The 57,671-nt window shown below is 41.9% G+C and carries 50 protein-coding genes and 3 pseudogenes (2 of these 53 running past the window's edge); 41 read left to right on the top strand and 12 right to left on the bottom strand.

Annotation, left to right across the window (positions count from 1 at the left end):
* The 7 genes from QR40_RS02945 to rsmH form a co-directional block, all read left to right on the top strand.
* Positions 1-543, top strand: partial view of an ABC transporter ATP-binding protein gene (locus QR40_RS02945; RefSeq protein ID WP_044293217.1) — the 3' portion only. Its footprint begins 420 nt before the window's first position; 543 of the gene's 963 nt are visible here — the last part of the coding sequence; its start codon lies beyond the left edge, outside the window; the stop codon is at positions 541-543.
* Between the two features lie 14 nt (positions 544-557).
* The gene (locus QR40_RS02940; protein WP_044293215.1) at positions 558-2,138 is read left to right on the top strand and encodes a GGDEF domain-containing protein; all 1,581 of its coding nucleotides are present in this window, start codon (positions 558-560) and stop codon (positions 2,136-2,138) included.
* The gene (locus QR40_RS02935) at positions 2,135-3,736 is read left to right on the top strand and encodes a tetratricopeptide repeat-containing diguanylate cyclase (RefSeq protein ID WP_044293213.1); all 1,602 of its coding nucleotides are present in this window, start codon (positions 2,135-2,137) and stop codon (positions 3,734-3,736) included. The genes QR40_RS02940 and QR40_RS02935 overlap by 4 nt, the downstream gene beginning before the upstream one ends.
* Before the next feature lie 81 nt (positions 3,737-3,817).
* On the top strand, positions 3,818-4,393 hold the full coding sequence (locus tag QR40_RS02930) for a DUF305 domain-containing protein (RefSeq protein WP_044293211.1): 576 nt from the start codon (positions 3,818-3,820) through the stop codon (positions 4,391-4,393).
* 210 nt (positions 4,394-4,603) lie between these two features.
* Complete coding sequence (locus tag QR40_RS32965) at positions 4,604-5,041, top strand: hypothetical protein (RefSeq protein WP_044293209.1); 438 nt, start codon at positions 4,604-4,606, stop codon at positions 5,039-5,041.
* Between the two features lie 136 nt (positions 5,042-5,177).
* Complete coding sequence (locus QR40_RS02920) at positions 5,178-6,167, top strand: diguanylate cyclase domain-containing protein (RefSeq protein ID WP_044293208.1); 990 nt, start codon at positions 5,178-5,180, stop codon at positions 6,165-6,167.
* 101 nt (positions 6,168-6,268) lie between these two features.
* Entirely contained in the window at positions 6,269-7,318 is a 1,050-nt protein-coding gene (gene rsmH, locus QR40_RS02915; RefSeq protein ID WP_044293207.1) for a 16S rRNA (cytosine(1402)-N(4))-methyltransferase RsmH, read from the top strand.
* 32 nt (positions 7,319-7,350) lie between these two features.
* On the opposite strand, the gene QR40_RS02910 is transcribed toward rsmH, so the two are convergent.
* A complete protein-coding gene (locus QR40_RS02910; protein ID WP_044293206.1) occupies positions 7,351-8,238 on the bottom strand; it encodes a patatin-like phospholipase family protein in 888 nt (295 codons plus the stop codon).
* An 80-nt stretch (positions 8,239-8,318) separates the two neighbouring features.
* Here QR40_RS02910 and QR40_RS02905 point away from each other — a divergent pair, with 80 nt between their 5' ends.
* Both QR40_RS02905 and QR40_RS02900 read left to right on the top strand, forming a co-directional pair.
* Entirely contained in the window at positions 8,319-9,125 is an 807-nt protein-coding gene (locus QR40_RS02905; protein WP_027293305.1) for an MBL fold metallo-hydrolase, read from the top strand.
* Between the two features lie 35 nt (positions 9,126-9,160).
* On the top strand, positions 9,161-9,709 hold the full coding sequence (locus tag QR40_RS02900) for a CDP-alcohol phosphatidyltransferase family protein (protein WP_081998760.1): 549 nt from the start codon (positions 9,161-9,163) through the stop codon (positions 9,707-9,709).
* A 54-nt stretch (positions 9,710-9,763) separates the two neighbouring features.
* Here QR40_RS02900 and QR40_RS02895 read toward each other — a convergent pair whose 3' ends face one another.
* A complete protein-coding gene (locus QR40_RS02895) occupies positions 9,764-10,582 on the bottom strand; it encodes a polysaccharide deacetylase family protein (protein ID WP_044293204.1) in 819 nt (272 codons plus the stop codon).
* A gap of 389 nt (positions 10,583-10,971) precedes the next feature.
* On the opposite strand from QR40_RS02895, the gene QR40_RS02890 reads away from it, so the two are divergent.
* From QR40_RS02890 to QR40_RS02870, 4 genes are all read left to right on the top strand, one after another.
* Complete coding sequence (locus QR40_RS02890; protein ID WP_044293203.1) at positions 10,972-12,387, top strand: CHAD domain-containing protein; 1,416 nt, start codon at positions 10,972-10,974, stop codon at positions 12,385-12,387.
* 130 nt (positions 12,388-12,517) lie between these two features.
* A complete protein-coding gene (locus QR40_RS02885) occupies positions 12,518-13,159 on the top strand; it encodes a GNAT family N-acetyltransferase (RefSeq protein ID WP_044289253.1) in 642 nt (213 codons plus the stop codon).
* Positions 13,160-14,383: 1,224 nt separating this feature from the next.
* Positions 14,384-16,402, top strand: a complete 2,019-nt coding sequence (locus tag QR40_RS02875) for a beta-galactosidase (RefSeq protein ID WP_044293201.1) — start codon at positions 14,384-14,386, stop codon at positions 16,400-16,402.
* A 58-nt stretch (positions 16,403-16,460) separates the two neighbouring features.
* Positions 16,461-17,111: an SGNH/GDSL hydrolase family protein gene (locus QR40_RS02870; protein ID WP_044293200.1), complete on the top strand. Its 651-nt coding sequence runs from the start codon at positions 16,461-16,463 to the stop codon at positions 17,109-17,111.
* Between the two features lie 156 nt (positions 17,112-17,267).
* Here QR40_RS02870 and QR40_RS02865 read toward each other — a convergent pair whose 3' ends face one another.
* Entirely contained in the window at positions 17,268-18,812 is a 1,545-nt protein-coding gene (locus QR40_RS02865) for a response regulator transcription factor (protein WP_044293198.1), read from the bottom strand.
* 3 nt (positions 18,813-18,815) lie between these two features.
* Complete coding sequence (locus tag QR40_RS02860) at positions 18,816-20,618, bottom strand: sensor histidine kinase (RefSeq protein ID WP_044293197.1); 1,803 nt, start codon at positions 20,616-20,618, stop codon at positions 18,816-18,818.
* Positions 20,619-20,827: 209 nt separating this feature from the next.
* Between QR40_RS02860 and QR40_RS32960 the strand changes: the two genes are divergently transcribed.
* The 7 genes from QR40_RS32960 to QR40_RS02825 all read left to right on the top strand — a co-directional run bounded on the left by QR40_RS32960 (position 20,828) and on the right by QR40_RS02825 (position 31,202).
* The gene (locus QR40_RS32960; protein WP_152614157.1) at positions 20,828-21,007 is read left to right on the top strand and encodes a DUF6783 domain-containing protein; all 180 of its coding nucleotides are present in this window, start codon (positions 20,828-20,830) and stop codon (positions 21,005-21,007) included.
* A 15-nt stretch (positions 21,008-21,022) separates the two neighbouring features.
* Complete coding sequence (yicI, locus tag QR40_RS02855) at positions 21,023-23,368, top strand: alpha-xylosidase (protein WP_044293196.1); 2,346 nt, start codon at positions 21,023-21,025, stop codon at positions 23,366-23,368.
* A 62-nt stretch (positions 23,369-23,430) separates the two neighbouring features.
* On the top strand, positions 23,431-25,566 hold the full coding sequence (locus QR40_RS02850; protein WP_044293195.1) for a beta-glucosidase: 2,136 nt from the start codon (positions 23,431-23,433) through the stop codon (positions 25,564-25,566).
* A gap of 578 nt (positions 25,567-26,144) precedes the next feature.
* Positions 26,145-26,819 (top strand): response regulator transcription factor, encoded by a 675-nt coding sequence (locus QR40_RS02840; protein WP_044293194.1) that lies wholly within the window; start codon positions 26,145-26,147, stop codon positions 26,817-26,819.
* Positions 26,807-27,985 (top strand): sensor histidine kinase, encoded by a 1,179-nt coding sequence (locus QR40_RS02835; RefSeq protein WP_052430663.1) that lies wholly within the window; start codon positions 26,807-26,809, stop codon positions 27,983-27,985. The genes QR40_RS02840 and QR40_RS02835 overlap by 13 nt, the downstream gene beginning before the upstream one ends.
* A 62-nt stretch (positions 27,986-28,047) precedes the next feature.
* Positions 28,048-28,713, top strand: coding sequence for an ABC transporter ATP-binding protein (locus QR40_RS02830; protein WP_027293399.1), 666 nt, complete (start codon positions 28,048-28,050; stop codon positions 28,711-28,713).
* A 5-nt stretch (positions 28,714-28,718) separates the two neighbouring features.
* Positions 28,719-31,202, top strand: coding sequence for an ABC transporter permease (locus QR40_RS02825; protein ID WP_044293193.1), 2,484 nt, complete (start codon positions 28,719-28,721; stop codon positions 31,200-31,202).
* A 19-nt stretch (positions 31,203-31,221) separates the two neighbouring features.
* On the opposite strand, the gene QR40_RS02820 is transcribed toward QR40_RS02825, so the two are convergent.
* The 6 genes from QR40_RS02820 to mnmL all read right to left on the bottom strand — a co-directional run bounded on the left by QR40_RS02820 (position 31,222) and on the right by mnmL (position 37,795).
* Positions 31,222-33,822, bottom strand: a complete 2,601-nt coding sequence (locus QR40_RS02820; protein ID WP_044293192.1) for an ABC transporter permease — start codon at positions 33,820-33,822, stop codon at positions 31,222-31,224.
* Complete coding sequence (locus tag QR40_RS02815; protein WP_027293402.1) at positions 33,816-34,496, bottom strand: ABC transporter ATP-binding protein; 681 nt, start codon at positions 34,494-34,496, stop codon at positions 33,816-33,818. Before QR40_RS02815 ends, QR40_RS02820 begins: the two co-directional genes overlap by 7 nt.
* Positions 34,497-34,652: 156 nt before the next feature.
* Positions 34,653-35,609 carry a sensor histidine kinase gene (locus tag QR40_RS02810; protein WP_044293190.1) on the bottom strand — a complete coding sequence of 319 codons (957 nt, stop codon included), beginning with the start codon at positions 35,607-35,609 and terminating at the stop codon, positions 34,653-34,655.
* Positions 35,602-36,309, bottom strand: a complete 708-nt coding sequence (locus QR40_RS02805; protein ID WP_027293404.1) for a response regulator transcription factor — start codon at positions 36,307-36,309, stop codon at positions 35,602-35,604. Before QR40_RS02805 ends, QR40_RS02810 begins: the two co-directional genes overlap by 8 nt.
* Positions 36,310-36,320: 11 nt before the next feature.
* Positions 36,321-36,833, bottom strand: coding sequence for a DUF4364 family protein (locus QR40_RS02800; protein WP_027293405.1), 513 nt, complete (start codon positions 36,831-36,833; stop codon positions 36,321-36,323).
* Between the two features lie 26 nt (positions 36,834-36,859).
* Positions 36,860-37,795, bottom strand: a complete 936-nt coding sequence (gene mnmL / locus QR40_RS02795) for a tRNA modification radical SAM protein MnmL/YtqA (RefSeq protein WP_044293189.1) — start codon at positions 37,793-37,795, stop codon at positions 36,860-36,862.
* Positions 37,796-38,138: 343 nt separating this feature from the next.
* Here mnmL and QR40_RS02790 point away from each other — a divergent pair, with 343 nt between their 5' ends.
* From QR40_RS02790 to pyrF, 3 genes and pseudogenes are all read left to right on the top strand, one after another.
* Positions 38,139-38,378, top strand: a complete 240-nt coding sequence (locus QR40_RS02790) for a hypothetical protein (protein WP_027293407.1) — start codon at positions 38,139-38,141, stop codon at positions 38,376-38,378.
* A 250-nt stretch (positions 38,379-38,628) separates the two neighbouring features.
* Positions 38,629-39,909, top strand: coding sequence for a dihydroorotase (locus QR40_RS02785; RefSeq protein ID WP_027293408.1), 1,281 nt, complete (start codon positions 38,629-38,631; stop codon positions 39,907-39,909).
* 27 nt (positions 39,910-39,936) lie between these two features.
* Positions 39,937-40,860, top strand: a pseudogene (gene pyrF, locus QR40_RS02780) (orotidine-5'-phosphate decarboxylase); the annotation flags it as partial.
* Here pyrF and QR40_RS32955 read toward each other — a convergent pair.
* Positions 40,742-40,996: pseudogene (locus QR40_RS32955) on the bottom strand (DUF6783 domain-containing protein); the annotation flags it as partial. The pseudogenes pyrF and QR40_RS32955 sit on opposite strands and share 119 nt — an antisense overlap.
* On the opposite strand from QR40_RS32955, the pseudogene QR40_RS32950 reads away from it, so the two are divergent.
* From QR40_RS32950 to QR40_RS02735, 10 genes and pseudogenes are all read left to right on the top strand, one after another.
* Positions 40,973-41,086 (top strand): annotated as a pseudogene (locus QR40_RS32950) (DUF6783 domain-containing protein); the annotation flags it as partial. The pseudogenes QR40_RS32955 and QR40_RS32950 sit on opposite strands and share 24 nt — an antisense overlap.
* 196 nt (positions 41,087-41,282) lie before the next feature.
* Positions 41,283-42,074, top strand: coding sequence for a dihydroorotate dehydrogenase electron transfer subunit (locus tag QR40_RS02775; RefSeq protein ID WP_044289265.1), 792 nt, complete (start codon positions 41,283-41,285; stop codon positions 42,072-42,074).
* A 40-nt stretch (positions 42,075-42,114) separates the two neighbouring features.
* Complete coding sequence (locus QR40_RS02770) at positions 42,115-43,020, top strand: dihydroorotate dehydrogenase (protein ID WP_044293188.1); 906 nt, start codon at positions 42,115-42,117, stop codon at positions 43,018-43,020.
* Between the two features lie 31 nt (positions 43,021-43,051).
* The gene (pyrE, locus tag QR40_RS02765) at positions 43,052-43,726 is read left to right on the top strand and encodes an orotate phosphoribosyltransferase (RefSeq protein ID WP_027293412.1); all 675 of its coding nucleotides are present in this window, start codon (positions 43,052-43,054) and stop codon (positions 43,724-43,726) included.
* Positions 43,727-43,767: 41 nt separating this feature from the next.
* Positions 43,768-43,920 (top strand): hypothetical protein, encoded by a 153-nt coding sequence (locus QR40_RS32025; RefSeq protein ID WP_027293413.1) that lies wholly within the window; start codon positions 43,768-43,770, stop codon positions 43,918-43,920.
* Positions 43,921-43,935: 15 nt separating this feature from the next.
* Complete coding sequence (locus QR40_RS02755) at positions 43,936-44,397, top strand: VanZ family protein (protein ID WP_027293414.1); 462 nt, start codon at positions 43,936-43,938, stop codon at positions 44,395-44,397.
* Entirely contained in the window at positions 44,390-44,710 is a 321-nt protein-coding gene (locus QR40_RS02750; RefSeq protein WP_027293415.1) for a DUF6142 family protein, read from the top strand. Before QR40_RS02755 ends, QR40_RS02750 begins: the two co-directional genes overlap by 8 nt.
* Positions 44,711-44,719: 9 nt before the next feature.
* On the top strand, positions 44,720-45,310 hold the full coding sequence (locus QR40_RS02745) for an HD domain-containing protein (RefSeq protein WP_044293187.1): 591 nt from the start codon (positions 44,720-44,722) through the stop codon (positions 45,308-45,310).
* A gap of 43 nt (positions 45,311-45,353) precedes the next feature.
* Positions 45,354-47,429 carry an aminopeptidase gene (locus QR40_RS02740; protein ID WP_081998786.1) on the top strand — a complete coding sequence of 692 codons (2,076 nt, stop codon included), beginning with the start codon at positions 45,354-45,356 and terminating at the stop codon, positions 47,427-47,429.
* Between the two features lie 477 nt (positions 47,430-47,906).
* Complete coding sequence (locus tag QR40_RS02735) at positions 47,907-48,812, top strand: Rpn family recombination-promoting nuclease/putative transposase (protein WP_044293186.1); 906 nt, start codon at positions 47,907-47,909, stop codon at positions 48,810-48,812.
* Here the strand turns inward: QR40_RS02735 and QR40_RS02730 are convergent.
* A complete protein-coding gene (locus QR40_RS02730; protein ID WP_044293185.1) occupies positions 48,805-49,707 on the bottom strand; it encodes an AraC family transcriptional regulator in 903 nt (300 codons plus the stop codon). The two genes, QR40_RS02735 and QR40_RS02730, sit on opposite strands and share 8 nt — an antisense overlap.
* A gap of 286 nt (positions 49,708-49,993) precedes the next feature.
* Between QR40_RS02730 and QR40_RS02725 the strand changes: the two genes are divergently transcribed.
* The 8 genes from QR40_RS02725 to QR40_RS02690 all read left to right on the top strand — a co-directional run.
* A complete protein-coding gene (locus tag QR40_RS02725) occupies positions 49,994-51,286 on the top strand; it encodes a galactokinase (RefSeq protein ID WP_027293419.1) in 1,293 nt (430 codons plus the stop codon).
* A gap of 221 nt (positions 51,287-51,507) precedes the next feature.
* Positions 51,508-52,011: a 5-(carboxyamino)imidazole ribonucleotide mutase gene (gene purE, locus QR40_RS02720; RefSeq protein ID WP_027293420.1), complete on the top strand. Its 504-nt coding sequence runs from the start codon at positions 51,508-51,510 to the stop codon at positions 52,009-52,011.
* A 93-nt stretch (positions 52,012-52,104) separates the two neighbouring features.
* Complete coding sequence (purM, locus tag QR40_RS02715) at positions 52,105-53,130, top strand: phosphoribosylformylglycinamidine cyclo-ligase (protein ID WP_027293421.1); 1,026 nt, start codon at positions 52,105-52,107, stop codon at positions 53,128-53,130.
* Complete coding sequence (purN, locus tag QR40_RS02710; protein WP_027293422.1) at positions 53,124-53,750, top strand: phosphoribosylglycinamide formyltransferase; 627 nt, start codon at positions 53,124-53,126, stop codon at positions 53,748-53,750. Before purM ends, purN begins: the two co-directional genes overlap by 7 nt.
* Positions 53,751-53,937: 187 nt before the next feature.
* Positions 53,938-55,209, top strand: coding sequence for a phosphoribosylamine--glycine ligase (gene purD / locus QR40_RS02705; RefSeq protein WP_044293507.1), 1,272 nt, complete (start codon positions 53,938-53,940; stop codon positions 55,207-55,209).
* Positions 55,210-55,240: 31 nt separating this feature from the next.
* On the top strand, positions 55,241-56,635 hold the full coding sequence (locus tag QR40_RS02700) for a cadherin-like beta sandwich domain-containing protein (RefSeq protein WP_044293184.1): 1,395 nt from the start codon (positions 55,241-55,243) through the stop codon (positions 56,633-56,635).
* A gap of 186 nt (positions 56,636-56,821) precedes the next feature.
* Positions 56,822-57,190: a GntR family transcriptional regulator gene (locus tag QR40_RS02695; RefSeq protein WP_027293425.1), complete on the top strand. Its 369-nt coding sequence runs from the start codon at positions 56,822-56,824 to the stop codon at positions 57,188-57,190.
* Positions 57,191-57,207: 17 nt separating this feature from the next.
* Positions 57,208-57,671: the start of an ATP-dependent Clp protease ATP-binding subunit gene (locus QR40_RS02690; RefSeq protein ID WP_027293426.1), read on the top strand. The gene runs 1,990 nt beyond the window's last position; the window shows 464 of its 2,454 coding nt (coding positions 1-464); it begins with the start codon at positions 57,208-57,210; the stop codon falls past the right edge of the window.

The following is a 57,671-nucleotide window of genomic DNA, read 5'->3' as shown; positions in this document are numbered from 1 at the left end:
CATGCCGGACGCTTCCCCAATGAATTTTCCGGCGGACAGAGACAGCGTATCGGAATTGCACGTGCATTGGCATTGGAGCCTGAGCTGCTGATATGCGATGAACCGATTGCCGCATTAGATGTGTCTATTCAGAGCCAGATTATGAATCTGCTGAAACGTTTGGGCAAAGAGATCGGATTAACTTATGTTTTTATTGCTCATGATATGAATATGGTACATTATATATCTGACCGCGTGGCTGTTATGTATCTGGGACACATAATGGAGATTGGAAGAACAAAAGAAATATATAGAACCCCGCAGCATCCTTATACCAGACTTTTGCTGGAGTCGGTATTGACAGTAGATTCACGGGAGCAGATCATAAGCGGCAAGCGCACGGAGGCAGATGATATGTCTTTAGCTGCCGGGTCAATCAAAGGGTGTCCCTTTGCAGGGCGCTGTAAGCGGGCAAAGGAACGTTGTATGAATGAAAAACCTGCATTAAAGGAGATTTCCGGCGGCCATCTGGCTGCTTGTCACTATACAGAACAAAATCAATAAAAGAGGCCAATTGAATGACAGAATATTTAAATCACGGCATGAGAAAGATCATGTCCCGAATTTTGGAAATTCGTTATACGGATTTGGAAGAAGAAAAGAGGCTGTGCCAGGAACTTCTGGACTGGTCAGAAAAATGTAATGATTCCTATGGTAAAGCATTTGCACTGACATACCTGGGGGATTACTATATTGCGGTTTATGATGAAGAGAATGCAGGAAAGTGCCTGCAGGGAGCGCAAAGTCTGATCCTGGAAAATCATAACTGGGACGATCTTCATCTGCGGGTATATAGTCTGTTCGGGATCTATCATGATATGCGTGGTGATGAAGAAAACTCCATAGAATATTACCTGAAAGCAATTACAGTGGCAGAGCGGCTGAATGATGCGGCAGGAGAATGTGTGGTATTGAACAACCTGGCATTTGCATTTCAGCGTCATCGATGTTATGAACAGGCACTGAATTATTATTTGAAAGCATATCGGCTGCAGTCAGTATTAGAGGAAAGCCCGGTCTTTCTCTCAATACTGGGCAATCTGTCTGAGGTGTTTTTACTTATGAATCAATATGCGGATGCCAGAAAATTTATTGAAGAGTATGATCAGACAGGATCGGATTCCCGGCAGAAGAAGGTACTGGGATATAAGAATTGGTGCCTCTACTATGCTGCGGTAGGTGAAAATGAAAAAGCATTTGAATATGCAGACCTTTTACTCCGGAGCCAGGAAGTTATAAATGAAGACATGCTGTCGGCATTCGAGACTTATCACACCCTGACACAAAAAATGATGGATTTGAATAATGCCCATTATGCAAAACATTTTCTAAAGGCTATGCAGGTTAACTGCGTTGAAGCTGGAGTGGATCAGATGCAGGCTCTTGAGGAAACAACGATCCGCTATGAGTTTTTGTTCGAGCCGGTTTCAAAACACACAGAGGTATATCACAGGTTTTATGAGAAAAATGAGGGATTTCGGGCGAAGGTAAATAATGTGATTGTAAATGCTATGAAATCAAAGATTCATCTGGACCAATTGGTACAGCAGAAGGAAATTATGCAGTCGGAACAGGAAACCTTAGAGCGGGAAGTGAATGTGGATGAATTAACGGGTGTATATAGCCGCAGGTATTTAGAATCCTTGATGCGGGACCGAACCAGTGAAAATGCCCGGCAAAACATGGGGATTATTATTCTGGACGTAGATTATTTTAAAGAATATAATGATTATTACGGACATTTAAAAGGAGATCTCGTTCTCCAGGATATTGCCCGCTGCCTTATAGAAAACAGACAAACCGGAATTTCTTCATGCCGCTATGGGGGAGATGAATTTGTATGTGTTTGTGAAGGATTAGCGGTGGAGGAGATAGAAAATTTTATTAAATGTGTCAGGGACAGCCTGCATTCTAAGGCTCTGCCACATGAAAAGTCTCCCTGCAGCAATGAAGTGACCCTTTCTATTGGTTTTGCGGCAGGTGAAGACAAAGCGCAGGTAGAAATGCATTTATTGTTTCAGCTTGCAGACCAGGCGCTCTATCAGAGTAAGCGCTCCGGCCGCAACACATATTCCAGAAAAAGAGTAGATTTATTATGAGCAGAAAAAAGAAATTAGATTCTTATGAAACGAAATTGATGGAGAGAATTCTGGAGGTTCGATTTACGGATCTGGAAGAAGAACGGCAGCTTTGTAAAAGGTTACTGGATGTGTCAGAAGCGGAGCAGTACACCTATGGCTGTGCGTTTGCAAATGTATATTTAGTGGACTGCCACCTGGCATTGGGAGAGTATTCCAGCTGTGGTTTTTTTCTCCTGCGGGCAAGTACATTATGCAAAGATTATGGTTTTGATGACTTGATGCTGGTGCTGTGTAACTGCGCCGGGCTCTATTATCAGAAGCTGAATGATGACCAGACGGCGCTGTCTTACTTTTTAGACGGTAAGAAACTGGCAGAAAAGCTGGGAGATATCAGTATGGCAGGAAAGCTGTATAATAATATCGGATATTCCTTTGCCTGCAGAGAAGACTGGGAAACAGCCAGGACATATTTTGAATTGGCATATACGAACATTGAGCACAATCTGGAGGAGGAGAATATTGGGGCTGCGGTCTGTTATCTGACTAATTTAGCGGAAGTATGCGGACATCTGGGAGATGCTGACGGTGCCAGACAGGCTCTTGTAAAATGTGAAAAACTGTGTGATGACAGTGTGTATAGCCGTATCCGGTTAGGGTGCAGCTGGTGTGCTTACTATGCTATGACAGGAGACCGGGAGAAATGTGCTGAGAAAGCTGACAGATTAATGGGAGACGACTTACTGAATGTGGAAGACCAGTTTTTTGTCTGTGATATGGCAGAAGGTATGTGTGCAAACATGCTGGAAATTGGTGACAGGGAACGCTGTAAGAAATTGCTGGATATTATACAGAAATTCGAATATGATGTATCGCTGTCATTATTGTATCGCATTCAGATCCTTAAAATAAAATATTACCAGCAGTACCAGGAAGAAGATGAGCTGGGACAGGCATATCAGGATTATTATATAATTGTCAGGAAGATTACAGCGATTGAAGATGAGATGCGTTCACAAAGTATGCTTTCAAGGATTCAGATCCATCAGGCAGCGATGGAGCATGAACATATGATTCAGCAAAGAAAGGCGCTGGAAAATGCCAGTCAGCTTGATGAACTAACCGGATTGTATAACCGGAGGTCGTTTAATAAACTGGTAACTAAGATGACACACAGAGAGAATCTGAAGACCCTGGGTTATATCATGCTGGATGTGGATTATTTTAAACAGTATAATGACTACTATGGTCATTTCCAGGGAGATGTGGTTTTACGTAAAGTAGCCCAGATTTTGTCCCATAATGTTATGGAAGGAATCTATATCAGCCGTTACGGAGGAGATGAATTCGTCTGTCTGTGTGTAAATATGGATGATCAGGAAGTAAAAGCGTATATTGAACAGGTAACTGAAGGGCTAAAACAGGAGAAGATTCATCATGAGAAACATCCGGGTTCTGATATCCTGACGGTATCGATCGGATACTGTAATGAGACTTTCTGCGACGGAATAGATCCTGATGAACTGCTGAATCTGGCGGATCAGGCACTATATACAGTGAAAGCCCATGGAAGAAATGGCTGTGCCGGAAAGAAATACCAACTTGATAAGAATGATTAATGATAAGGCAGGAAAGTTAAGAAGAAATTAATCTGGCATCAACTTTAACCAGCCTGCATATAATGGCAGGAGGGTGAAATTATGACCAATACATGCCAGTTAAGTAATAATACAAAAGCTTATGTAGATCAATATTACTGCATTTTAGAAAATATGATTCAGAAGATGTCTGGGGTGAAACTTACGGAGAGCATTTCAGGCAGTTTCATAACCCAGATGATTCCCCATCACTGTGCCGCCATTGCCATGTCTGAAAATCTGCTGAGGTATACAACGAATATTCCATTACAAAACATAGCAATGAATATTATCATATCCCAGCAGAAAAGCATTGAAAATATGAAAGCGGTATATCCGGAATGTCAATGCTGTATGAATGAACCGGAAGAACTCAGCTGTTATAAACAAAACAATGATAACATCATACAGAATATGTTTTATGAGATGAAGGCAGCGTCCACCGACAATAATATTGACGCTAATTTTATGCGTGAAATGATACCGCACCACAAAGGGGCTGTCTACATGTCAGAGAATGCACTGCAATTCCCTATTTGCTCTTCATTGGTACCCTTATTGGATGCCATCGTTACATCCCAAAAAGAGGGGATCAGGAAAATGCAGAATCTGCTCCGCCTGGAAATAAATTGTAGATAAAATAAAAAGGATTTTGCCGGAAAGTGAGAACGATCCGGCAAAATCTTTTTTGTAAAGCAAGATTAAAAGATTCTGTTATAGCAGCAAAAGAAGCTTAATATTTTGATAGACAGTTTTTTGGAAATATAGTAAACTAAATTCAAAAAGAGATCGGAGAAAAGTGAAAATGATCTGATAAAAAGTACAATGTGAAGAAAGGAAAATAGAATTATGTGTAAGGAATGTTACAGTGATAACAACAGAATAACTCCTTTACTGAATCCTATGGAGTGCCTGCAAAATCATACACAATATATCTGTGGAACTTGCGGACGCTGCATTTGCATTGAGCATGATGAAAAAAGAGGTGTGCAAAGGTGGAATTTTCCATTCAAATCTTTAGAGATAGCAAAGTTATATTTAAGAACGGCTGATTATACAATGAAAAAGTCCTGTGGAGTTTATGAAATAAAAAGCAGTAAAGGGCGCATATCATATAAAATATTTGTAGATATAGAAGGTCTGCATTTGTTTTTGAGGAAAAATAAAGATAAAATATGTGAAAAAATGGCTCCGGTTTACAGTGCTGGAGCCTATAGGGAATATCCGGATACCAAGGTAAGAAAATTAACATCGCAAGAGATAGAAAGATATATGTTTGAGCGTTAAATTGAATCTGGCTGACTGCTCCACTTTGTGGAGCTTTTTTAATTGTATCTTTTTGTAAAATCAGGAAAGGAAGTCGACACATAACAATCCATATGTTATCATAATAATAATGCAAGCAAGCGAAACGGAGGTATCCATGAGGAAGGAAGATATATGCAGCAGGGCAAGTCTATTGATACAACAGTTGATGGAGAGTTATATTTCCGGGGATCAGATGAAGATTGAAAAGATGTTTGAATATCTTTCCCCTGATATACTGGTGATTGGAACGGGGAAACACGAGTTTTATCATGGGCTGGAATCTTTGATCAACGGTCTGCAAAAGGATCAGAAAGAAGCAGAAGGGATTGACTTTATCATCAGAAATGAATGGTATGAGGCAAAACTGGTCAGTGAGGATGTCTGTATTGTATATGGAGAATTTGAAGCCGGTGAATCGGATGTTGAGGGAAAACAGGTGGTTATCAATATGGATACCAGGATTACCGCTGTTGTACACGCTGAGATTAACGGAAGATTAGTAATTGACAGCCTGCACCATTCAGTTCCTTATATTTATCAGCAAGAAGATGAGTATTATCCCAAAACATTTGCGAGTCAGGCAGAAGAAGCCATGCGGCGCAGCGCGGTGCTGGAAAAAGATATTCAGCTGGATTCGATGACAGGACTCTTTAACCGGAAATTTACAGAAAAGCATATCAGTCGTCTGCTGACGGAAGAGAAGGCAGATGGATTGCTGTTTTTGCTTGATTTAGATGAATTTAAAAAAGTGAATGACCAAAAAGGGCATCAGGCGGGGGATGCGCTTATTAAGCGCACAGCGGCTGTTCTCGAGGAACATGCAGGAGATTCTGATATCGCAGGCAGGATTGGCGGAGATGAGTTCATGCTGTTTGTTAAGGGGGTTCACAGCAGAAATGAAGGAACTCAGATTGCAGATCAACTGATTGAAAAGATCGGCATAATCTTTACCGGGATGGATTTGGAACAGAGCTGTTCCATAGGTATTGTCAGAGTTAGAAAAGGCGATTTGTCATTCACAAAAGCATATCATAATGCGGATAAAGCATTATATAAAGCAAAAGAAGAAGGCAGGGGAACTTACTGCTGGTATGAGACCGAATGACAGAATAAATGATTAAAATACAATCTTATTTATAAAGAAAATGAAATATAGTGATACACCAGAAGGTGATGCGTTTGATATAAATGAAAGAGAGGCATACAATGGATAACCAGGAACAAAAACATAAACGTCGAGTAAGATATAAAGGGACTCATCCTAAAACATATAAGGAAAAATATAAAGAACTTCAACCGGAAAAATATCCGGAAACGGTGGCAAAGGTAATACAAAAAGGAAGTACCCCCGTGGGGATGCATATTTCCATTTGTGTAAAGGAAATATTGGATTTTCTGCAGATAAAGCCGGGTCAGACCGGGCTGGATGCAACACTGGGATATGGGGGACATACACTGGAAATGATGAAATGTCTGAAATCCCAGGGTCATATGTATGCACTGGATGTAGATCCGATAGAAATAGTTAAGACCAGGGAACGACTGGAAGGTTTGGGATTTGGATCGGATATATTGACAATTATGCAGTTGAATTTTGCGGATATCGACCAGGTTGCCGGGAAAGCGGGAGCTTTTGATTTTGTATTGGCGGATTTAGGAGTCTCTTCCATGCAGATAGATAATCCGGACAGAGGATTTTCTTATAAAAAAGAGGGACCGTTAGATCTGAGGTTAAATCCGGAAAAAGGAATATCTGCAGCTGAACGCTTAAGAACAATTAGCAAGGAAGAACTGATGGGTATGCTGATTGATAATTCAGATGAACCTTATGCTGAAGAGATTTCTCATGGGATTATTTCTGAGATTAAGAAAGGAAAAGAGATCTCTACAACAACAAAACTCCAGCAAATTATAGGAGATGCACTGGAGTTTGTTCCTGCTGATCAACGAAAAGAAGCAATTAAGAAATCTTGTCAAAGGACTTTTCAGGCATTGAGAATTGATGTGAACAGCGAATTTGAAGTACTTTATCAATTCTTGGAAAAGCTTCCGGATGTACTCGCAAAAGGCGGACGGGTAGCCATACTTACATTCCATTCCGGGGAGGACAGGCTTGTTAAAAAGTCCTTTAAACAACTGTTTCGCGATGGTGTTTACAGTGAAATTGCAACAGAAGTTATTCGCCCGTCAGCGGAAGAGTGTAACATAAACAGCCGAGCCCGTTCAACGAAAATGCGATGGGCAATTAAAGCGTAAGCGGTATAGGACTGCGGTTTTTCTATAGAATATCAAAGTCTTTTTATAGGATTTACAGGAGCTGACAGTACTTCTTTGATCCGGGGAATCATTTTTTTTGTATACTGATATCCGGCCTCCATGCAGTCTGTCATATATTCAAAGGTCAATAATCCTGCTTCATCAGGAAGAGAAGGCTTCAGGAGCAACAGCTCTTTTTGCGATAAACAATCCTTCAGATCTCTGCTCATAATGGAAAATGAATGCAGGGATACTTCAAAAATAGAGTTATTTGCTGGCTTCTTATAGTCATCGCCCAGATCTACGGCGATAATTCGTTTTTCATCGGCTGCCGCCAGTAAATCAACCGGAAGGTTATTAGTTACTCCGCCGTCTACCAGCTGATAGTTTTCCAGTTTTCTAGGCTGAAAGATGGCTGGAACAGAGGAACTTGCCATCATGATGTCACCAAGTTTACCTGTGTGTTTCCAATGGACATGCTCCAGGGGATAAGTCCAGGCGAAATTGGTAAAAACGATGGTATCTCCACTTTCAATATCAACTGCCGGAATTACTGTTTTTATTTGGGCATCTGATAATGAAATATTATGGGTAAGTTCACATAGATATTCAGCAAGTTTATTTCCCTTTAACAGCCCCGTGAGGGTTACTGTTTTTTTGCATATCATTTGAGGAAAAAGTTTCAGAATATTCGTATAGTCCGGATCAAGATAAGACAAACCGCGACGGGAGAGATGGGTGACAACCTTACACATCTCCGGGATACTCATTCCAGAGGCAAATAGACCGGTGACGATACTTCCGGCGCTGGTACCGGCAATGGAAGAAGGAAGAAGGTGTTCTTCATCCAGAGCTTTCAGCACGCCTACATGTGCCGCTCCTCTTGTGCCGCCTCCGGCCAATGCTAATCCATATTTCATGAAGCAACCTCCAATACCATGGTGTGGTATAATGTATGAGGGGGAAGACGAAAATATAACTGTCAGATGAGAGGAGAAAAATGAAATTAAAGGTTCTGGTTGATAATAATACTTATATTGATCAATATTATAAAGGCGAGCCTGCGGTTAGTTATTACATTGAGGATGGGGATCAATGCATTTTGTTCGATACAGGATATTCGGATGTATTGATAACAAATGCCAGGGCGATGGATATCGACTTAGGTAAATTGACGCATATTGTATTTTCTCATGGGCATAATGACCATACCAGAGGCTATAAGTTTTTGATGCAGCGGTATGTATTACCTGATGTTAAGATTCTTGCACATCCCGATTGTTTTAAGCCTAAGCGAGATGGTGCAGAAGACATCGGAGCACCTTTTTCAGAAGGGGAAATGAAAAAAAGCGGCAGTCTGATTTTATCAGAAAAACCAATCCGGTTAAATGAAAATCTGGTTTTTCTGGGTGAAATACCGTCTCTGAATGATTTTGAAAAAAGGGCCGAAATCGGAGAACAGAACAGCAATGGGGTATGGGAACCGGATCAGGTTCTGGATGATTCTGCACTTGTGTATCAGTCAGCGAATGGCCTGTTTGTGATTACCGGATGTTCACACAGCGGTATATGCAATATTATCGAGTATAGCAAACAGGTATGTAAGGAGAAGCGGATTCAGGGTATTCTGGGTGGATTTCATATATTTGACCGGGATGTGAGGTTAGAAAAAACGATCCGCTGCTTTCAGGAAAATCAAGTGGAAAATTTATATCCCTGCCACTGTGTTTCCTTTCAGGCGAAGGCGAAGATGAACGATGCACTTAATGTGACTGAGGTAGGAACAGGGTTAGAATTATCCTTATGATCTAGTTGAAAGGAAAGGTATGGTAAAAGGTGTGAATGATGAAATTAGTACCTAATGTTCTGTCAATCCTTCGAATTCTTCTTTCACTGGGGATGATCTTCTTTATGAAGCCGCTTGGAACAGCATTTTGGATCGTGTATTTTATCTGTGGATTCAGTGATTTGGCTGACGGCTGGATTGCAAGAAGATACCAGGTGACCAGCAGGACAGGAGAAGTGATGGACAGTATTGGGGATGTAATGATGATTGGAGCGGCAGGTTTTCGGATACTCACCTCTGTGATCATTCCGGAATGGCTATGGATATGCATATTTGCTATTGCGGGTATACGTATGCTGAGTTTGATTATCGGGTATCTTAAATACAATACCTGGGCCACGATACATACATTTTCCAATAAAGCAGCCGGGCTGACATTATTTCTTGGGATACCTTTTTATGTCATGCGGGGGTGGAACGCTGTTATGATATTGTTGTGTATAATGGCGGCTGCTTCAGCATTAGAGGAATTGGTAATTCAGATAATAACAGAAAAATTAAATCGAAATATGCCTGGCATATGGGCATTATTATGGACGAAATAAAAACACCACTTTTTAATGAGCTTAGAAAAGCTATTAGAGAGTGGTGTATGTTTATCATTGTGCCAATTGATCCAGAGATTTGAAAGTATAACCCATCTCTTCCCATTTGCTAAGAAGTTCATCCATAATATCAGCATTTGTTTTAGAAGTACTGTGAAGGAGGACAACGGCACCGGGATGGATTCTGCCAAGGAGTTTTTTGAAGGCTTCTTCCTTTGTAGGCTGCTTATCCTGATACCAGTCTACATAAGCAAGACTCCAGAAAAATGTTTTATATCCCATTTCCTGAGCCATTTTCAGGTTACTTTCACTGTATTTGCCCTGTGGCGGACGGTAGAATTTTGTGAGCGGCTGTCCAACGGTGTCCTGATAGAGCTTCTCAAGATCCTGTATTTCTTTTGAAAAGGATTCCATGGTAGACATTTTTGACATGTCAGGGTGATGATAGGTATGATTTCCGACGGTATGGCCTTCTGCTACCATACGTTTTACCAGGTCAGGGCTTGTTGAGAGAAAGTTACCCACAATAAAAAATGTCGCCGGAGCATTATGTTTTTTCAGAGCATCTAAAATAGCGGATGTATTCCCATTTTCATACCCTGCATCAAATGTCAGATACAGAACCTTTTCCGTGGTATCTTCTGCATAATAAGTATCGTATTTTTTCAGTTCATCAAAAGTAGCGTTTGCCACAGGCGGCTTTCCCTCTTCCTGGAAACTAAGCCCCCAGTTGCCTTCAGCTGACGACTGAATAGAGGTACTGACAGTACTGTCTACAATTCTGGCGGCAAAATGGCCGGCCAGAAATGCTGCCACGAATAGAAAAGCGTATTTAGCCAGTTTTTTACAAAGTGCGTGATTAATCTTAATCATATACATTCCCAAATTCTATTTATTTTATATATATTGGATAAATAGTAGAATCATGACTGTTTTGCATAAAAAGCCTTCTTTGCTCCTGTCAATGCCTGTCCCTGCTCTTTCCGTTAATAACTCATAAAAATGTTTCTTTATAGTGAGCTGTAAATAAACGTTTCGGGGAAACTTGTAAGTTCTTATCAGTAAAGGTTGATTTATAGTCTTAGGTAAGCTATGCTTTAGATACAGAGCAAATAATTTACGATAAGATTCCATGGGAGCAGATAGAAGTATGAAAGAGGAGATAAAGAAAATCATATTAGACTTAGGAGCGGATGTATGCGGTGCTGCGGATATGGAAAGAAGTATAGGGAAAAAACAAGCAAATTAGAAGGAGGATGCTTATGAAAAAAGCTGCGGTCAGTCAGGTACAAAATACAAGATATCTGCCACTCCCCAAGAAGGAGGTTCAGTACTGGAAAACAAGTGATTTATGTCGTCATTTTGGTATTCACTGCAGCCTGCAAAAAGAAGGAGCCAGGATAGCTGAGAAGCTGTTTCGGCGATTTGCCGTATTATATCAGCTGCCGCAGGATTATGGAAATGTGGCATCAAAGGCATATCTTCTTCAGGATATCCATAAAGGGGTTTTGGAAACAGCAAAAATTTCCCAGGCAGGTGATATTATTTTGACACATCCCCTGAAATCTCTGACGGAGGAGAAAAATCGGTTATTGGCAGCAACCATCAGCTGTGTTAATTCAGAGTCTCCTTTGGAAAAAGCCGTAAAATTCAGCATGAAAAGTGCAGGACTTAGTGTGGAGCAGGGCAGGAGCTTAAGGTTTCTGGCGGAAAGCGTTGTCCAGGCAAGGCAACAGGTTATGCAGCAGCAGGATAGCGGAAAAGGTGGTAAAAGAGAGTCCGGCCGCTATCCTTCCGATAATTTTTGTCAAAAGCTGTCGGAATATGTGGCAATACAGATACAGGAAATCACCAGACTAAGCAGTAATTCAAAGGATCTTTCGAAACCTGAAGTAATTCATGATATCAGAGTGGCATTTCGCAGGCTGCTTTCCCTGTCGGTAATATTCAGCGGATATATGAATGACAGATGGCAGCAGGAGTACATTTTAAAGTTAAAGGAAAATCTCAAGATACTGGGCAGTCTTAGGGATCTTGACATTATGCAGGAAAAGTGTGTGTATTTTTTGAAAAAAAGTGGATATACCATAAAAGAAATTCCTGTTTTGTGGAAAATGATTGGCGAGACCAGAGACAGCCGTTTAAGTGAGGTAAACCGGCATTGCAGTTCAATCGCATATGAAACATTCTTAAGGGATATGGAATCCTATTTAGAAACAGGTGTATGCCGGCCGGTTTTGAAAAAAGCAGCTAAAGTAATGATATTTCAGAACAGGCAGGTACTGGAAGTCAGCCTGTTGCAGTGTTATATGCAATTAAAAGCTTATGATGAATGGATCAACGGGCTGGTTGTTCCGGAACCGGTATTGCATCAGATGCGGATTGCTTTTAAAAATATGCGTTATGTACTGGACTTTTTCCGGGAAGAATCAGGAGAAAAAGGGGAAAAGCTGATGGAAAGCTGTACCTGGTTTCAAACTGTGATCGGAGACCTGCATGATGAAACGGTATTAATAGACCGCATGGAGCATCAGTTAAAAAATTTGAAAATACAGGGAGCCGGAAAAAAGGAATTGAGAATCGTAAAAAGCTTCATAAATTTTTCACGGGAAGAAAGAATGGCATTATTGGCTGTATTCCGAAAGAGATGGAAGAAATTCGCCGGAGAGGGTCTGTGACTGAGAAATTCAGATGGATGCAGATTGATACAGCTGGCTGAAATAAATATCCGTACAGACAATGGTATGGGCATTGCCGTATCGGAGAAAATAAGAGCAAGTTAAATAAATTACAGGAGAGAGTAGCAGAATGATTGAAAAATTTAACATAAGGCTTGAAAAGCCGGAGGATTACAGAACGGTGGAAGAGTTGACCCGGGAAGCATTTTGGAATGTCTATGTACCTGGTTGTACGGAACATTTTATGATTCATAATCTGAGGAACCATAAAGAATTTATCAAAGAGCTGGATCTGGTTGCAGAACTGGATGGTAAAATTGTGGGACACATAGCATACAGTCTGGGAGCTATTGTTACAGATGCAGGCGAGGCATTTGAGGTGGTATGCTTTGGACCGGTAAGTGTACATCCGGATTATAAAAAAAAGGGAATCGGTTCTGCTTTAATTCGCTATTCACTGGATAGGGCGAAGGAGTTAGGATACCAGGCAGTGTGTATATTCGGTGATCCCCGCTATTACAGCAGGTTCGGATTTCATTGTGCGGAAAAATATGAAGTTAAGACAGAAGATGGCAAATATGCAGTACCAATGCAGCTTCTGGAACTAATACCCGGAGTACTGAAGGGCATCGAAGGAAGATTTATAGAAAGCAGTGGATTTGAAGTAAATGAAGAGGAATTTGAAGCATTTGAGAATACCTTTCCGCCAAAAGAAAAAAAGGAGGAGGAATCCCAGATTGATTTCAGGGTTTTGGTAAACTTAAGATTCTAAAAATAAGATTGGATACTGCAGAAAAACAGCTGGGCACTTAGTGGTCCGGCTGTTTTTGTGCCTGAAAATTATAGCGTACACTTTCAGCTTAAATTGGGGTTTAGCTGAGGAAGGGGACGCTTTGTAGATGGAGATAGTGCAACGGAAAGATGGGAGTGGGAAACTTGTATGGACTCCGTCAGCTGGCCGCAGAACTGGTATTTTCTAACCTTTCCGAAGCGCTTTTTGGCAGCACGCGGGTATTCACCGAGAAATCCTGATGCATTTCTCGGTTCAGTACCCGCTTAGTATCCGATGGGAGCCAGTCGAATACTATCCGCCAAAAAACACTTCGGAAAGCTAAGTAAATACTCAGATCTGCTCTACGCTTCCTCCGTCCATACAAGTTTCCCACTCCCATCTTTCCGAGATTCATGTTACCGCCACAAAGCTGAATTTCTCAGCATGGTTGGACCCCTGGGCTGTGGCAGGCTGTTCTTTATTGGATGCAGCGTAGTATGTTTCGGCTATTTAAGCGTAAAAGGAGATGAAAGTTTACTACTTTTTCTGGAATGAAGAAACAAATCACTGTGATAAGTTCAGTTGCTTTATGTTACTCGTTCTCAGCATGATAGATTCCCTGGGTGTAGATGGATGTTCTTTATTGGATGTAGAGCGGTATATTTTGACAGTTTATGCATAATAGAAGATGAAATTCTTTTCCTTTTTCTGATTGCAGAATATAAAACAAATCCCGTTCTCAAGATCAGTTGCGTAACGCCAATATTGTTCAGCATGCCACAACCCCAGGGTCCCACCACGCTGAGAAAACCAGCTTTGTATCAACGAATGCTATCTCGGAAAGAGAAGGGGGCGAGCCAGGACATTGATTTGGAAGGCGTATAGCAGAGCTGAGTATTTACTTACCTTCCCAGAGTGCTTTTTGGCGGATACAATTCGACTAGTACTGCATTGCAAAATGCAGTACTTCTCCCATCGGATTGTAAGCGGGCAGTGAGCTGCGAAATGCATCAGGATTTCGGAGCGAATGCCCGCGTGCCGCCAAAAAGGGCTCTGGGAAGGTTAGAAAATGCCAGTTCTGCGGTAAGCCTTCCAAATCAATGTCCTGGCTCGCCCCCTTCTCTTTCCGCGCATTACTTAAATCTACAAAGCGTCCCCTTCCTCAGCTAAACCCCAAATTTTGTAACTAAGTTTACTTACTATTTTACATTTTAGGAGGGAAAAATGACATATATTGATAAAGTAGAAAAAATTATGTATGGCGGTGACTATAATCCGGAGCAGTGGGAGGAAACTGTCTGGGAAGAAGATATGCGCCTGTTTGCCCTTGCGGGGATTGATATTGTTACGTTAAATGTATTTAACTGGGCGTCGCTTCAGAAGGATGAAGAAAGCTATTGTTTTGACAGCCTGGATAAAATAATGGAACTGGTAAGGAAAAATGGTATAAAAGTGTGTCTGGCTACGTCTACCGGTGCCCATCCTGCATGGATGGCAAAGCGTTATCCGGATATTCTGCGCACAGAGTCGGATGGAAGGAAACGAAAATTTGGGGGAAGGCATAATTCCTGTCCCAATAGTCCCACATACCGGAAATATTCGGTACGTCTGGCTGAGGAACTGGCAAAACGATATCAGGGCTATGAGAATATTGTGGCATGGCATATATCCAATGAATACGGTGGGGAGTGCTACTGCGGGCAATGCGAGAAGGCATTTCGGGAATGGCTGAAAGAACAGTATTTTACACTGGATGCTTTGAACCAGGCGTGGAATACTTCGTTTTGGGGGCATACTTTTTATGACTGGGATGAAATTGTACTGCCCAATTTGCTAAGTGAACATTTTGGGGATGACCGAACCATGTTTCAGGGAATCTCTCTGGATTACCGCAGGTTCAATTCCGAAAGTATGCAGCGATGCTTTGAAGCAGAGTATCAGGCGGTTAAAAAGCATACACCGAATATACCGGTTACAACAAACCTAATGGGATTTTATAAGAATCTGGATTACCGGAAATGGGCTGAAAAAATGGATTTTATCTCCTGGGACAGCTATCCGTCCAATCAGGATTCAAAGGCACAGATGGCGCTTTCCCATGATTGTATGAGAGGGCTGAAGGATGGAAATCCTTTTGTGCTTATGGAGCAGACGCCAAGTGTCACTAACTGGCAGGCATATAATGCGCTGAAAAGACCGGGTATCATGCGTCTTTGGAGTTATCAGGCGATTGCTCATGGAGCAGATGCAGTTATGTTCTTTCAGATGAGAAGGAGTATCGGGGCATGCGAAAAGTTCCACGGGGCAGTGATTGATCATGCAGGGCATGAACACACCCGTGTGTTCAGGGAAGCAGCAGTTCTTGGAAAAGAACTGGCGAAGCTGAGCGGCGAACTGCTGGGCGGCAGGACACCGGCAAAAACGGCGATACTCTTTGACTGGGAAAACTGGTGGGCATTGGAATATTCAGCAGGGCCCAGCTGTGAACTGAAATATTATGACGAAGTCCGCAGCTATTACGAAGCGCTGCATCAAATGAATATTTCTACGGACATTGTGGGAACCGAGACGGATCTGAGTCATTATAAAGTTGTGATTGCACCTCTGCTTTACATGACAAAACCGGGAGTGGATGAGAAACTCCGCAGCTTTACCGACAAAGGAGGAACATTAATTGTAACTTATTTCAGTGGTATTGCAGATGAACATGACCTGGTAATTACAGGAGGATATCCTGGCAGACTTAGAGATATTTTAGGAATCTGGGTAGAAGAGACGGATGCACTTCCTTTTGGCGAGGAAAATAGGTTTTCTTTTGGTCAGGAGAAATATCCGGCGAAAATACTGTGTGATATCATCCATGCAGAAGGGGCAGAGGTACTTGGTGTTTATGAATCGGATTTTTACAGGGGAACTCCTGTTTTGACCAGGAATTCTTTTGGACAAGGTATGGCATATTATGTAGGAACCAGATCAGACAATGTATTTTACAGCCGATTCTTAAGGGGAATACTCAGGGAAGCGGGAATACATCCTGTAATGGAGACGCCGGGGGAAGTAGAGGCGGCGGAACGCAGGAATGAGAACGGATCCTATATCTTCCTGATGAATCACGGTATAGAGGAAGAGAAGATAGCTGTCCAGAAAAAATATCTGGAATTACTCACCGGACAGGTTTATAATGAAGGGGAATTTATCCTGCTGCCGGGCAGGGAAGTTATGATCTTAAAAAGGCAGGATTAGTGACACATAAAAAGAACAAGAAAAAGGAAAAAGGAAAACAGGAAATCAGGAGGACTTTATGAGACTGGAAAAAGGAAGCAGATTAGTAATGATTGGGGATTCGATAACAGATTGCGGAAGAAACTATGAGGCAACTCCGGCGGGAGGAGGATCCTTTGGTGACGGATATGTGAATCTAGTAAATGCATGTCTGACAGGACTTGCACCTTCTTACGGCATTATGGTTGTAAATAAAGGGGTCAATGGCAATACAATCGTGGATCTGAAGAAACGCTGGCAAAAGGATGTACTGGATTTAAAACCGGATTATGTATCTGTCATGATTGGAATTAACGATGTGTGGAGACATTTTGATGGACCGTTGCAGCAGCTGGAGCTGGTGGATCCGGAGGAATACAAAAGGGTGTATGATGAATTAATTACGGATACCAAGCCAAAAGTAAAAGAAATTTTTATTATGAGCCCTTTTATGATTGAACCAAACAGACAGGATAAAATGCGTACTATGGTTGATGCTTATGCTGAAATTGCCAGAGAAACCGCAGACAGACACGGGCTGTTATTTATTGATGTTCAGAAAAAAATAGATACATTCCTGGAAGAACTCTCTTCCTACATTATCTCGGGAGACCGTGTGCATCCTAATGTGCAGGGACATATGATTGTAGCCAAAGCATTTTTAGACGGTATTGGATTTTCCTGGAAGTAAGCGGGGAATGTTGGGAAAGACGCTTTGTTAAGATAGGAAGGGTACGGAAAGGGCGTTGTCACGGCCCTTTCCGTACCCTTTCCGGTATTCCGTTTATGAAGCAAAGCTGTCAGAAAGCAATTTTAAAACACGCTCTGGGATGGGACGGCGCCGCGGTTATAAAATGCCAGGATCTTTTCGGAATTCCGCTGGGCTTATGCCTACGTATTTTTTGAATTTCTTGTGGAAGTAGTCTACATTTTTGTAGCCGACTTGTTCTGCGATTTCATATACTTTCAGGGTATTTTCCAGAAGCAGTTTTTTTGAGCAGTCGATCCGGACGTGGTCGATATAGGAGTTGAAGCTTTCGCCGACTTTTTTATTGAATATTTTTCCCAGATAAGAGGAGTTATATCCGAAGAGTGGGGCAATGGATTCCAGCTTCAGGTTCTCACGGTAATTATGTGTGATGTAGTGCAGGATATCATCCAGGACACTCTCGCTGGAAGAGCTTCCTACGGCGTTCATGCACATTTCAAATTGTTCTGAGAAAAATTGTATGATCTCATAGAGGTAATATTTGTTTTCGATGAGTTCTATAATAGCGGCATTGGTTGGAAAGGGGATTTCGATGTTGCTGTATGTATGGGTCAGAATGGATTTAATCTGTATGTAAATATCAGCCAGAAAATGTTTGATACCGGTCACATCGTCCACGGCATAATACAGATTTTGTTCCAGTTCATTTAAAGTATCTGCAATTAGCACCCGGTTGTGGGATTTAATATAATCGGCAAGACGCTGGTCATAAGATACAGATTCTTTCGGTTTAATCTGCCAGGTAAACTGGTCTTCCAGAGGAAGCTGCAAAAAGCCCAGAACATGCTGGTTCTGTTCACAGAAAAAGCGTCTCTTTGAGAGTGACAACGCGTCCCCAAAGGAAAGGTGGACTTGTTCCAGGCGGTAAACCTTTCTTCCATAGGTCAGAAAAAGAGAGTCCAGGGGAGAACCTTTCTGAGGATTTTTATCATAATGGGCAAGCAGATATTCAAAGCGTTCTATAGCAAATTCCCCTTTCAAAAGAATAATATCCTGCCCATCCAGCTGAATATGCTCAAAGGAGTTATGGTCCTGATTCGTCACTCTTAACAGACTGGCAAAGTCCCAGGCGGTTTGAAACGTATCCTGGTTATAATTTTCATAGATAATTGTCTGGTATACACTGCAGTCCAGATGGAGGTCCGAATAGTCAATGGAATAATAATCCACCTGATTAAGAAGGAGATCACGCAGAATAGTATCCCGGGCTTTTTCACGGTATTGCAGCATGACAGTATGATTTTTATGCTCTTCCAGTAGGGCATCCCTCACGCTTTTAACCGCATTTTCCAGTTCATCTTCATCAATTGGTTTTGTCAGGTAGAAGTCTACGCCATGCCGCATTGCTGTCTGGGCATAAGAAAAATCAGAATATCCGCTTAAGATGATGAATTTTCCGTTGTAGGATTGTTCCCGGCAGCGTTTAACCACTTCCAGACCGGAAAGTCTGGGCATACGGATATCCAAAAGAACCAGTTCCGGCTGAAGCCGTAAAATTTTTTCCAATGTTTCTTCCCCATTTTTTGCCTCTGCGCAAATGGTAAAGCCCAGTGCCTGCCAGTCAATTATATATTTCAGCCCTTCCAATACGGCTGATTCATCATCTGCAATTAATACATTCATACATCATTCCCCCTGTATATTAGTGAGCGGAAGCTGAAGAGAGACCAGGGTCCCTTCTGTTTTGCGGCTTTTAACCGTTAATCCGTAAGAGGAGCCATAGCAAAGCTTAATCCGCTGGTTTATATTGTAAAGCCCGATGCTGTCGGCTGAGGCTTTATCATGGTTATTAATATTGGATATCATTTTTTCCAGTTCCTGTGCAGTCATGCCTTCCCCATTATCAAAAATATCAATGCACAGATATTCGTCGTCCATTGTACCTATGTGTATAATAATCTGTCCATTTTCTTCTACTCCTTCTAAACCATGTAAAATGGCGTTTTCAACAATAGGCTGCAATAGCAGCGGCAGTATCTGAAAATCTGAAATATCAGTTCCCGGTTCAATTTGAATTTTGTAATTTACACGTTCATGGAAGCGCAGCTTCTGAATGGACAGGTAGGTTTCGATATAGTCCATTTCTTTTTTCAGCGTGGTGGATGAGGTACCGGTATTTTCCAGGACATAGCGCATGGATTTTCCTAACAGCTTAATAGCCGTAGCTACTTCACGGTTTCCGGCAGTCAGGGACTTCATGCGGATCGTCTCCAGTGTATTGTAGAGGAAGTGGGGATTGATCTGGCTTGCCAGCATCTTGAACTCCATTTGCTGCTGCCGGTTGGTGATTTCCTGTTCTTTGATCTGAGCCTCATACATCTGGGATTCGTTGTCTTTTATTTTTTCAATCATTACTTTCAGATCCTGAAAGGCTTCTGATAATTCATCATCCCCTTTAAATGAATCAATAATATCATAGTCCCCGTTACTTGCCTGGTGCATAGCGCTTCGCAGGATTACGACACGGGCACTGAAATATTTGGTAAATAAATAGATAATCCCTGTTGGAACGAAGAGGATCAGCAGGATGATAATGCCATAAGTCAGGGTGACCTTATTAATATAGGGATATGCCTGGAAATTCAATGAAGTCAGATACAGGATATCGTCTGACTGATAGGGAGTCAGTGTGGAAACTGCGCTCAGGCATTTTTCAGCGTTTAATTCATTTTCTCCAAGATATTGATAAAAGCCGTTGCTGTAATCAACTGGTACACCAAGGGGAGCGCCTACTAAGCTGCGGTCGCTGCTGTAAAATACAGGCTCCTGATTGACGGAGAGGATCGTAGTCAGCGTATTGTTTTCAATCCTGTTTTTCAGGTAATTGGTACTTATTGTCATGGCAAGAACAGCATAGCTTTTCGTATCCGGAAGGGGAATTTTCCGGTATAAAGTCAGTTCATAGTATTCATTGGAGAATTGGTCTGTGCGTTTTTTTACTTTCCAGAATATATTAGACTGCCGGGAAGCTTTTTGGAACCAGTCAGTTTCCCGGGTTTCATCCGATGCAAACAGAATCCGGTCATAGTCTTCAATCGTCTTGTTAAGAGTATAGATCTTTAAATCTGCCAAGGAGGTTTCATTTTTCAAAATGGACTGGATTCTCTTATAATTACCGCATGCCGTCCGGGAATCCACAGGAGAAGGATAATTTGTGCCAAGAAGTTTTTGCAGATTGGCATCAAAGGTGAGATCTTCGGACAGATTATAAATGTTAGTTGTTAAGTCAAACATAATGGATTTAATACGCAGATTGTCCGATTCAATCTGGTTCTCATAATGATTCGTCAACAGCTTCTGGGTATTCAGGAGGAGAATAATCCCAATCACCGTAACCGGAATCAGGATGGCGGCAAAGAATATGGTGTAAAGCTGTCTTTGAACTTTGGTTTTTGAAAACTGGGATTGCAGTTTGTCTTTTAATTTCATCGGTGAATCCTTTCTGCAGGAGAAGTCATTAAAAAGGGGGTATCTAATATAAATTTCAGGCATTTATTACTTTATATTTATTGTACAACAAAACAAAACACACGTACAGCGTCATTATTGGAGGTAAAATACTCTAATTTTTAGAGTGTTTTATCTGGAATTCTAATGGTATCCGGTTAAATAAAAGTCCGCTATAATGTGGTCTAAGAGTGTATTTGAAAAATTATTCCGGTCATCTGCCCGCCCCACTTTGCGGCATATCTGCCTCGAATTCAGGTCACGCAGTCCGCTGCCAGCCCTTTATTTGGGACAAATCTCCCACAACGTGTGACGCACAGCTGTCAGAAAGCATTTTTCAAACACGCGCTAACATGCTTGATAAGAGTTGAAAAGGAGAACGGACTATGAAATTTAGTAATGGATGCTGGCTGCAAAAAGAAGGATGTGAGTGTTTTACTCCGCAACAGGCTTATTTTATAAAAAAAGAGGATAAAAAGGTTACTATATGTGCACCAACGGGAAGAATTAATCACAGAGGTGATACCCTGGGTGGAATTAACCTTACGGTGGAGATTTCTTCCCCTATGCCGGAGATTCTCAGAGTACAGACAACGCATCATAAAGGGGTATGCAGGAAAGGACCTGATTTTGAACTCAACCTGCAGAATCAGCAGAAACTGGATGTGTTTGAAGATGAAGATCAGCTGATTGTAAAGAGCGGGAGTCTGGGACTGGTGATTACAAAGGAAAACTGGTCTATGACATACATAAGGGATGAGGAAAAGCTTACCGGGAGCGCCTCCAGAGATCTGGCATATATGAAGACCCGGTGGAATGGATTTGCTTATGATCAGGGGAGTGACGATGCTTATATGCGTCAGCAGTTAAGCCTGTCCGTGGGAGAACTGGTATACGGTATGGGTGAGCGTTTTACTCCTTTTGTAAAAAACGGGCAGTCTGTTGACATCTGGAATGAGGATGGGGGAACCAGTACTGACCAGTCTTATAAAAATATTCCTTTTTATCTCACAAATAAGGGATATGGTGTTTTTGTAAATCATCCAGAAAGAGTTTCTTTTGAAACCGCTACGGAACAAGTGACAAAAGTAGAATTCAGTGTACCCGGCGAGACTCTGGATTATTTTGTAATCAACGGTCCTGAAATGAAAGAAGTACTAAAGCGATATACAGATCTGACCGGAAAACCGTCACTGCCTGCGCCCTGGACTTTTGGACTGTGGCTTTCTACCTCCTTTACCACAAATTATGATGAAGGGACTGTAATGAGTTTTATTGACGGTATGTCAGAAAGAGGGATTCCGCTTAGAGTATTTCACTTTGACTGTTTCTGGATGAAAGAATTCCATTGGTCGGATTTCATATGGGATCACAGCGTTTTTCCGGATCCGGAAGGAATGCTGGGACGGATAAAAGAAAAGGGATTAAATATATGTGTCTGGATTAATCCATATATCGGACAGGAGTCGGCACTTTTCGACGAAGGAATGGAAAAGGGATATTTTATTAAGCGCGCAAATGGGGACGTATGGCAGTGGGATATGTGGCAGCCTGGGATGGCAGCAGTGGATTTTACAAACCCAATGGCATGCAGCTGGTTCCAGGATAAACTGGAAGATCTATTGGATATGGGAGTGGACTGTTTTAAAACGGATTTTGGAGAACGAATTCCAACGGATGTTGTTTACTATGATGGATCTGATCCTGAGAAAATGCATAATTATTATACTTATCTCTACAACAAGACGGTTTATGAATTATTGGAGAAAAAAAGAGGAAAAGGCGAAGCTGTTTTATTTGCCCGCTCCGCTACGGTCGGAGGTCAGAAATTCCCGGTACACTGGGGAGGAGACTGTTGGTCTGACTATGAGTCTATGGAAGAAAGCTTAAGAGGAGGATTGTCACTCACCATGTCCGGTTTTGGATACTGGAGCCATGATATTGGTGGATTTGAAAGTACTTCAACTCCGGATGTCTATAAACGCTGGGCAGCTTTTGGATTGCTGTCAACCCACAGCCGCCTCCATGGAAGTACATCCTACCGGGTTCCCTGGGCTTATGATGATGAAGCGGTAGATGTAGTTCGGTTTTTTACAAAGTTAAAAGCAAGCCTGATGCCATATCTGTTTTGGGGGGCGGTAGAAACATCAAGAAGCGGAGTACCTCTTATGAGAAGTATGGTACTGGAGTTTACGAATGACAGGAACTGCCATTATCTGGACCGGCAGTATATGCTGGGAAGCCATTTGCTTTGTGCTCCTGTATTTCGGGAAGATGGGATAGCGGAATATTATCTGCCGGAAGGAACCTGGACCAATTATCTGACAGGAGAAGAAGTGACAGGAGGCAGATGGGTAACAGAGAAGCAGGATTATCTGAGTATCCCCCTTATGGTGCGGGAAAACTCGATTCTTCCGATCGGAGCCTGCGATACAAAAGCGGATTATGATTATGCCAAGGACGTGGAATTTAAGATATATACATTAAAAGGTCATGTATCAGCAGAGGTTTATGGACCAGATGCAAAATTAGATGGAAGAATAACAGCGGATAAAAATCAGGATACCATAAAGTTCATCACCGAATCAGCAAAGCCATACAGCATTCGTCTGGTTAATCAGGCGGTCAAAGAAGTAAAAGGGGCACATGCATTTTTGGAAGGCAGGGACACTGTATTAATGCCGGTGGCAGATGCTGCAGAAATTCTCGTATTTTTAGAACAGATAAAATAAGATAAGGAAATCCCAAGAGGCAGATTGACCGGCGCTCAGGGATAAGGAGTCAGAAAAGAACAATGAAAACAGGCAGTAAAATAGAAGAATTGCTAAAACAGCTCACACTAGAGGAAAAGCTGGGAATGATTCACGGTAATGGATTATTCTGTACGAAAGGTGTAGAACGCCTAAACATTCCTTCCCTTAAGATGTCAGACGGACCAATGGGAGTGCGCAATGAATTCGAAAACGAAAAATGGATTGCAGTGGGAAATTCAGACGACTATGTGACCTATCTTCCATGCAACAGCGCCCTTGCATCAACCTGGAACCGTGATCTTGCTTACCGGATGGGACAGGTACTGGGGGAAGAAGCCAGAGGCAGAGGCAAAGATGTGATACTGGCGCCTGGTATTAATATAAAGAGAAGCCCGCTCTGTGGCAGAAACTTTGAATACATGAGTGAAGATCCTTATCTGACAAAGGAAGAAGCAGTACCACTGATACAGGGAATTCAGGAGTCCGATGTAGCAGCCTGCGTAAAGCATTTTGCACTTAACAACCAGGAGACCGAAAGATTATGGGTGGATGTGGAAATCGGGGAGCGTCCTCTGCGGGAAATCTATCTTCCGGCATTTTATGATGCAGTGAAGCGCGGTGGTACTTATTCTCTGATGGGAGCCTATAATAAAGTCCGGGGAGAACATTGCTGCCAGAGTAAATATCTTCTGGATGAAGTCTTAAGAGAAGAATGGGACTATGACGGAACAGTGATCTCTGACTGGGGAGCCGTACACGATACCAGGGAGGCAGCAGAAAGCAGTCTCGATATAGAAATGTCCGTTACAGATCAATTTGATGAATACTGCCTTGCAGATCCATTATATCGAGAAATACAGGAGGGAAGAATTAAGGAATCTTTTGCAGACAGCAAAGTCCGCCGGATTCTCCGGATGATGGAACGCCTGCACATGCTGGATGGGGAAAGAAAAAGCGGATGCTATAATACGCACGGGCACAGACAGACGGCGCTGGAAACAGCAAGGGAATCCATTGTGCTGCTTAAAAATGATAATCACCGACTTCCAATTCAGAGAAAGAATCTGAAAAAGCTGCTGGTAATCGGTGATAACGGCGATCGGATTCATTCCAATGGAGGCGGGAGTGCGGAAATCAAAGCATTATATGAAATATCGCCTCTTATGGGCTTAAAGTGCAGGCTTGGAGGCAATACAGAAATTAAATATGTAAAAGGATACTATGCAGAGAAAAAAGACGTGACAGGAGAAGTAAACTGGCAGGAAGCAAGCCTGAATGACAGCAATAACACCAAAGGCAAAGCGGCTGAAAATACAGGTCTGTCGGAGAAAAGAAAAAAGCTGCTGGAAGAAGCAGTAAAAGCAGCAGCCGCGTATGAAGAGGTTCTGTTTATCGGCGGGCTGAATCACGATTATGACGTAGAAGGCTATGACAGGGAAGATATGCAGCTCCCCTATGAACAGGACAAGGTTATTCAAGAGGTGCTGAAAGTAAATCCAAACACTGTGATTATCATGAATGCGGGTGCGCCTGTGGAAATGAAATCCTGGGTCCATCAGGCAAAAGCACTGGTCTGGAACTGGTATGCAGGTATAGAGGGAGGTAATGCCCTGGCTGAAGTTTTGCTTGGAGAAGTCAATCCATCCGGCAGGCTTGCAGAAACCTTTCCCAAAAGCCACCTGGATTGCCCGGCACATTGCCTGGGAGAATTTCCGGGTAAGGAAAAAGTACACTACCGGGAAGGAATTTATGTAGGATACCGCTATTATGACACTTATCAGACAGAACCGCAATTTTGTTTTGGTTATGGCTTGTCTTATACGGAATTCACATACAGCAATCTGGAAATCAATCAAAATAATTCCGCTTTCTGTATGTCTGTTTCCATGGATGTTAAAAACACTGGTGCCCAATGTGGAAAAGAAGTGGTGCAGCTATATGTCAGATGCCTGGAATCAAAAGTGGAGAGACCGTATCAGGAGTTAAAAGGATTTGAAAAAGTATCATTAAATCCGGGAGAAGAAAAGCAGGTAAGCTTTTGGCTGGATGAAAGCAGTTTTCATTATTACGATGAAAATAATAGGAAATTTTGTACGGAACCGGGCAGATATGAGATATGTATCGGTAAATCTTCTCGAGATATTTGTCTGAAAAAGGAAATAAAAATAGTATTATGACAGGTGCCTGCGTAACCGAATATGGCTGTCAGAATAACATATAGTAAGAAATCAGAGAGGTATATGCCGATGCTTACTACGCAGAACAAACAGGAACCAGAACCATGCAGACCAAATTGCTCTGTGTGTCCTAGAAAATGTACACCTAAGTACGTGGACTACAGTTGCCCGAATCTGCCAAAATGTAAACTTTGTCCCGGTGTCTGTACAGACAGGGACGGTATGGAATGTAAACCTTATTGTCCGGTAAAATATCCGGATCATAAGGAAGATGTTCAGGATAAAAAAGAGTAAACAGCAGGCTGATAAAAGTAGGAGGAACCCATAAAAAGGTTCCTTCTTCTGGGTTTTGCTGATTTAGAATAACTTCATAAATTCAACCTTTACCAAAATCTAAGTGATTGAGATTGTCCTTTCCATAGAGTATAATTTATTTATATAAAAAAGCAATATGAGAAGACTTCGGGTATTCCGGGGGCTGTTTGTAACAGATACAGCATATTTTGAGAAAATCTTGAGGATTATAGGATACAATAAAGAAAATGCGCTGGACATAAAGGCAATAAGGAGGAATTTCAATGAACTTGAAAATATTAATCGTGGATGACGAAAGAGGCATCGTAACCATGATGAAAAACTATTTTGAACTATGCGGATATCTGGTCTATACCGCCTATGACGGGGAAGAGGCGCTTAAGAAGATATCCTGTCAGCCGGATATCATACTGCTGGATATCAACATGCCTGGACTGGATGGTTTGACCGTGTGTCAGCGCATTCGGGAGCATGTTTCCTGTCCCATCTTATTTTTAACGGCAAGAATTGAAAGCCAGGATAAGATCATGGGCTTTCGGGCAGGAGCGGATGATTACATTTTAAAGCCCTTTGACCTGGATGAATTGGGCGCCAGGGTTAATGCCCATTTACGAAGAGAGCAGAGAAGACAGGAACAGTCGACGGTTCGCTTTTTTGCGGATTTGGTAATTGACTATTCCAAACGGGAAGTGACGGTAAACCAGAATGCAGTCTCCCTGTCAAAAAAAGAGTTTGATATTGTTGAGCTTCTTTCCATGAATTCCGGACAGGTATTTGACCGGGAGCGGATCTATGAGCTGGTTTGGGGTGTGGAAGGCGGGGGCAGCAGTGATACCATTATGGAACATGTGAGAAAAATCCGTTCCAAGCTGGGTATGTACTCCCTTCACAATTATATCGATACAGTTTGGGGGATGGGGTATAAATGGAACGGATAAAACAAATGGGTTTAAAAAAAGCATTTTTCTGCCTTACCTTATTTTATTTATGCATTGCACTGATTCTTGGGGGAATTGCCTTTGCGGGATGTATTGCAATGCGCCGTCAGGAGGGGGACAATATCGTGGCGCAGATGAAGGAGGGAACCGTTGATGTAAAAGTGACTGAGAATTACAGTACTGAGCAGCCTGCTTTTCAGATATGGGATTTTCTTCAGATTTTCCTGCCGGTATTTTTTGTGATAGCCGCTCTGATTATTGCAGATGTCACTTTCTACCGGGTAAAATTAAAGAATCCTATTGGCAGATTACAGGATGGGGCCAGGCGGATCATGCATAACGACCTGGATTTTCAGGTGCAGCAGACTTCCGGGGATGAGCTTGGGCAGTTATGTGGGGCTTTTGAATCCATGCGCAGAGAACTTCAGAAGAACAACAGGGAAATGTGGAGGCAGATGGAAGAGCGTAAGCGTTTGAATGCTGCATTTGCCCACGATCTGAGAAACCCGGTTACGGTTTTAAAAGGCTGCGCAAAACTGATGCGCAAGGGAATGGAACAACAAAATACGGATCTGAAGCATCTGGATTCTACTGTCGGTTTGATGGAAGAATACAGTCAACGCATTGAAATCTATGTAGAAGCCATGAGCAAAGCCCAGAGACTGGAAGAGGTAGCCTGTAAACCGGAACAGACAGATCTGGGTCAGTTTACGCAAATGCTGGAAAAGGGACTGAAGATGCTGGTTCCTAATATTCGGTTTCAATATAATAATCCGGATAATAAAAACATGGACAGCCGAAAACAGACCGTATGGCTGGATACATCTTTGATTCAGGAAGTACTGGAAAATCTGGTTTCCAATGCCAGACGTTATGCCAGACAGGAAATCACGGTACAAATTGCGATAGAGGACAGTTGCCTTGTGATTTCAGTTCGGGACGACGGCGGGGGATTTCCAAAAAAAATACTGGAAAAGGGTGGTAAGCCATTTCTACGCGGAGAAGAAAACAGCGAGGAACATTTTGGCATGGGTCTTTATATCAGCCGCCTTTTGTGTGAAAAGCACGGCGGTCAGCTTAAGATTCAGAATCTAAAGGGAAACAGTGAAGACCAGCCCGCAGGTGCGCTGGTGGAAACAAAATTTCAAACATCATGGAAACCTTGAGCAATTTTTGAGATTTGCCTGATACACTCTCCTTACAAAGAAAAGTAAAGGAGAGTGTTTTTATGTTTATAGAAGTAAAAGGTTTGTCAAAGGTATATGGGGTCAGAGAAAATCAGGTTACGGCACTCAACAAAGTAAACTTAAAAGTTCAGGAGGGGGATTTCATTTCTATTATGGGACCTTCCGGCAGCGGAAAAAGTACCTTGCTGCATATGCTGGGAGGACTGGATAAGCCAAGTGAGGGCAGTGTATCCTATGACGGTCAGGATATTTACCGGACAGGAGATAAAGAGTTATCTGCATTTCGCAGAAGGAAGATCGGATTTATATTCCAGCAGTTTAATCTGCTTCCGGTACTAACCGCAAGGGAGAATATTGAAATGCCTCTGCTGCTGGATAAAAAACATCTGGACCAGGATTATCTGAAGGAATTAACAAAGCTTTTGGGGATCGGAGAGCGGCTTACCCATCTTCCAAACGAGCTTTCGGGAGGACAGCAGCAAAGAGTAGCTATAGCCAGGGCCCTGATTGCCAAACCGGATATTATTCTGGCGGATGAACCCACCGGTAATCTGGACAGCAAAAGCGGAGGGGAAGTAATGGGACTTCTTTCCGATATCTGGAGAGAAATGGGAAAAACCCTGATTATTATCACTCATGATATCCGAATAGCAAAAATGGCAGAGCGTCAGTGTACCATTGTTGACGGTGTGCTTACGGAGGTGTAACCGGGATGAAATCTTATCATTCATTTTCTTGGAAAGAAATAAAAGCGCAGAAAGTAACTTCTGCATTGATTCTGATTGCGATTATTTTATCAACGATGATGACAACGGTTGTGGGACAGTCCATTGGTATTCTGCAGGCATTGCGGGAACAGCAGGCAAGTATGTTAAATGGAATCCGTTATGCTTCGTTTCATAGCCTGAAGGAGAATGAGAAAGACAGTCTTCTTGAAGAACCGGATTTATCCTGGGCAGGTGCCAATATAACGATAGGGATAAGCCGGATGGAGAACAGCGGGCTGAATCTGCAGTTACGGGAGTATGATCAGAATGACCTGGGTGCCTACCCTTCTGCACTCAGTCTGGAATCCGGAAGGCTGCCAGAAAAAGCCGGGGAAATAGCACTTCCTTCGGATGTTTTAGAACTTCTGGAACTGGAAGGAAAATTAGGCAGCAGCATCCGCCTGGATTTAAGTATTTCCCTGTTACAGGATAGTGAAGCCCCATATCAATATCAGGCTGAATTTACATTGTGCGGTATATTAAAACCGAATTATACCGGATATGTCAGCGGCACTACAACAGGTGCCGTAGGAGCCGGAACGGCTAAAGAGCTTTTGCCGGAAAAATATCAGATGTACTCGGTGGATTTTATTACGGCATCCAGGCAGGAATTTCAAAATGTTCTGGATCGGCTGGCAGATAAGTACCAGGCAGACGAAAAGCTTATTCAATATAACTGGGTATATCTGGATGCCCTTAACATTTCTTACCGGGGAACGGCCGAAAATACGCGGGAAGCGGCTGGATTTTCTTTCATGGCAATGTCCGGCGTAATGGTGGGAATACTGGTACTATTGGCAGCAGGTCTGGTGATCTACAATATACTGAAAATATCCATCAATAAAAAGATTCGGGAATATGGGATTTTACGCGCAATTGGCGCTGTACCGGGACAGCTCTACAATCTGGTTGCCAGACAGCTGTTACTTCTTTGCGGACTGGGAATTCCGATCGGGGCAATTGCCGGCATTTTATCGGCAGGGGGAATTACGAAGGCAGCAACGACCCTGTTTTCCCCAAGCATTTTTATGACCCAGAGTCAGGAGGAGTTATCCAATCTGATCGGGCAAAACAGCTCCGGTAAAATACTTCCGCTGTTGATCAGTATATTTATTACACTGGCATTTGCCTGTATTGCAGCCATACCGGCAGCAAGGTATGCGGCTAATGTTGCGCCTACCCTGGCGATGGCCGGAAGCTGTACAAAAGTAAAGAGAAAAAACAGAAGAAAACGTAAGATCCGCAGCTTTGAAGCTTTTTTTGCAAGGCTGAACCTGAAAAGAAGCCCTGGACGTTCGATCATAACCATACTATCATTGGTAATGAGTATTACTGTTTTCGTGGCGCTTACCAGTTTTTCCTCATTGTTAGATGCATCCAAAGGTGTACAGGATATGCACCGCGGAGATTATGCCGTAACAAATGAAAACATCGGTTTTGCCCCGAAAGTAATCGATGACTTGAAAAAAAGAGCGGATATTGAATCTGTTTCGACCTTAAAGTACAGTATTTACAATCAAAAAGAAGATGGTTCCCTGGACATTGCGGCAAGCTTTCAGTTAAAACAAAGTTATGAGACACTTCAGATTATCGGTATTGATGAGGAGTGGCTGAAGAGTTTAATGCCAGGGATGACGGATAAACAGATGGAGGATTTAAAAGAAGGAAAGTCGTGTCTGGTTAAAAATCCAATTGCGGTTGCAGTAGAAGGGAAGACTTTTGAAGGGACGGCGCTGAATCCTGGGGATCAGATCAAAATTGCTGATTTACCGCTTCAGGTAGAGGGAAACTGCCAGCAGATAACCTTGTCCGGAGAAGGATTTACAAATGGTGTGCAGATTATCGTATTTGATCAGGTATATGATAAGCTGACCGGAAAGAGCAGCTATTCCGAGATATATCCCAGGTTTTTGAAAACAGTAGAGGAAACAGAGACAGATCAGATCATTGATGAAATTTGTAAGGAAAATCCCGGAAGCCATTCTATCTCTTACAAGAAAACCGACCAGCAGCTGGAAGAGAGCTACGCGCAGGTAAAATGGCTGGGGTGGGGATTGATTTTCTTCATTGGGATGATCGGTCTGCTGAATATCATTAATACCACATACACCAGCATTCATACCCGGATTACAGAAATCGGCGTTCAGCGTGCCATTGGGATGAGCAGCCGTTCCCTTTATAAGACATTTTTGTGGGAAGGTGCCTACTATGCAGTCATAGCTTCTGTTATAGGGGCAGTGCTCGGCTATATTTGCACTATTTTTATAAATGCAGCCACCACAGATACCATACAGATCACAGCAGTTCCGGTAATGGCTATATTGCAGGCAGCAGCAGTTTCTGTAATCGCCTGTCTGGCAGCTACCTGCATTCCTCTTCGGAAAATAGCCAGGATGAGTATAGTAGAATCTATTGAAAGTGTTGAGTAACCGTTATTAAAATGTTTTGCTATTCATTCTCGCGCAGCCTTTCGACAATGGTCTGTCGGGAAACTTTTCGGTAAGCCAGCAGAGGGATTAAAATTCCAAATGCCAGGAAAATGGGAAACACAATCAGTATAGGCAGCATCGTGAAGTGATATTCGAAGAACCAGTAAATCTGTTCTATGGGGCTTAAAAGGAATCGGCTGGTAAAGATATTCAGAACCGAGGCAGTCAGGATGGACAAAATGCCATAGAAAATACCTTCCAATATCAGCATTTGCTTTAATTGCCGCCCGGTCATGCCAATACTCTGCATCATGGCAAGCTCCCTCTTTCTGGACATGATACTTGTTAATTCAGCGTTGATAAAATTAAGAATCCCCACCAGTGCTATGATTGCGCTGAGCCCGCCGCCTACAGCAATGATGGCTGTCTGGATCAGCGTATAGCTGCCTGAATAGCCGGTTCTGGACTTATATGACATATCAGGTTCCACCTGCTCCGTATAATTTTTTAAGAATGACTCAATGCCTGCGGTATGTGCTTCGTCAGCATTTGCAATGCAGATCATTGGTGTATATGCGTTATTCGTATCCTGTTTCAGAATATCCTGGTAAAGAACAAACATAGGTGTCCCAAAGGTCAGACTGGTCAGCGGCTCCGGAATCAGTACGCTGGCAGCTACTGTATAAGATATCGGATGACTGTCCGCAGGGATCATATTCCCTTCTTCATCCCAGGGGAAATCCTCATAATAGTCGATCGTCATGGTATCGCCCACCTGGTAAATTTTATCCTCTTTATTATAGTTTCCATAGTCGTCCTTGGGAATGACCTGGATGATAGAATGGGGATCCTGCCACTGGCTGCGGTCTAGGGTTCCTTCCACAACTTTCAGGTAACCGGCTGCAAAATCATCCATTCCATAAATACGAAGGCTGACATCTATCTCTTCCTCCGGGCTGACCGCTTCAGATTCAGCGCCATATTCCGATGAAAAAGGGTAGCCGGTAACTTTCTCGAATCCGGCTGCGGTCATTGAGGACATGGCGTATTTGCTGGACATACCTACTTCTCCATAACTTTCAATCCCTTCCTGACTCAGGAGAGAATCCTTTGCAGTCTGGCTCAGAGCGGATTGGGAGTCATATTGATTAAACCTCATTTTAAAATAATCTGCGTTGCCGACAACGAAATCAGAAAGTATAAACTGGCTTAGAAAGCGGTCCTTATTAAATCCTCCGCTAAATGTATAGGTTGCATTCAAAAGCAGGAGGCTCAGTGTCAGGGATAATACAACCAGAATTGTTTTTTTCCGGTTTCGATTCAGGTTCGCAATTGCCATACGCAGTACTTTGGCGCCAATTTTGGATTTTCGCACATTTTTAGATCTTTTATTTCCATCAGTATATCTTGTAGCTTCCACCGGTGTAACGGATGCAGCCATGCGGCTTGGCTTCCTGCATGCGATGGACACCGTTATAATAGAAAACAGGGCAGAACCGATGAAGATCAGAGGATTGGGGCTGATGTAAACGCTGCTGTTTAAGATATTCATAATCATATCGGATAACCCGGCACCAATGATAAATCCCAGCAGCAGCCCAATAGGAATGCCGATACAAGAAAGATAAAAAGCCTGCATCCGCACAATGCGTCTGATCTGCTTCTGGGTAGAGCCGATTGTCTTTAAGAGTCCATAAAAACGGATATCAGCGGTAATGGAAATTTGAAAAATATTATAAATAATCAAGTATCCCGTCAAAAGGATGATCAATGCCGCAAGCGCCATAATGGATACATTGAGAATAAGATCACTGTTTGACAGCCGGACAGACGATAATGCCGTACTAATTCCCGTTTCCAGATAATTTGCGGCTTGGGGGTCATCCAGTGTATAGCCGTTATCTTTAGCGACGGTTTCCAGATCTTTTTTAATATTACCGCTGTCTGCAAATAATATATCGAGAGACCAGGTACCAGCTGACATATCAGTAGATGCTGCATCAGGATATTCAGCGATGGACTGGGCTGCAAAATCCTTTGACAGCCAGACCTGTGTATGCATGATGGATGTATCTTTTTCCCAGAAACCGCAAAGGGTAAAAGTATGGGTCACCTCGGTATTGCCCAGAGGATAGGTAAGTGTTACCTTTTCACCAAGCTTATGTTCTATGCCAAGGAAATCCAGCAGGGCAGTATCGGTCGCCAGTTCATCTGTTGTTTCCGGCATATGCCCAACTTCCGGTTTGCTGAAAAATACATCTGCTGCGGCATCGTTCCCGTATCGGAGTTCAGCCTGATATGGATATTTTTTATAAGCATCGGTCCGCAGTCCGGTTAAAATTCTGGTTATGGCTGCTTCTTTGATCAGCGGATGCGTTTTTAACTGGTTCAATTGCTCCTCGGTCAGGTTTTTGAAGCTGGCATGTGCTTTTCCTCCGGTCAGGCGCATACTTTGCATTTCTGAAGAAGCATTCATGGTGATTCCAATGGTAAACAGTGCGCTAAAGAGCATCGTGGTCAGCATGATGGCAAATATAGCTATTATGTTCCTGGTTTTATTAGAATGATAACTTTTCCAGGCGATTCTCTGAACGGCCTTTTTATTTTTGACTTTTAACATGCCGGCTGCCCCCTTACGATCTTACCGTCTTCAATGTGTATGATATTGTCAGCCATCTGGGCAATTTCTTCATTGTGGGTAATCATAACAATTGTCTGGTTGAACCGGCTGCTGGTAATTTTTAAAAGCCCCAGTACATCTGAGCTGGTTTTGCTGTCCAGATTTCCGGTAGGTTCGTCTGCAAGGATAATAGCTGGTTTAGAAGCCAGGGCCCGGGCAATGGCAACTCGCTGCTGCTGTCCGCCGGAGAGGTTATTCGGCAGATTATCCAGTTTGGATTTCAGGCCCAGCAGGGAAATAATCCTGCCTATATATTCATTGTCCGGTTTTTTGCCGTCCAGTTCGATTGGCAGCATAATATTTTCAAGAACAGTCAGCACGGGGACCAGATTGTAATTCTGAAAAACAAAACCGATTTTTCTCCTGCGGAAAATCGTGAGCTCTTCTTCCTTCAAGGCAAAAATGTCTTTCCCGTCCACCAGCACTTTTCCGCTGGTAGGCCGGTCAAGCCCGCCAAGCATATGAAGCAGTGTGGACTTTCCACTTCCGGAGGTGCCGACAATAGCCGTAAATGATGCGTTTTCTATGGTAAGATCAACCCCGTCTAAAGCTCTGACGGCTGTTTCGCCCTTTCCATAAATCTTTTTTAACTGGGTAGTTTCAAGTATATTCATTTGAATCTCCTTTCTGATTGGAGCAGTGCAATTTCTATTAAATAAAAACAGCCTGCATATAAGAGTTCTTATATACAGACTATAGCATGAAGTTATTTCCACTTTCTTTCTGAAATATAACAGAATGGAAAGATTTGAGACTTGTACTGTGATTTTTCAATCAGGTTCCTGAGCTTCAGGCACGCTCTGTGATTGACCTTTGGGAAGAAAGATGGAAAATACGGTGCCGGAATCAGGCTGGGATTTTACCTTTATATATCCGCCCTGTGCGGTAATGATTTCCCTGGAAAGATAAAGGCCCAGCCCTACGCCTTCCTGGTCTGAGACGAAAGGAGAGCGGTAGAAACGTGTAAAAATCTTATTGCGTTCCTCCTCGCGGATCCCAATTCCGTGATCCGTAACGTCTATGCGGTAAAATAATTCATACGGCATTCCGCTAAGAAGAATCGTATCCCCTTCCTTTGTGTACTTAATGGCATTATCAACCAGATTGTGAAGTGCTTCCAAGGTCCATTTCATATCAAAAAAAGCAGTATCCGTTTCATTTTCCAGATGGATCAGAAGCTGCAGGTTTTTGGCAGACAGAGACTGGTCAGCGAAGCGGAGTGTCTGGGTAAATAGGGGGTGGATTTGATTCATGGCTGGCGTTACCGTTATAATTCCATTTTCCAGCCTGGAGGTGCGTATCAGGGCATCGATCAGAAAACGCAGCTTTTCTACCTGCTCAGTGATCTGACCGGAATATTCCCGGGCATCCAAAGTCAGCTGCAATTCCTGAAGCAGCTGGGAATAAAGCAGAATATTAGATATCGGTGTTTTTGTCTGGTGTGAAATGTCAGAGATCAGGGTATTAATATTCTCTTTTTCTTTTTGCAGATTCCCGGATGAAGTAAGGGTCTGGGTAAGAAATGCATGCATTTTAACACTGAGTGCGGACATAAGCGACTCATCGTAGATCTTTTCCTGAAATTTTCCGCTTGCAGCCTCATCCAGCATTTCGTTCAACTGGTCGATCAGGTGCCGGGTCTGTATTCTGTTCATGATGACCAGACAGGCAGATACCACAATTGCAGAAAGCGCAGCGATTATACAAATGATCAACCGGTTATCCATTGGATTCCTCCTGCCAGGTATATCCTATCCCATAGACAGTTTTTATATATTGTGGGAAAGCCGGGGTATCTTCCAGCTTGTCACGAAGACGTTTAATCGTGACCGAGAGAGCGTTTTCATCTACGTATTGGGCGCCATCGGTCCAGACTTTATCAACCAGCTGGGCACGGGACAGGGTAAGGCCTTTATTTTCAGTAAGTATGCGCAGCAGGCGCTGTTCGGTTTTACTCAGGTCAATGCGTTCCTGATTCTTTCGAAATATCATGTTATCAAAATCAAAAAAGAAACTTCCAGTGGAAATACAGGAGGATCGCCTGCAGCCATCTCCCGGCTCTTTGGCGGAAAGCCTGCGAATCTGTGTATTTACTCTGGCACGCAGCACCATGAGGCTGAAAGGCTTTGTAATATAATCATCCGCGCCGCTTTCCAGTCCGGTAACAATGTCCATCTCAAGATCATTTGCAGTTAAAATCAGAACAGGGGTATCAGAGCTTTGGCGGACAGACCGCAAAAAATCAAGCCCGCTGCCATCCGGAAGATTCAGATCCAGAATGACAAGGGCAATATTTTGGGTTTTGTAAAGTTCGGCTGCATTTTGAATATCAAATGCCTGAACAAAAGTAAGCTCCGGATCACGAAGTGCAAGTGCAATCCCGTTACTCAGTGATTTGTCGTCTTCAACAATTAAAATAGTATACATGTTCCGCTCCGTTACATCAATTCTTTCATAATGAATTCATAGACACTTTGACACTTTTTCGGCCAGTTGTCACAAATGGCAATTGCCTGTTCCTTTAGCGGAACGGTAACGGTAATATCGATTAAATCAGAGTGGCGCTCTTTTACCTGGCAATGGGCTTCATATTCATTATTTGTATTTTTATAATAATCGGCTACGATTGATACTTCATTGCGCAATTCCATTTTATGCTGTTTTAAATACTCATCGATATCATCCTGTATAGGTTTTGAAATCTTGTATTCGAAATATTCCAGGGTTTCCCTTCCGGTATCAGTCAGATGATACTGGGAAGTGTTGCGGATGGTTTCCACATGAACCAGTCCGGAATCAACCAGTTCGGAGATAGCCTGCTGAAGCGTAAAATAAGTCGTATATTCCTTGTCCAGTATAAATTCGGAGATCTGACTGTTGGACAGGGGAAAATTAACTTTTTTTAACATATCCAGAATAATTAATTTGTATAACGTTAACGGTTCTGACATAGATTACTCCTTCTTAAATAGATTCCTTATATAGATTCCTGCAGATACAGGCGCCCCTGCCAGGTACTTTTTATTTTTAATTCCTGATGGATCGTGTTTAATACCGTTCGCTTTTTACTGCTCCAAAGGGGAGCCAGAAGCAGGTCTTTGGGACCATCTCCGGTCAGGCGGTGGATCGTGATCTCGGGAGAAAGATGCTCTAAACATAATAGGATAAGATCCACATATTCTTCCAGTGTCATAACAGAACATCCGCCCGTTTTATATAGCCCTGCAAGTTCAGTTCCTTTCAGTATGTGAAGGAGGTGCAGTTTTATCCCCTGAATCCCGGCTCTGTTTAAATAAGAAATAGTCTCCAGTACCTGAGCGGTTCCTTCACCGGGCAGGCCCAGAATGGTATGCACGATAACATCAATATGTAACCGGCGTAGCTGTAAAACAGCCTGATCGAAACAGGATAATTCATAACCTCTTCGGATGAGCCTGGCAGTATTCGGATGAATGGTCTGTAATCCTAATTCTACCCAGACGGGTTTGATTTGATTCAATCGTCCCAGCAATTCCAGTACATCCGGACCCAGACAGTCCGGTCTGGTCCCGATAGAGAGTGCAGCAATGTCCGGATGTGTGATGGCCTCTGTAAAGATTTTCTCCAGATAATCTGCCGGCGCATAAGTATTGGTGTATGCCTGAAAATAAGCGATATAACGTTTTACAGGTTTCTTACCCTGCAAAGCCTTTTTCTGTGATTCAATTTGCTCCCGGATAGAAAGTGTGCGGTCTGCCGCAAAATCACCGGAGCCACCGGCACTGCAGAAGATGCAACCATGGCTGCCCAGAGTACCATCCCTGTTGGGACAGGTCATCCCTCCGTTCAGAGAGACTTTATATATTTTTTCACCGAACAGTTCCCTTAAATGAAAATCAAGGGAACGATAAGGCTTTTCACCCCATTTTTGCATGATTTATAGTCCTTTAGTGTATTAAATTCTTCTATTCCTTATCATAACATTGCGAGGTAGGGATTTCAAGGAAAATAACAATCCCTTGTTTTTTCATTTAAGAAATGCTATCATAAATTTAGAAAAATAATTACGCAATGTCCTGGTCCGCTCCCTTCTCTTTCCGTACACTACCTACATCTACAAAGCGTCATTAATCAGCTTAACCCAATTTCAAGAAATTTTTCGCTGTAGTATAAAAGTGTGTTTGAAAACAGGAATAGAATATCCATTACATAAGGAAACTATGGAGTAAGGATACTAATATCTATAATATGACAATAATTTGCAAAGGAGATTATTTATGAAGCTGAACGAAGAGATGGAAGAAAAGCTTGTGCTTGTTATACAGGCAGTTCTTGGTGTATTGATTATTGCATTGTCTGTAAGAAACAGTGCCAGGATGCAGTCTGACAAAATGAAGAAGGTTCTGGATGCTGATGCAAAGCAGATCGGCAGGCTGCATAAGAAAGAATATAAGTTACAGAAAAAGTTAATGTCCAGAAAATATAAAAATAAATTCAAAAGTCTGAAAACAAAATAGGGGGAAAGGGGCAAGAACACTGATAATGGGGTTCTTGCTTTTTTTTGTAACTACTTGCGGCTTATTGGTGATTATGATAAAATAAATCCATCATGGAAAATTCTGCGATTTTGTTAATCATTTGATAAAAAGGCAGAAGGAAGAGAAAAGTCATTATTCAGTTGTCCTGGGAATGGGTCAGTTTTCAATTTGACCGGTATCAGTCCCGGGAATTTTAAAGCTCGAATAGTTGCAGGAAAGGAATCCCAAGATGAGTATATTAATTAAAAACGGCAGGGTGATTGACCCGGATACGAAGCTGGATGACCAGTGTGACATCCTGATTAAAGGTGACAAGATTGAAAAAGTAGGCAGGGATCTGAAAGAAAAAGCAGACACAACGATTGATGCTGCCGGATATTATGTAATGCCCGGACTAATCGATATGCATGTGCATTTAAGAGATCCGGGATATACTTATAAAGAAACAGTTGAGTCAGGAGCATTAGCCGCAGCAAAGGGCGGATTTACAACAGTGCTTGCCATGCCTAATACCAAGCCGGTAACCGACGATAAAACAAGACTTCGTTATGTAATGAATAAAGCAAAAACGAATTCGGTAATCCATGTGCTTCAGGTAGGTGCGATTACAAAAGGCCAGGAGGGAACGGAACTGGCTGATATTGAAGGGATGATTGATGCAGGTGCACCTGCAATCAGTGAAGATGGAAAATCAGTTATGAATTCCAGACTTTACCGTAAAGCGATGCAGATTGCTGCAGCTAGAAATATACCGGTACTTGCTCATTGTGAGGATATTGATCTGGTAGAAGGAGGCGTTGTAAACGCTGACTGCCATACCAAAAAAATGCATTTAAAAGGAATTACAAATGCGGTGGAGGACGTTATTGTAGCAAGAGATATTTTTCTTGCTAAGGAAACAGGAGCAGCACTTCATCTCTGCCATTGTTCTACCAAAGACAGTGTGAGAATGGTAGAAGAGGCAAAAGCGGACGGCATCCGGGTAACGGCAGAAGTATGTCCCCATCATTTCACCCTTACTTCCGATGATATTAAGGAAAATGACGCAAATTACAAAATGAATCCGCCACTTCGTACAAAAGAGGATAAGGAAGCATTATTGCTGGGATTAAAGAATGACATTATGGATGTAATTGCCACAGATCATGCTCCACACAGTGAAGAAGAAAAGAGCAGATCTATAGAACGTGCGCCATTTGGGATTACAGGCCTGGAGACAGCGGTAGCCTTAACGGTTACAGAACTGGTAAAAAAGGATATCATTACCCCTATGCAGATGGCAGAGAAAATGAGTTATAATCCGGCGAGGATAGCGGGTCTTACGGACCGCGGATCTCTGGCAGAAGGAAAAGCCGCAGATATCGTATTAATCGATCCGGATGAAGCTTATACTATCAATAAAAAAGAATTTGCATCAAAAGGGAAGAACACACCGTTTGATGGAAGAAAAGTAACCGGCAGGGTAAAAGTTACGATCTGTGACGGTGAGATTGTATTTAAGGATAAATAATCAGGAAAACAGGAGGATTTTTAAGAAATGATTCAGAAATTAATAAGCAAAATACAGAAAACACATGCACCGATTGTAGTAGGATTAGACCCGATGTTAGGCTATATTCCGGATCATATTAAAAGCAAGGCATATGCAGAATTCGGAGAGACCTTAGAAGGCGCTGCAGAGGCTATCTGGCAGTTTAATAAAGAGATTGTAGATCATACTTATGATATCATACCTGCTGTAAAACCACAGATTGCCATGTATGAGCAGTTTGGTATTGAAGGATTAAAAGCATTTAAAAAGACCGTAGATTATTGTAAAGAAAAAGACCTGGTTGTAATCGGAGATGTAAAAAGAGGAGATATCGGTTCTACATCTGCAGCATATGCAGTGGGTCATCTTGGAAAAGTACAGGTGGGAAGTAAAACATATACAGCCTTTGATGAAGACTTTGCAACTGTTAATCCTTATCTGGGGTCAGATGGAATCAAGCCATTTATCGATGTCTGCAAAGAAGAGAAAAAAGGGCTGTTCATTTTGGTGAAAACTTCCAATCCATCCAGCGGGGAATTCCAGGACCAGTTGGTCGACGGGAAGCCGCTCTATGAGCTAGTGGGCGAAAAAGTAGCTCAATGGGGCGAAGAATGCATGGGCGATTCTTACAGCTACGTTGGAGCTGTAGTTGGCGCAACTTATCCTGAAATGGGAAAAGTACTTCGTAAAATAATGCCGAAAGCTTATATTCTGGTTCCCGGTTACGGAGCACAAGGTGGAAAAGGCGCAGATCTGGTACATTTCTTTAATGAAGATGGTCTGGGTGCTATCGTAAACTCCTCCAGGGGAATCATAGCTGCTTATAAGCAGGAACAATATTTGAAATTCGGAGCAGAAAACTTCGGTGAAGCTTCCAGGGCTGCAGTAGAAGATATGGTAGCAGACATTGACGGTGCTTTAAAGAACCGCGGATAAAGCAATCATATAATAAGGAAGATACCAGACACGTTCTAGAGCGTTTCTTAAAATTCATTCCCGCCATCTGCACGCCCCACTTTGCGGCATATTTGCCCCGAATTCAGGTTACGTAGCCCGCTACGCGCCCTTCATCCGGGACAAATCTCCCACAAACTGTGACGCACAGCTGCCAGAAAGCAATTTTAAAACACGCTCTAGTACTCCATCCGGACAGTAACAATAGTAACAGCACTGCCTGTTTTGCCATTTGCCGCGTTGTCGTCAGTCAGCGGAGGAACCACTCCGCTTCCATACTTCGCCTTGCAGGCTTACAAAATATTCAGCACTGTCACTATCATTACTGTTCTGTGGAGCACTAGCATTTATTGGGAATTCAAGCTTTATGGACTACCAGGGAACAGAAAGGAGTTAACATGGCAGAAAAAGTGAAAGAAAAAATAAAAGAAAAAAGCAGAATTATAAGCCAGGAAAAAATTGCCGGGGATGTATACAGCATGTGGCTGGATTCTGAACAGATTACGGAACACGCGAAACCAGGACAGTTTATATCGGTATTCAGCAGGGATGGGAGCCGTCTGCTGCCAAGACCCATCAGTATCTGTGAAGTAAATAAAGAAAAAAAAGCGCTGCGCATTGTCTATCGCGTAGTGGGAAAAGGCACTGATGAGTTCTCCGGATTAGGAGAAGGCGACCAGATTGAAATTATGGGGCCTCTGGGAAATGGATTTCCCCTGGACCGTATGGAAGAAGGCAGGAAAGCATTTTTAATTGGCGGCGGTATCGGTATTCCTCCAATGGTGCAGCTTGCAAAAGAATTAAAAGGGGAAAAACAAGCCATCGTGGGTTACCGGGATGAGTTGTTCTTAACCGGTGAATTGAATACTTATGCAGAAGTATATATCGCAACCGAAGATGGAAGTGCGGGCACTAAGGGAAATGTTCTGGATGCAATAAAAGAAAATGGACTGACGGCAGATGTGATCTACGCATGTGGTCCAACCCCGATGCTGCGTGCACTGAAATCATATGCAGAGGAAAATGGTATCGAATGCTGGCTCTCATTAGAAGAGAGAATGGCATGTGGAATAGGTGCCTGCCTTGCATGTGTATGCCAGTCCAAAGAATTGGATGAACACTCCCAGGTACACAATAAACGTATCTGTAAAGACGGACCGGTATTCTTATCAACGGAAATAGATTTATAAAAGCCGCAGTAAATGCGGCATTGGAGGAAAAAGCGAAATTATGTTAAATACAAGTGTAGAAATTGCCGGGGTGCAATTTAAAAACCCTGTTATGACTGCATCCGGGACATTCGGTTCCGGTTCGGAATACAGCGAATTTGTGGATTTGAATACCCTGGGAGCGGTAGTGACCAAGGGTGTGGCAAATGTTCCATGGGCTGGAAATCCCACTCCACGTATTGCAGAGACCTATGGAGGAATGATAAATGCCATAGGGCTGCAGAATCCCGGAATGGAGACTTTCTGCAAGAGAGATATTCCGTTTCTGAAGCAGTTTTCAACAAAGATTATTGTAAATGTATGTGGAAAAACTACAGAAGATTATTGCCAGGTGGTAGAACGCCTTGCAGAAGAGCCGGTTGACCTTCTGGAGATAAATATCTCCTGTCCGAATGTAAAAGAAGGTGGTATTGCTTTTGGACAGGATCCAAAAGCGGTTGAACACATTACCAGGGAAGTAAAGAAAAGAGCAAAGCAGCCGATTATCATGAAATTAAGTCCCAATGTTACAGATATAACCGTGATGGCGAAGGCTGCCGAAGTGGGAGGTGCAGATGCACTTTCCCTGATCAATACACTGACCGGGATGAAGATTAATGTACAAAAAAGATGCTTTGCACTGGCAAATAAAACAGGCGGACTTTCCGGACCTGCGATAAAACCAGTTGCAGTCCGCATGGTCTATCAGGTAGCAAATGCCGTAAAGCTTCCAATCATCGGTATGGGAGGAATCGCCACTGCGGAAGATGCACTGGAGTTTATACTTGCAGGTGCGACTGCCATATCAGTGGGAACGGCAAATTTTAATAATCCCACAGCAACTGCAGAGATAGTAAAAGGCATTGAGGAGTATCTGATTGAGAATAAAATCGACGATATACGAGAATTAATAGGAGCAGTAAAATAGCAAGCCAAGAGGCAGACAGGAGAATAATGAAATGGAAGCATACAAACAGGAGTTTATAGAATTTATGGTGGATTGCCAGGTATTAAAATTTGGTGATTTTGTAACGAAGAGTGGAAGAAAAACCCCGTTTTTTGTAAACACAGGTTTTTACCGGACAGGCGCACAGCTACGTAAGCTGGGAGAATACTATGCAAAAGCCATCAACGAAAAATTCGGATTTGACTTTGACGTATTATTTGGACCGGCATATAAAGGAATCCCGCTTACCGTAGCAACTACTATGGCAATTAGTGAATTTTATGGTAAAGATATCAGATACTGTTCTAACCGTAAAGAAGTAAAAGATCATGGTGACAAAGGAATTCTTTTGGGCAGTCCGATTAATGATGGTGATAAGATCGTAATTATCGAAGATGTTACCACTGCAGGTACGTCTATTCAGGAAACACTTCCAATCATCAAAGCACAGGGAGCGGTAACGCCGCTGGGATTAGTAGTTTCTGTAGACCGTATGGAAAAAGGACAGGGAAGCAAAAGCGCTCTTCAGGAAATTCAGGAGACATACGGACTAGAAACAACTGCTATTGTTACAATGGCAGAGGTAGTAGAACATCTGTACAACAAAGAATATAAAGGCAAAATTATTATTGATGACGCCTTAAAAGCTGCAATTGATGCATATTATGTACAGTACGGAGCAGAATAATTAGGCGCGGTCAGCGCTGCAATATAAAAGGAGGCTATACCATGAATGAGAAGATTTACAAAACAATGAGCAGTGTAGGAGCAGGCAATATTGTGGTTGGCATTACTGTTATGGTAACAGGGATTGCAAGTGGAATCTTGTTAATTGTACATGGAGCAAAGCTTTTGAGGGCAAAAAAGAATGTAATGTTCTAGTATCGAGGTATTTTCGTGAAAAAGGAAACTAAAAGAAAGATTAAGTGGATAAGCGTAGTATTATTTATGATCTACCTTATCTTACTGACATACTTCCTGTTTTTTGCAGAAAGTTATGGCAGAGTATTATCAGAACGGGAATACAGTTATAACTTACAGCCCTTAAAGGAAATTAAACGCTTTTGGATATATAGAGAACAGCTGGGATTTTTTGCGGTGTTTACTAATATTATTGGAAATGTACTGTGCTTTGTGCCATTTGGAGCGATTTTTCCGGTGCTGAACCGAAAAACGAGACATTTTGTGGTAATTGTTCTGCTGAGTTTTCAGTTCAGTTTGATTGTAGAATGCATCCAGCTTATTTCAAAGGTGGGAAGTTTTGATGTAGACGACCTTTTATTGAATACCATCGGTGGTATGATTGGTTATCTGGTGTTTTGTGTTTGTAACAGAGTGAGGAGAAATATATATGGCTAGGAAACCAATGTATTCATTTGCTGAAAAAAAACATTCAAAGCGTGGAATTACAGCTTCAGTCCTGGGCGGTGTATCCTTTTTGATCTTCTGTGTACTGGCTTATCTGTCCTTTTATTTCAGAGGACAGGGAGGACAGTACCTGGGAGCGATTGGACTTACCGCTATGATCATGTCTTTTGCAGGTTTAATTCTTGGATTTTTGAGTTTGACGGAAAAGAATTCCATATCTTTTTTTCCGAAGCTTGGAGCAATCTTGAATGGTGTAATATTTCTGGGATGGGTAGCAATATTTTTGATTGGAGTAGGAAAGTAGGCGAATGAAATGAACAGATTAGAAGCCCAGATGAATTTTATAATGGAAGTGGATAAATTAAAAAAAATCACAAGACAAAGTTATATTTCAGATGGCAGCAGGCATGAAAATGATACGGAGCACTCCTGGCACTTAGCTATGATGTGTGCGGTCTTAAGTGAACATGCCAATGAAGAAATAGATGTTTTAAAAACGATTACGATGGTATTGATACATGATATCGTGGAAATAGATGCCGGCGATACTTATGCTTATGATGAAAAAGGAAATGAGACGAAGCGTGAGCGTGAAGTGAAAGCGGCAGACAGAATCTTCAACCTCCTTCCTGAGGATCAGGCTGGTTATATGCGTGAGTTGTGGGAAGAATTTGAGTCGGCCAAGACGCCGGAAGCAAAATTTGCCCTGACTTTGGATAAAGTACAGCCGGTGATGTTAAATGATGCATCAAAAGGCAAGGCTTGGAGAGAGCATGAAGTAAAAGAAATGCAGATTATGGATCGCAATAAAGATACCCATAAAGGTTCTGAGGCAATTTGGGATTTCTGTGAAGAAATTATAGACCGGAATATTGCGAATGGAAATATCAGGTCCGGAAAATAAAATTCCCGATCTGAAAGGTATTAATGGAGTTAAGGAGGATGTTATGGACCTGGAAGAAGCGAAAATTTATCAGGAGCGTTATGATCTTTCCATGGAGCGTATCGCTCAAATAGCAGCAGAAGAAACAGTAGCGGCGCCCTTTATTGATTATTTTCAAAAAATGGCGTCTTTTATCATGGAAATAAAAGTTCTGTTTGAAAAATTATGCAGCGGGGAACTGAATGCATACAGCTGTGAACAGTGGGAGGAACTGAATCATTCATTATATGAAGACATACTTCCGGAGCATTACGATAACAGTTACGGAAATCCGGAATATGCGGTAAGTAAACTGGGAGAAATTCACGGCAGAATACTAAGTTTTCTATACACAGAACTGCGTGGAATGATTGCTTTTGCCTTTGAGGGCAGAATGTGGGACATGGTAATCATATGCGAAGTATTTATTGAGATCTATAATTGTTTTGAGGAAGAAGAACTTCCTGTTTACAAGAAAATACAGCAGATCCTTTACTGGTTTATCAGTGATTACAGCGATAGGACAGTAACCAGAAGAATTCAGGAGTCCGTAGACCCGAATCTGGATTTTGCAGTACAGCTTATTATGAATGAAGATTTGTCAGATCTTCGATATCTCTATAAGTTCGGCGAATATATAACAGAGAATGAAAGAAAAACAGCAGAATATCTGAATTCCCTTGACCAGAAAACCATTGATCTGATGGCGTCTACTTATACGGAAGGATATCGTATTGGTTTCGAAAAAGCGAAGATAGACCTGTCCTCAAAAGAAACTGTAAATATCCGTTACAATCTGGGATTTGAAAGAATGATTCGCAAGGCAATCCAAAACTTTGAGAAAATGGGGCTGCGTCCGGTAATCTACCGCTCAGCAGTGAATAGCATCAATAAGCGCCAGCAGCTGCGCATAGGATATTATGGCGCAATTCCGAATAAACAATTTGACTACGATCACAGAGCAGATAATGCAATTTATCTGGATAAGCCATTTGTAGAGCGTAAGCTGGGGGTTCTTCGCACTGCTTATGAAAAGTATAAAGATCTGGCTAACCGTCATGCAGGACCTGCATGTGTTGAAATTTTCGGAGAGCAGCCTTTTATACCGGAGAATAAGCCGGCAGCTTATCATATGTCCGAGAAGCAGGAAAAGCTTACTGTATTCTATAACAACGAATCTTCACAGATCACAAATCGTTATATCAAAGGTGAGGAGCGGAGTTTTACAATTATAGCATTTCCGATTCCCGAAATTGGAGAGCAGTTTGAAGAGATTTTCAGGGAAGTAATTAAACTGAATACGTTGGACTATCATTTATATGAAAGAATTCAGCAGACCATAATAGATGCTCTTGACCAGGGAAGCTGTGTTCATATAGTAGGTAAAGGAGATAATCATACTGATTTGACCGTACAGCTTCATGAACTTAAAGATCCGGCAGTACAGACGAATTTTGAGAACTGTGTGGCAGATGTTAATATACCGGTGGGAGAAGTATTTACTTCACCAAAGCTTGCGGGAACATCCGGCGTGCTTCAGGTAAAGGAGGTTTACCTCAATGAACTTAAGTATGTAGATTTATCCATTACCTTTGAAGATGGAATGATCAAAGAATATACCTGCGGTAATTTTGAAAAAGCAGAAGAGAATAAGCGCTATATCTTAGAAAATGTACTATATCATCATGAATCACTGCCTATGGGAGAATTTGCAATAGGCACTAATACTACTGCTTACGCAATGGCCAGAAAGTATAAGATTTCAGATAAGCTGCCAATTCTCATAGCGGAAAAAATGGGTCCGCATTTTGCAGTGGGAGACACTTGCTACAGCTGGTCTGAAGATATCGCTGTCCACAATCCGGACGGAAAGGAAATCATCGCCAAAGACAATGAAGTTTCACTTTTACGAAAAGAAGATATTGGGAAAGCTTATTTGGGCTGCCATACCGATATCACCATACCATATGATGAACTACAGCTTATTGAGGCAGTAAAGAATGACGGTACAAAAACTGACATTATACGGGATGGTAAATTTGTTCTGGAAGGAACACAAGAGCTGAATGAAGCTTTGGGGGAATTCACTGTGAAATCCTGATGCATTTCGCAGCTCTGCCCGCTTACAATCCGATGGGAGCCAGTCGGATTGTAAGGAGGCACTCGGCAGAGAAACGCATCACTTCATAGGTATAATCTTTTCTGGCTATTGTGCCATACTACGCAATCATTTGATTTCTTAAAACATATATTATAAACAATAAGAGGATAATAAAAAAACGGTTGACTTTTTTGATATAATATGATATTATACTTTTGTCTTAAGTAATTCTGGCAATTCAGCCAATAATTCACACAGAAAAAATTGCATATGGTATGCAGCATAATTTTGAAGTGCCGTCTTTTTATATGTAGAATGCGGAAGAAATACCAGAGTCTGTTTTAAAATCTATGCCATCAATCTGCACAACTCTTCCTCAATATAGAGCACAATCTTATTGATCCAGATAATTTAAAAACGCTCCGGATTTACTTTTGCTATTCTATTATAAATGAAACACTTAGAATCGGAGGGCAGATGGGGTGTAGTAAAAAGGAATTGAATGGGAAGTCCCATAAATCGTTGATGTTTCCAACGGTAGATTTTTGCTTTAAGGAGTTAATGTTAAATGAAAAAGTCCGCAGAGGTTTTATTTCGGCATTATTAGATAAAAAACCGGAGGAAATCAAAGAAATCACACTACTTCCTACCATATTAAGAAAAGAGTATAAAGACGATAAGATAGGAATCTTAGATGTCCGGGTTATTTTCAACAATGAATCTCAGATAGATATAGAAATGCAGGTGGGCCCATTTGATTTTTGGGCAGAGAGAACTGTTTTTTACCTATGCAGAATGTATACGGAGCAAATTAAAGAAGGGGATTCTTACGGAACCCTCATGAAGTGTATCCATATTGGCATACTGGACTTTAAATTGTTTGATAACATGGAGAATTTCTATTCCTCTTTTCATTTACGGGAGGATACCTGTGGAATGTTATATACTGATCAACTGGAATTTCATGTATTGGAATTAACCAAATTGCGGGAGCGAGAATATCCGGATAGTGAAATATACCAATGGGCAAAGTTTTTAAGTGGAAAAAGTGAGGAGGAATTCAGGGAAATGGCTGAGAAAAATGAATATATTAATGAAGCTTATGAAATATTAAAACATTTAAGTGAAGATGAAAAGAAACGAATGGAATATGAGGCGCGGGAGAAAGCGCTTAGAGATTATAATCATCAGATGTACTGGGCTGAAAAAAGAGGATTGGAGAGAGGGATTCAGCGGGGAGTAAATGAAGGAAAAAAAGAAATGGCATTAAAATTGCTGAAAGAAAATATTTTAGTCGATCTGATAGCATTGGCAGCAGGAGTGTCAACAGAACAAGTGGAAGCCTGGAGAAATGAAAATGTGTTAACACACCATGCTATATAGCTGCATCTTTTGATTTTTCCTTTCGGAAATCCGTAGGGGAGATCCCCATCTGCTTTTTAAATATTTTTGTAAAATAACAGGGATTAGAAAAGCCAGTCATTCCGGAAACTTCGGTTACCGTATGATCTGATTTCAAAAGAATAGGCAGGCTTTGTTCAATCCGATAGGAGAGCAGGTAATCAAAAAGTGATTCATTCATATGCTTTTTAAAAAAACGGCAGCATTCACTTCGGCATAAACCCGCAGAAGAGGCGATATTTTCTAAAGTTATTTTTTCTGAATAGTGGCTGTGAATAAAGGAAAGTATAGATTTCAGGCGTTCTATATTTTTTACTTGCGAGGACGCACTGGTACTGGGGGCAGGACTGTGATTTTCGCATATAAGAATCCAGATGTGATACAAAAGCATCTGCATACGCATCTCCCATACGGGCGGCTTATCACAGCTAAGCTGATACAGCAAAGAAAGGTCATCCAGTATGTCAGCGTGCCATTTAATATTTCGGGTAAAATGGAGCGAAGATAAAAGGGAATCTTTCAATATCGTTTCTACATACTTTTCGTTAATCAGGCTGGAGTCATACCCATAAAGCGCCCGAGGATGAAAAGTCGTAGAGATATAAGTACAGTCCGAAGAATTATGCATATGTCCGGTGTGCAGCGTGTTCCCATTACCGAACAGACCTTCTCCCGCCTTGATATGATAGAGCGTTTCATTGATCTGGTAATCCATTTCCCCTTTCAGAACAAGGGTCATTTCAATTTCCGGATGCCAATGCCAGAGAAAAGAGCCGCTCTCATATTGTGAAAGAACTTCAAAACTAACATAGATAGGAAAATTATAGTTGCCGTGAAGTTTCAATTCTCTTTGATCAGTATTAATCTCAATCTGCATAATTTAAAATCCTTTCCCGGGGAGTGCGGTAAAAACTCAACCCAATGATGAACATACATTTCTCTTTTGATATGCATTTCTGTTTTCCAACGCACAGCTTAGCTTCAGAAGGTGCATCTTGGGTTTTGACTTAGAAGCAGCTTATTTGAAATCTCAATATAGTTATATAATTGGAAAATATAATTGTTGTATTTATCTTAAACTCTCATTATAATCATAGTATAAAAGAAGTTTAGACAAAGGTCAACAGAAAACATATGAAATGAATAGAAGGGATGAAACAGAGATGAAATTAGAAAATGTATCTTCATTATTAGAGAGCAATTCATCAAAAGTGCTATTAAGAGATTTATATGGAGAAGAAAAGATCGCAGAGAATGCAGCAAGGTATCAGCATGTTGCGGAAAAATTTGCAGAGGAATTTAAGAACGATGAGTTTGAATTCTTTTCCGCACCGGGAAGAACAGAAATCGGCGGAAATCATACAGACCATAATCATGGAAAAGTTCTGGCTGGAAGTATTCAGTTAGACTGTGTTGCAGCGGCAAGTAAAAATAGCAGCAATATCGTAAATATCATTAGTGAAACCTATGATCAGCATTTGCAGATCAGCTTAGATGACCTGGAGCCTTCGGAAGCACATGCGGGTACACCGGACTTATTGAAAGGAATTTTAAAAGGTTTCTTAGAAGAAGGATATGCAATCGGTGGCTTTGATGCTTATGTTACAACCAATGTAATTGGAGCAGCGGGAGTGAGTTCTTCTGCATCTTTTGAAATGTTAATCTGCAGTATGGTAGATTATTTCTTTAATGATTTAAAATTGAATACAGTTGCTTATGCAAAGATCGGTAAGTATTCCGAAAATAAATACTGGAATAAACAGTCCGGACTTTTAGACCAGATGGCATGTGCTTGTGGTGGTATTGTAGCAATGGATTTCAAGAATCCGGATCAGCCGGTAATTGAAAAAATAGATTTTAGTTTTGACAGTATTAACTACGACTTAATTATAGTAAACACAGGAAAAGGACATGCGGATTTAAGTGCAGAATATTCTTCTGTCCCAATAGAAATGAAAAAAGCGGCTGCATTCTTCGGAAAAGAAACATTATCAGAGGTGTCTCTGGAAGAATTCCTGAAGAATGTCACAGAAGTTCGTAAGAGTGCAGGAGATCGTGCTGTTATGCGTGCGCTGCATTTCTTTACAGAAAACCAGAGAGTGGATGCGCAGGTAGCAGCATTGAAAAGCCAGCAATATGAGGAATTCCTCAAATTAATTACAGCATCCGGTAATTCTTCCTGGAAATGGCTGCAGAACTGCTACTCCATTGAAAACTATGATGAGCAGTCTGTTACCGTTGCCCTGGCTTTGACAGAACTATTTCTGGATCGTATTCAAGGCGGCGCCTGCCGTGTACATGGGGGCGGCTTTGCAGGTGTTATTCTTACATTGCTTCCTAAGGAATATACAGCAGAGTACTCAAAGTATATGGAAGAGAAGCTGGGTGAAGGATGTGTATATGTAATGAATATCAGGAAATATGGTGCAATCCATATGGATTTAAATAAAGACTGATTGACCGGGATCATGGAAGTGATATAAATTTACTTAAAAAGGACAGAGCGGCGGGAATTATTCTCTATGAATATACCCGTCTGTATGTTCTTTTTCTATTTGATGGGGCAATTCCAAAAATGATTTTGCGATTTTGTTGACAATGTTCCAATCTCTTAGTAGAATAAAAGCGAAGCATTCGATAAAAAATTAAAATCAATCGATAAAAGGAGATATGTACAATGGCAAAAGTAGGAATTGTAATGGGAAGCGACTCAGATATGCCGGTAATGGCTAAGGCAGCTGATATTTTAGACAAATTAGGTGTAGAATATGAAATAAATATCCTTTCAGCTCACAGAGAGCCAGATGTATTTTTCGAATATGCAAAATCTGCAGAAGAAAAAGGTTGGAAAGTTATTATTGCAGGAGCAGGTATGGCAGCTCATCTGCCTGGTATGTGCGCAGCTATTTTCCCAATGCCTGTTATTGGTATCCCAATGCATACATCATCCCTTGGAGGAAGAGATTCACTTTACTCTATCGTACAGATGCCATCCGGAATTCCCGTTGCGACAGTGGCAATTAACGGAGGCGCGAATGCGGGAATTTTAGCAGCTAAGATCCTTGCTACATCAGATGAAGAATTATTAGGAAGATTAAAAGCATATTCAGCTGAATTAAAAGAGCAGGTTATGGCAAAAGATGCAAAATTGCAGGAAGTCGGTTACAAAGAATACAAATAGTCATACCTATAACAAAAGCTGTAATCAGTCAAACACAACTAATTCACAATTTGAGAGTATAATAGAAAAACCACATTAGGAGGAAGAACAATAATGGATTACAAGAAAGCAGGCGTTGATATAGAAGCGGGATACAAGTCCGTAGAACTTATGAAGGAACATATTAAGAAAACTATGAGACCGGAGGTTCTTACCAATATCGGCGGATTTTCAGGTGCGTTTTCCATGAGTGCATTTAAAAATATGGAGAAGCCTACATTGGTGTCAGGAACGGATGGCGTAGGTACAAAGCTGAAGCTGGCGTTTATTCTGGACAAACATGATACGGTAGGTATCGACTGCGTTGCTATGTGTGTAAATGATATTGCGTGTGCAGGCGGAGAACCATTATTTTTCCTGGACTATATCGCATGTGGTAAAAATGTACCAGAAAAGATTGCGACAATTGTAAGCGGTGTGGCAAATGGATGTGAGCAGTCTAATGCGGCATTAATTGGCGGTGAAACTGCAGAAATGCCAGGCTTTTATCCGGAAGATGAATATGATCTTGCAGGTTTTGCAGTAGGAGTAGTAGATGAGAAGAATCTGATTACCGGTAAAGAATTAAAAGCAGGTGATGTATTAATTGGTATCGCATCATCCGGTGTACATAGTAATGGTTTTTCACTGGTACGTAAAGTCTTTAAAATGGAAAAAGATGTTTTAGAAACTTATCATGAGGAACTTGGAAAGACTCTGGGCGAAGCGCTTCTGGCACCTACGAAGATTTATGTTAAGGCACTTAGAAATGTAAAAGAGGCAGGGGTTACAATTAAGGGATGCAGCCATATTACAGGTGGCGGATTCTATGAAAATGTACCGAGAATGCTTCCGGATGGAGTTCGTGCTGTAATAAAGAAAGACAGTTACGACGTACCGGCTATCTTTAAGATGCTGGCCAGAGAAGGACAAATCGAAGAAGAAATGATGTACAATACTTATAATATGGGTCTTGGCATGATTGTTGCAGTTGATCCGGCAGATGCAGAAGCAGTTGTAAAGGCAATTGAGGCATCCGGAGAGAGTGCTTATGTTGTAGGTCAGATTGAAGCAGGTGAAAAAGGAGTAACATTATGCTAAAAATTGCAGTATTGGTATCTGGAGGCGGAACCAATCTTCAGGCAATTATTGACGGAATAGCAAATGGAAGCATAACTAACACGGAGATTGCCGTTGTAATAAGTAACAATAAAAATGCCTATGCTCTTGAGCGTGCCAAACAGAATCATATAGCCAATGTATCTGTTTCCCCAAAAGATTATGATAACCGCGCCGCATTCAATGAGGCTCTTTTGCACACGATACAATCCCATGGGGCAGATCTGGTTGTTCTAGCCGGCTGTCTGGTGGTAATACCGGAAATTATGGTTCAGGCATTTCCAAATAAGATCATCAATGTACATCCGGCATTAATACCGGCGTTTTGTGGAACTGGTTATTATGGTTTAAAGGTGCATGAAGCAGTATTGGAGCGTGGTGCAAAGGTGACCGGCGCTACCGTACATTTTGTGGATGAAGGTACCGATACAGGTCCGATCATCTTACAAAAAGCAGTGGATGTGCATCAGGATGATACACCTGAGAAATTGCAGCAGCGTGTAATGATGGAAGCTGAATGGAAGATTATGCCGGAAGCAATTAATTTAATAGCCAATGGAAGAATTACAGTAAAAGACCACAAGGTTTGGATAGCAGATTAGAGCAATATGCTTCATAGCCTGTGTAAAATGAACTTGCACAGTGCCAACTTCATGCACAGTGCGAATGTTATTCACAGTGCGAGCGTTATTCACAGTATGAACGTTGCTCACACTACTTATTTATGCAGTATCGCAGGCAGGTTTGCGATATGCAGCGGGATTAAAAATGAAAGAAGGAAACAAATTCATGAAAATACTAATCGTAGGCAGCGGCGGCAGAGAACATGCCATCGCCTGGAAAGTAGCCCAGAGCCCGAAGGCAGATAAGATTTATTGTGCACCAGGAAATGCAGGAATTGCAGAATATGCAGAATGCGTAGATATTGGTGCGATGGAATTTGAAAAACTGGTGGCATTTGCCAAAGAGAAAGAAATTGACCTTACAATTATCGGCATGGATGATCCCCTTGTTGGTGGAGTAGTAGATGCATTTGAAGCAGAAGGATTAAGAGTATTTGGTCCGCGTAAAAATGCTGCTATACTGGAAGGCTCCAAAGCATTTTCGAAGGATCTGATGAAAAAGTATCATATTCCAACGGCCGGTTATGAAAATTTTGATGACCCTCAGGAAGCGATAGCTTACCTGAAGACTGCAGCGTTTCCTATCGTTTTAAAGGCAGATGGATTAGCTCTTGGCAAGGGAGTTTTAATTTGCAATACACTGGAAGAAGCAGAAGAGGGCGTTAAGGCAATTATGCTGGATAAACAGTTTGGAAGTGCCGGAAACCGCCTGGTAGTAGAAGAGTTTATGACAGGGCGGGAAGTATCTGTCCTCTCCTTTGTGGATGGCAAAACGATCAAAACAATGACCAGTGCCCAGGACCATAAGCGTGCAGGTGACGGGGATACGGGGCTTAACACAGGCGGTATGGGAACATTTTCACCCAGTCCTTTTTATACGAAAGAGGTTGATGATTTCTGTAACCAGTATGTTTACCAGGCAAGTGTAGACGCTATGGCATCAGAAGGAAGAGAATTCAAAGGCATTATATTCTTTGGATTGATGCTTACGGATAACGGTCCAAAGGTACTGGAATATAATGCAAGATTTGGAGATCCGGAAGCGCAGGTTGTATTGCCAAGAATGAAAAATGACATCGTAGATGTATTTGAGGCTTGTATAGACGGTACTTTAGACCAGATTGATCTTCAGTTTGAAGATAATGCAGCAGTTTGTGTTGTTCTGGCTTCTGACGGATATCCGGTAAAATACGATAAAGGACTTCCAATTAGCGGTTTTGATAACTTTAAAGATAAAGAAGGATACTATGTTTTCCATGCGGGCACGAAAACTTCCGAAAAGGGAATCGTGACGAATGGAGGACGAGTTCTGGGTGTAACTGCAAAAGGTACTGATTTAAAAGAAGCCAGGGCAAATGCCTATAAAGCAGTTGACTGGATAACATTTGACAACAAATATTACCGAAATGATATTGGTAAGGCGATTGATGAGGCATAATGCCTGCCAAAATAATGAAAAGGGGTAAAGTATGAAGATTTTAAAAGGAACATGGAAGTACCAGATTGTTTTGGCAATGCTGATGTTATGGCTTTCTTCCATGACTGTTTTTGCTACCAGCTCATCCGGGGATAACTCTCTGGCGACGCTTGGCATTGAAAACGCAGAAGTTTCACCGGAATTTTATTATTCTACAACAGAATATGAAGTGAAAGTCCCGGCCGGAACAAAATCATTGACGTTAGATCCGCAGCCTTCCGATGTGAATGCAGAGATTGCATCAATTGATGGAAATCAGCTGGATAATGGAAATGGTACCGTAACAATTACTGTTGCAGCTGAAGATGGGAGTAAGGCAGTTTATACGCTTCATGTAACAGCCGACGCAGCTGCACCTGCAGCTACAGAAGCAGAATCAGAAGCAGCAGCCAATCAGGCCGCAGCATCGGAATCACAGCCGGCAACTGAGAAAAAGACAGCACAGACAGAGGCAGTACAGAATGATACTGTGAAAATGTTAAATACACAGATGGATCAGGTGAATCAGAAGCTGGAACTGGCTATGAAAATATTATATGGTATGATTGCATTTGCTGTGATTTTACTCTTTATAATTATTAATCTGGCGCTCAAGAATAAAGATCTGAAGGATGATTTAAGGGAAGCGGAAAATACTTTGGATTTTAATACAAATGAATTTGCAAGAAAAGAGAAGACGCTGAGTTCTGATTATTATTATGCCCCGGTTCAGGAGATGCAGCCTGAAAGTACAGATGCTCCGGGAGTGCCATTAGAAAAAGTGCAGGAAACCACGGAAGAAGTTTTTGGAAATGGACAGGCTCAGGTGAAAGCTGATGTACTTACCAGAAAAGCGGAAGAGAAGCCAACAAATAATCAGGCTCCAAAAGCAGTAAAAAAAGTAAAGAAAGTTACGGAACAGCAGGATAGAAATGCGGCAGCCGGTACCGTACAGAAACCTGTAAATAACCAGCGTAATGCACAAAATCAACAGAAACAGCCGGCAGGAGAGAGAAGCCAGGGACAAAAAAGGGTGCAGGGTAAAAAGACTGCTCAGGGAAGACCGCAGCAGGGTCAGCCTAAACAGCAGAATCAGACCAGACAGCCAGAACAGTCAAGACCTCAAAATCAGGCAAGAACTCAAGGCCAGGTGAAACCACAGAATCAGGTTAATGCGAAGGATCAGGCAACACAGGCACAGCCAAAGGTACAGAAGCAGTCTAAGCCATCTGTTCAGCCAAAACAGCAGGGGAATGGCCAGCAGAATGCAGGAAATGTACAGCAGCCTGTAAAAAAGCAAAGACCGCCAAAGAAGGCACCGGTAGAAAATTCCAATCCTCAGGCAAATTTTCAGCAGACAGCAGATGAGAATCCGCCGGAAGTAGATGTAACCATGATCGACTTATAAAATATGTTTAAATATATTAGTTTTTAAAATGGGAATAGAGAGATGTCACTTAAGAATACTAAAGTGGATCTCTCTATTTTTTTAGATATAAAATGCTGCACCATTCCGGAATGCTAATTTGGGTTGACATATAATGACAGGTGTTATATTATAAATATAACAAACATAGGATAGAAGGGTGATACTATGATGATAAAAATAGATTTTCAAAGTGAAGAGGCACTATATATTCAACTTAGAAATCAGATCATATTGGGAATTGCTACTTCCAGCATCCAGGAAGGTGATGTTTTACCTTCTGTAAGACAGCTGGCGGAGGATATCGGGATCAATATGCATACAGTGAATAAAGCATATGCGGTATTAAAACAAGAAGGATTTGTGACGATTGACAGAAGAAGAGGAGCAATTATATCTCTGGATATCGATAAATTGCAGGCTTTAGAAGAAATGAAACAAAATTTACGTGTTTTGCTTGCAAAAGGCAGATGTAAACGCATTACAGGCCAGGAAGTTCACGCATTAGTGGACGAGATATTGGCAGAATATGAATAATAGCAGGAGGAGTATCTATGCATAAGGAATTTACAGATAGTGCGCAGACAGCATTAGTGCTTGCTAAGCAGGCGGCGAAGGAATGTGCACAGAGTTATATTGGTTCAGAACATTTACTGTTGGGACTGTTAAGAGAAAAAACAGGTACAGCACATATTGTGCTGGAAGAAGGCGGTGTAGAAGAAGAACAGCTGTTGGCTTTGATTGAACAGCTGATTGCTCCGGAGGGCGGTATTGCATTAGCTAATCCGGATGGATATACACCCCGTGCATCGGCAGTTTTAGAAAGCAGTGAAAAAGAAGCGTCTTTCTTTCAGATGGATGAAATTGGAACAGAACATATCCTGCTTTCTTTATTAAGGGATGTGGAATGTGTGGCAACACGATTGCTTCATACCATGGGAATACAGCTCCAGAAACTGTATATGGAAATCATGGGAATTATGGGTGCGGATGAGGAAACCTATAAGGCTTATCTGCA

This window comes from Robinsoniella peoriensis, from assembly GCF_000797495.1.
GTDB lineage: Bacteria > Bacillota > Clostridia > Lachnospirales > Lachnospiraceae > Robinsoniella > Robinsoniella peoriensis.
The sequence above is the reverse complement of the archived record's forward strand: the minus strand, read 5'-3'. Positions and strand labels throughout refer to the sequence as shown.

Excerpts from the sequence above, each read along its gene's own strand:
- QR40_RS02940 (WP_044293215.1), top strand. The coding sequence starts at position 558 with ATGACAGAATATTTAAATCACGGCATGAGAAAGATCATGTCCCGAATT.
- QR40_RS02935 (WP_044293213.1), top strand. The coding sequence starts at position 2,135 with ATGAGCAGAAAAAAGAAATTAGATTCTTATGAAACGAAATTGATGGAG.
- QR40_RS02930 (WP_044293211.1), top strand. The coding sequence starts at position 3,818 with ATGACCAATACATGCCAGTTAAGTAATAATACAAAAGCTTATGTAGAT.
- QR40_RS32965 (WP_044293209.1), top strand. The coding sequence starts at position 4,604 with ATGTGTAAGGAATGTTACAGTGATAACAACAGAATAACTCCTTTACTG.
- QR40_RS02920 (WP_044293208.1), top strand. The coding sequence starts at position 5,178 with ATGAGGAAGGAAGATATATGCAGCAGGGCAAGTCTATTGATACAACAG.
- rsmH (WP_044293207.1), top strand. The coding sequence starts at position 6,269 with ATGGATAACCAGGAACAAAAACATAAACGTCGAGTAAGATATAAAGGG.
- QR40_RS02910 (WP_044293206.1), bottom strand. The coding sequence starts at position 8,238 with ATGAAATATGGATTAGCATTGGCCGGAGGCGGCACAAGAGGAGCGGCA.
- QR40_RS02905 (WP_027293305.1), top strand. The coding sequence starts at position 8,319 with ATGAAATTAAAGGTTCTGGTTGATAATAATACTTATATTGATCAATAT.
- QR40_RS02900 (WP_081998760.1), top strand. The coding sequence starts at position 9,161 with ATGATGAAATTAGTACCTAATGTTCTGTCAATCCTTCGAATTCTTCTT.
- QR40_RS02895 (WP_044293204.1), bottom strand. The coding sequence starts at position 10,582 with ATGATTAAGATTAATCACGCACTTTGTAAAAAACTGGCTAAATACGCT.
- QR40_RS02890 (WP_044293203.1), top strand. The coding sequence starts at position 10,972 with ATGAAAAAAGCTGCGGTCAGTCAGGTACAAAATACAAGATATCTGCCA.
- QR40_RS02885 (WP_044289253.1), top strand. The coding sequence starts at position 12,518 with ATGATTGAAAAATTTAACATAAGGCTTGAAAAGCCGGAGGATTACAGA.
- QR40_RS02875 (WP_044293201.1), top strand. The coding sequence starts at position 14,384 with ATGACATATATTGATAAAGTAGAAAAAATTATGTATGGCGGTGACTAT.
- QR40_RS02870 (WP_044293200.1), top strand. The coding sequence starts at position 16,461 with ATGAGACTGGAAAAAGGAAGCAGATTAGTAATGATTGGGGATTCGATA.
- QR40_RS02865 (WP_044293198.1), bottom strand. The coding sequence starts at position 18,812 with ATGAATGTATTAATTGCAGATGATGAATCAGCCGTATTGGAAGGGCTG.
- QR40_RS02860 (WP_044293197.1), bottom strand. The coding sequence starts at position 20,618 with ATGAAATTAAAAGACAAACTGCAATCCCAGTTTTCAAAAACCAAAGTT.
- yicI (WP_044293196.1), top strand. The coding sequence starts at position 21,023 with ATGAAATTTAGTAATGGATGCTGGCTGCAAAAAGAAGGATGTGAGTGT.
- QR40_RS02850 (WP_044293195.1), top strand. The coding sequence starts at position 23,431 with ATGAAAACAGGCAGTAAAATAGAAGAATTGCTAAAACAGCTCACACTA.
- QR40_RS02840 (WP_044293194.1), top strand. The coding sequence starts at position 26,145 with ATGAACTTGAAAATATTAATCGTGGATGACGAAAGAGGCATCGTAACC.
- QR40_RS02835 (WP_052430663.1), top strand. The coding sequence starts at position 26,807 with ATGGAACGGATAAAACAAATGGGTTTAAAAAAAGCATTTTTCTGCCTT.
- QR40_RS02830 (WP_027293399.1), top strand. The coding sequence starts at position 28,048 with ATGTTTATAGAAGTAAAAGGTTTGTCAAAGGTATATGGGGTCAGAGAA.
- QR40_RS02825 (WP_044293193.1), top strand. The coding sequence starts at position 28,719 with ATGAAATCTTATCATTCATTTTCTTGGAAAGAAATAAAAGCGCAGAAA.
- QR40_RS02820 (WP_044293192.1), bottom strand. The coding sequence starts at position 33,822 with ATGTTAAAAGTCAAAAATAAAAAGGCCGTTCAGAGAATCGCCTGGAAA.
- QR40_RS02815 (WP_027293402.1), bottom strand. The coding sequence starts at position 34,496 with ATGAATATACTTGAAACTACCCAGTTAAAAAAGATTTATGGAAAGGGC.
- QR40_RS02810 (WP_044293190.1), bottom strand. The coding sequence starts at position 35,609 with ATGGATAACCGGTTGATCATTTGTATAATCGCTGCGCTTTCTGCAATT.
- QR40_RS02805 (WP_027293404.1), bottom strand. The coding sequence starts at position 36,309 with ATGTATACTATTTTAATTGTTGAAGACGACAAATCACTGAGTAACGGG.
- QR40_RS02800 (WP_027293405.1), bottom strand. The coding sequence starts at position 36,833 with ATGTCAGAACCGTTAACGTTATACAAATTAATTATTCTGGATATGTTA.
- mnmL (WP_044293189.1), bottom strand. The coding sequence starts at position 37,795 with ATGCAAAAATGGGGTGAAAAGCCTTATCGTTCCCTTGATTTTCATTTA.
- QR40_RS02790 (WP_027293407.1), top strand. The coding sequence starts at position 38,139 with ATGAAGCTGAACGAAGAGATGGAAGAAAAGCTTGTGCTTGTTATACAG.
- QR40_RS02785 (WP_027293408.1), top strand. The coding sequence starts at position 38,629 with ATGAGTATATTAATTAAAAACGGCAGGGTGATTGACCCGGATACGAAG.
- QR40_RS02775 (WP_044289265.1), top strand. The coding sequence starts at position 41,283 with ATGGCAGAAAAAGTGAAAGAAAAAATAAAAGAAAAAAGCAGAATTATA.
- QR40_RS02770 (WP_044293188.1), top strand. The coding sequence starts at position 42,115 with ATGTTAAATACAAGTGTAGAAATTGCCGGGGTGCAATTTAAAAACCCT.
- pyrE (WP_027293412.1), top strand. The coding sequence starts at position 43,052 with ATGGAAGCATACAAACAGGAGTTTATAGAATTTATGGTGGATTGCCAG.
- QR40_RS32025 (WP_027293413.1), top strand. The coding sequence starts at position 43,768 with ATGAATGAGAAGATTTACAAAACAATGAGCAGTGTAGGAGCAGGCAAT.
- QR40_RS02750 (WP_027293415.1), top strand. The coding sequence starts at position 44,390 with ATGGCTAGGAAACCAATGTATTCATTTGCTGAAAAAAAACATTCAAAG.
- QR40_RS02745 (WP_044293187.1), top strand. The coding sequence starts at position 44,720 with ATGAACAGATTAGAAGCCCAGATGAATTTTATAATGGAAGTGGATAAA.
- QR40_RS02740 (WP_081998786.1), top strand. The coding sequence starts at position 45,354 with ATGGACCTGGAAGAAGCGAAAATTTATCAGGAGCGTTATGATCTTTCC.
- QR40_RS02735 (WP_044293186.1), top strand. The coding sequence starts at position 47,907 with ATGGGGTGTAGTAAAAAGGAATTGAATGGGAAGTCCCATAAATCGTTG.
- QR40_RS02730 (WP_044293185.1), bottom strand. The coding sequence starts at position 49,707 with ATGCAGATTGAGATTAATACTGATCAAAGAGAATTGAAACTTCACGGC.
- QR40_RS02725 (WP_027293419.1), top strand. The coding sequence starts at position 49,994 with ATGAAATTAGAAAATGTATCTTCATTATTAGAGAGCAATTCATCAAAA.
- purE (WP_027293420.1), top strand. The coding sequence starts at position 51,508 with ATGGCAAAAGTAGGAATTGTAATGGGAAGCGACTCAGATATGCCGGTA.
- purM (WP_027293421.1), top strand. The coding sequence starts at position 52,105 with ATGGATTACAAGAAAGCAGGCGTTGATATAGAAGCGGGATACAAGTCC.
- purN (WP_027293422.1), top strand. The coding sequence starts at position 53,124 with ATGCTAAAAATTGCAGTATTGGTATCTGGAGGCGGAACCAATCTTCAG.
- purD (WP_044293507.1), top strand. The coding sequence starts at position 53,938 with ATGAAAATACTAATCGTAGGCAGCGGCGGCAGAGAACATGCCATCGCC.
- QR40_RS02700 (WP_044293184.1), top strand. The coding sequence starts at position 55,241 with ATGAAGATTTTAAAAGGAACATGGAAGTACCAGATTGTTTTGGCAATG.
- QR40_RS02695 (WP_027293425.1), top strand. The coding sequence starts at position 56,822 with ATGATGATAAAAATAGATTTTCAAAGTGAAGAGGCACTATATATTCAA.